This window comes from Aminobacter sp. 01T433 (assembly GCF_056398585.1).
Genome location: NZ_JBFTPR010000008.1, coordinates 112,480 through 167,424 on the forward strand (window position 1 = coordinate 112,480; position 54,945 = coordinate 167,424).

54 protein-coding genes, 2 tRNA genes, 1 pseudogene and 1 riboswitch (1 of these 58 only partly in view) are annotated in these 54,945 nt (G+C 61.5%); of the genes and pseudogenes, 29 read left to right on the forward strand and 28 right to left on the reverse strand.

Annotation, left to right across the window (positions count from 1 at the left end; genetic code table 11):
* A protein-coding gene (locus AC1DLV_RS16170; protein ID WP_476800925.1) for an ATP-binding protein crosses the window boundary here: on the reverse strand, positions 1 to 294 show its beginning. The gene continues 579 nt to the left of window position 1, outside the view; the window shows 294 of its 873 coding nt (coding positions 1-294); it begins with the start codon at positions 292 to 294; its stop codon lies beyond the left edge, outside the window.
* A 182-nt stretch (positions 295 to 476) separates the two neighbouring features.
* On the opposite strand from AC1DLV_RS16170, the gene yajC reads away from it, so the two are divergent.
* The 4 genes from yajC to AC1DLV_RS16190 are packed head-to-tail and all read left to right on the forward strand — an operon-like array spanning position 477 to position 4,660.
* A complete protein-coding gene (gene yajC, locus AC1DLV_RS16175) occupies positions 477 to 815 on the forward strand; it encodes a preprotein translocase subunit YajC (protein WP_476787716.1) in 339 nt (112 codons plus the stop codon).
* Between the two features lie 51 nt (positions 816 to 866).
* A complete protein-coding gene (gene secDF, locus AC1DLV_RS16180; protein ID WP_476800924.1) occupies positions 867 to 3,434 on the forward strand; it encodes a protein translocase subunit SecDF in 2,568 nt (855 codons plus the stop codon).
* A gap of 6 nt (positions 3,435 to 3,440) precedes the next feature.
* Positions 3,441 to 3,827 carry an Mth938-like domain-containing protein gene (locus AC1DLV_RS16185; protein ID WP_476800923.1) on the forward strand — a complete coding sequence of 129 codons (387 nt, stop codon included), beginning with the start codon at positions 3,441 to 3,443 and terminating at the stop codon, positions 3,825 to 3,827.
* A gap of 35 nt (positions 3,828 to 3,862) precedes the next feature.
* Entirely contained in the window at positions 3,863 to 4,660 is a 798-nt protein-coding gene (locus AC1DLV_RS16190; protein ID WP_476801039.1) for a phytoene/squalene synthase family protein, read from the forward strand.
* A gap of 4 nt (positions 4,661 to 4,664) precedes the next feature.
* Here the strand turns inward: AC1DLV_RS16190 and AC1DLV_RS16195 are convergent, their stop codons facing one another.
* Both AC1DLV_RS16195 and trmFO read right to left on the reverse strand, forming a co-directional pair.
* A complete protein-coding gene (locus AC1DLV_RS16195) occupies positions 4,665 to 5,186 on the reverse strand; it encodes a GNAT family N-acetyltransferase (protein ID WP_476800922.1) in 522 nt (173 codons plus the stop codon).
* A gap of 15 nt (positions 5,187 to 5,201) precedes the next feature.
* A complete protein-coding gene (gene trmFO, locus AC1DLV_RS16200) occupies positions 5,202 to 6,611 on the reverse strand; it encodes a methylenetetrahydrofolate--tRNA-(uracil(54)-C(5))-methyltransferase (FADH(2)-oxidizing) TrmFO (RefSeq protein WP_476800921.1) in 1,410 nt (469 codons plus the stop codon).
* Between the two features lie 105 nt (positions 6,612 to 6,716).
* On the opposite strand from trmFO, the gene AC1DLV_RS16205 reads away from it, so the two are divergent.
* A complete protein-coding gene (locus AC1DLV_RS16205) occupies positions 6,717 to 7,322 on the forward strand; it encodes a hypothetical protein (RefSeq protein ID WP_476800920.1) in 606 nt (201 codons plus the stop codon).
* A gap of 449 nt (positions 7,323 to 7,771) precedes the next feature.
* Here AC1DLV_RS16205 and AC1DLV_RS16210 read toward each other — a convergent pair whose 3' ends face one another.
* Positions 7,772 to 7,912, reverse strand: coding sequence for a DUF1127 domain-containing protein (locus AC1DLV_RS16210; RefSeq protein WP_018427695.1), 141 nt, complete (start codon positions 7,910 to 7,912; stop codon positions 7,772 to 7,774).
* Between the two features lie 50 nt (positions 7,913 to 7,962).
* Entirely contained in the window at positions 7,963 to 8,103 is a 141-nt protein-coding gene (locus AC1DLV_RS16215) for a DUF1127 domain-containing protein (protein ID WP_018427696.1), read from the reverse strand.
* A gap of 223 nt (positions 8,104 to 8,326) precedes the next feature.
* On the opposite strand from AC1DLV_RS16215, the gene AC1DLV_RS16220 reads away from it, so the two are divergent.
* Both AC1DLV_RS16220 and AC1DLV_RS16225 read left to right on the forward strand, forming a co-directional pair.
* Positions 8,327 to 9,430, forward strand: a complete 1,104-nt coding sequence (locus AC1DLV_RS16220) for a DUF2157 domain-containing protein (RefSeq protein ID WP_476800919.1) — start codon at positions 8,327 to 8,329, stop codon at positions 9,428 to 9,430.
* Positions 9,427 to 10,035: a GDYXXLXY domain-containing protein gene (locus tag AC1DLV_RS16225; RefSeq protein WP_476800918.1), complete on the forward strand. Its 609-nt coding sequence runs from the start codon at positions 9,427 to 9,429 to the stop codon at positions 10,033 to 10,035. Before AC1DLV_RS16220 ends, AC1DLV_RS16225 begins: the two co-directional genes overlap by 4 nt.
* A 33-nt stretch (positions 10,036 to 10,068) precedes the next feature.
* Here the strand turns inward: AC1DLV_RS16225 and AC1DLV_RS16230 are convergent, their stop codons facing one another.
* Both AC1DLV_RS16230 and AC1DLV_RS16235 read right to left on the reverse strand, forming a co-directional pair.
* Positions 10,069 to 11,250, reverse strand: coding sequence for a glycosyltransferase (locus tag AC1DLV_RS16230; protein ID WP_476800917.1), 1,182 nt, complete (start codon positions 11,248 to 11,250; stop codon positions 10,069 to 10,071).
* A gap of 109 nt (positions 11,251 to 11,359) precedes the next feature.
* Positions 11,360 to 11,444, reverse strand: a tRNA-Leu gene (locus AC1DLV_RS16235).
* Between the two features lie 340 nt (positions 11,445 to 11,784).
* Here AC1DLV_RS16235 and tig point away from each other — a divergent pair.
* The gene (gene tig, locus AC1DLV_RS16240) at positions 11,785 to 13,254 is read left to right on the forward strand and encodes a trigger factor (protein WP_476801038.1); all 1,470 of its coding nucleotides are present in this window, start codon (positions 11,785 to 11,787) and stop codon (positions 13,252 to 13,254) included.
* A gap of 81 nt (positions 13,255 to 13,335) precedes the next feature.
* Here tig and AC1DLV_RS16245 read toward each other — a convergent pair whose 3' ends face one another.
* The 7 genes from AC1DLV_RS16245 to AC1DLV_RS16275 all read right to left on the reverse strand — a co-directional run bounded on the left by AC1DLV_RS16245 (position 13,336) and on the right by AC1DLV_RS16275 (position 18,766).
* Positions 13,336 to 14,301, reverse strand: coding sequence for an SDR family oxidoreductase (locus AC1DLV_RS16245; RefSeq protein WP_476800916.1), 966 nt, complete (start codon positions 14,299 to 14,301; stop codon positions 13,336 to 13,338).
* A gap of 120 nt (positions 14,302 to 14,421) precedes the next feature.
* On the reverse strand, positions 14,422 to 15,174 hold the full coding sequence (gene radC / locus AC1DLV_RS16250) for a RadC family protein (protein ID WP_476800915.1): 753 nt from the start codon (positions 15,172 to 15,174) through the stop codon (positions 14,422 to 14,424).
* 36 nt (positions 15,175 to 15,210) lie between these two features.
* Positions 15,211 to 16,038: a type I methionyl aminopeptidase gene (map, locus tag AC1DLV_RS16255; RefSeq protein ID WP_476800914.1), complete on the reverse strand. Its 828-nt coding sequence runs from the start codon at positions 16,036 to 16,038 to the stop codon at positions 15,211 to 15,213.
* Positions 16,039 to 16,181: 143 nt separating this feature from the next.
* Positions 16,182 to 16,883, reverse strand: coding sequence for an SH3 domain-containing protein (locus tag AC1DLV_RS16260; RefSeq protein WP_476800913.1), 702 nt, complete (start codon positions 16,881 to 16,883; stop codon positions 16,182 to 16,184).
* A 121-nt stretch (positions 16,884 to 17,004) separates the two neighbouring features.
* Positions 17,005 to 17,313 (reverse strand): hypothetical protein, encoded by a 309-nt coding sequence (locus tag AC1DLV_RS16265; protein ID WP_476800912.1) that lies wholly within the window; start codon positions 17,311 to 17,313, stop codon positions 17,005 to 17,007.
* 148 nt (positions 17,314 to 17,461) lie between these two features.
* Positions 17,462 to 17,683: an alkylphosphonate utilization protein gene (locus AC1DLV_RS16270; protein WP_476801037.1), complete on the reverse strand. Its 222-nt coding sequence runs from the start codon at positions 17,681 to 17,683 to the stop codon at positions 17,462 to 17,464.
* 330 nt (positions 17,684 to 18,013) lie between these two features.
* Positions 18,014 to 18,766: an SDR family NAD(P)-dependent oxidoreductase gene (locus AC1DLV_RS16275; RefSeq protein ID WP_476801036.1), complete on the reverse strand. Its 753-nt coding sequence runs from the start codon at positions 18,764 to 18,766 to the stop codon at positions 18,014 to 18,016.
* A gap of 247 nt (positions 18,767 to 19,013) precedes the next feature.
* Between AC1DLV_RS16275 and AC1DLV_RS16280 the strand changes: the two genes are divergently transcribed.
* The 7 genes from AC1DLV_RS16280 (at position 19,014) to AC1DLV_RS16310 (ending at position 24,057) form a co-directional block, all read left to right on the forward strand.
* The gene (locus AC1DLV_RS16280) at positions 19,014 to 19,601 is read left to right on the forward strand and encodes a L,D-transpeptidase (protein ID WP_476800911.1); all 588 of its coding nucleotides are present in this window, start codon (positions 19,014 to 19,016) and stop codon (positions 19,599 to 19,601) included.
* A 189-nt stretch (positions 19,602 to 19,790) separates the two neighbouring features.
* Positions 19,791 to 19,925, forward strand: a complete 135-nt coding sequence (locus AC1DLV_RS16285) for an ABC transporter (RefSeq protein ID WP_109577431.1) — start codon at positions 19,791 to 19,793, stop codon at positions 19,923 to 19,925.
* Positions 19,926 to 20,097: 172 nt separating this feature from the next.
* The gene (locus tag AC1DLV_RS16290; RefSeq protein ID WP_476800910.1) at positions 20,098 to 20,754 is read left to right on the forward strand and encodes a hypothetical protein; all 657 of its coding nucleotides are present in this window, start codon (positions 20,098 to 20,100) and stop codon (positions 20,752 to 20,754) included.
* 72 nt (positions 20,755 to 20,826) lie between these two features.
* On the forward strand, positions 20,827 to 21,414 hold the full coding sequence (locus tag AC1DLV_RS16295) for a protein-S-isoprenylcysteine O-methyltransferase (protein WP_476801035.1): 588 nt from the start codon (positions 20,827 to 20,829) through the stop codon (positions 21,412 to 21,414).
* Positions 21,415 to 21,424: 10 nt separating this feature from the next.
* Entirely contained in the window at positions 21,425 to 22,210 is a 786-nt protein-coding gene (locus tag AC1DLV_RS16300) for a hypothetical protein (protein ID WP_476801034.1), read from the forward strand.
* Positions 22,207 to 23,070, forward strand: a complete 864-nt coding sequence (locus tag AC1DLV_RS16305) for an SDR family NAD(P)-dependent oxidoreductase (RefSeq protein WP_476800909.1) — start codon at positions 22,207 to 22,209, stop codon at positions 23,068 to 23,070. The genes AC1DLV_RS16300 and AC1DLV_RS16305 overlap by 4 nt, the downstream gene beginning before the upstream one ends.
* Before the next feature lie 324 nt (positions 23,071 to 23,394).
* Positions 23,395 to 24,057 (forward strand): MarC family protein, encoded by a 663-nt coding sequence (locus AC1DLV_RS16310; RefSeq protein ID WP_476800908.1) that lies wholly within the window; start codon positions 23,395 to 23,397, stop codon positions 24,055 to 24,057.
* 369 nt (positions 24,058 to 24,426) lie between these two features.
* On the opposite strand, the gene AC1DLV_RS16315 is transcribed toward AC1DLV_RS16310, so the two are convergent.
* From AC1DLV_RS16315 to AC1DLV_RS16325, 3 genes are all read right to left on the reverse strand, one after another.
* Positions 24,427 to 24,501 (reverse strand) — tRNA-Glu (locus AC1DLV_RS16315).
* 74 nt (positions 24,502 to 24,575) lie between these two features.
* Positions 24,576 to 25,754: a YcbK family protein gene (locus AC1DLV_RS16320; RefSeq protein WP_476800907.1), complete on the reverse strand. Its 1,179-nt coding sequence runs from the start codon at positions 25,752 to 25,754 to the stop codon at positions 24,576 to 24,578.
* A 214-nt stretch (positions 25,755 to 25,968) separates the two neighbouring features.
* Positions 25,969 to 27,798, reverse strand: coding sequence for a PHA/PHB synthase family protein (locus AC1DLV_RS16325; protein WP_476800906.1), 1,830 nt, complete (start codon positions 27,796 to 27,798; stop codon positions 25,969 to 25,971).
* 99 nt (positions 27,799 to 27,897) lie between these two features.
* Here AC1DLV_RS16325 and AC1DLV_RS16330 point away from each other — a divergent pair, with 99 nt between their 5' ends.
* From AC1DLV_RS16330 to recJ, 5 genes are all read left to right on the forward strand, one after another.
* Positions 27,898 to 28,281, forward strand: coding sequence for a hypothetical protein (locus tag AC1DLV_RS16330; RefSeq protein WP_476800905.1), 384 nt, complete (start codon positions 27,898 to 27,900; stop codon positions 28,279 to 28,281).
* 45 nt (positions 28,282 to 28,326) lie between these two features.
* Complete coding sequence (locus AC1DLV_RS16335) at positions 28,327 to 29,544, forward strand: LL-diaminopimelate aminotransferase (protein WP_476800904.1); 1,218 nt, start codon at positions 28,327 to 28,329, stop codon at positions 29,542 to 29,544.
* A 49-nt stretch (positions 29,545 to 29,593) separates the two neighbouring features.
* Positions 29,594 to 30,907 carry a homoserine dehydrogenase gene (locus tag AC1DLV_RS16340; RefSeq protein ID WP_476800903.1) on the forward strand — a complete coding sequence of 438 codons (1,314 nt, stop codon included), beginning with the start codon at positions 29,594 to 29,596 and terminating at the stop codon, positions 30,905 to 30,907.
* A gap of 189 nt (positions 30,908 to 31,096) precedes the next feature.
* Positions 31,097 to 32,071 carry a class II fructose-bisphosphatase gene (glpX, locus tag AC1DLV_RS16345; protein WP_476800902.1) on the forward strand — a complete coding sequence of 325 codons (975 nt, stop codon included), beginning with the start codon at positions 31,097 to 31,099 and terminating at the stop codon, positions 32,069 to 32,071.
* Between the two features lie 56 nt (positions 32,072 to 32,127).
* Positions 32,128 to 33,918 (forward strand): single-stranded-DNA-specific exonuclease RecJ, encoded by a 1,791-nt coding sequence (recJ, locus tag AC1DLV_RS16350; RefSeq protein WP_476800901.1) that lies wholly within the window; start codon positions 32,128 to 32,130, stop codon positions 33,916 to 33,918.
* Between the two features lie 97 nt (positions 33,919 to 34,015).
* On the opposite strand, the gene AC1DLV_RS16355 is transcribed toward recJ, so the two are convergent.
* From AC1DLV_RS16355 to folE, 3 genes are all read right to left on the reverse strand, one after another.
* Entirely contained in the window at positions 34,016 to 34,981 is a 966-nt protein-coding gene (locus tag AC1DLV_RS16355; protein WP_476782600.1) for a patatin family protein, read from the reverse strand.
* Positions 34,982 to 35,162: 181 nt separating this feature from the next.
* The gene (hisI, locus tag AC1DLV_RS16360; protein ID WP_476800900.1) at positions 35,163 to 35,618 is read right to left on the reverse strand and encodes a phosphoribosyl-AMP cyclohydrolase; all 456 of its coding nucleotides are present in this window, start codon (positions 35,616 to 35,618) and stop codon (positions 35,163 to 35,165) included.
* 37 nt (positions 35,619 to 35,655) lie between these two features.
* Positions 35,656 to 36,294 carry a GTP cyclohydrolase I FolE gene (gene folE / locus AC1DLV_RS16365; protein ID WP_476800899.1) on the reverse strand — a complete coding sequence of 213 codons (639 nt, stop codon included), beginning with the start codon at positions 36,292 to 36,294 and terminating at the stop codon, positions 35,656 to 35,658.
* A 236-nt stretch (positions 36,295 to 36,530) separates the two neighbouring features.
* Here folE and AC1DLV_RS16370 point away from each other — a divergent pair, with 236 nt between their 5' ends.
* Positions 36,531 to 36,971, forward strand: coding sequence for an iron-sulfur cluster assembly scaffold protein (locus tag AC1DLV_RS16370; RefSeq protein ID WP_476800898.1), 441 nt, complete (start codon positions 36,531 to 36,533; stop codon positions 36,969 to 36,971).
* On the opposite strand, the gene AC1DLV_RS16375 is transcribed toward AC1DLV_RS16370, so the two are convergent.
* On the reverse strand, positions 36,968 to 37,882 hold the full coding sequence (locus tag AC1DLV_RS16375) for a LysR substrate-binding domain-containing protein (protein ID WP_476800897.1): 915 nt from the start codon (positions 37,880 to 37,882) through the stop codon (positions 36,968 to 36,970). The two genes, AC1DLV_RS16370 and AC1DLV_RS16375, sit on opposite strands and share 4 nt — an antisense overlap.
* Before the next feature lie 93 nt (positions 37,883 to 37,975).
* Between AC1DLV_RS16375 and AC1DLV_RS16380 the strand changes: the two genes are divergently transcribed.
* The 4 genes from AC1DLV_RS16380 to thrS all read left to right on the forward strand — a co-directional run bounded on the left by AC1DLV_RS16380 (position 37,976) and on the right by thrS (position 41,704).
* Positions 37,976 to 38,140: a hypothetical protein gene (locus tag AC1DLV_RS16380; protein ID WP_476800896.1), complete on the forward strand. Its 165-nt coding sequence runs from the start codon at positions 37,976 to 37,978 to the stop codon at positions 38,138 to 38,140.
* A gap of 95 nt (positions 38,141 to 38,235) precedes the next feature.
* Entirely contained in the window at positions 38,236 to 38,604 is a 369-nt protein-coding gene (gene yidD, locus AC1DLV_RS16385; protein WP_476801033.1) for a membrane protein insertion efficiency factor YidD, read from the forward strand.
* Between the two features lie 135 nt (positions 38,605 to 38,739).
* Positions 38,740 to 39,576, forward strand: coding sequence for a class D beta-lactamase (gene blaOXA / locus AC1DLV_RS16390; RefSeq protein WP_476800895.1), 837 nt, complete (start codon positions 38,740 to 38,742; stop codon positions 39,574 to 39,576).
* A 160-nt stretch (positions 39,577 to 39,736) separates the two neighbouring features.
* The gene (thrS, locus tag AC1DLV_RS16395) at positions 39,737 to 41,704 is read left to right on the forward strand and encodes a threonine--tRNA ligase (RefSeq protein WP_476800894.1); all 1,968 of its coding nucleotides are present in this window, start codon (positions 39,737 to 39,739) and stop codon (positions 41,702 to 41,704) included.
* 81 nt (positions 41,705 to 41,785) lie between these two features.
* Here the strand turns inward: thrS and AC1DLV_RS16400 are convergent, their stop codons facing one another.
* Entirely contained in the window at positions 41,786 to 42,754 is a 969-nt protein-coding gene (locus tag AC1DLV_RS16400; protein ID WP_476800893.1) for a hypothetical protein, read from the reverse strand.
* A gap of 138 nt (positions 42,755 to 42,892) precedes the next feature.
* Between AC1DLV_RS16400 and AC1DLV_RS16405 the strand changes: the two genes are divergently transcribed.
* The gene (locus AC1DLV_RS16405) at positions 42,893 to 43,477 is read left to right on the forward strand and encodes a nitroreductase family protein (RefSeq protein ID WP_476800892.1); all 585 of its coding nucleotides are present in this window, start codon (positions 42,893 to 42,895) and stop codon (positions 43,475 to 43,477) included.
* Between the two features lie 4 nt (positions 43,478 to 43,481).
* Positions 43,482 to 44,087 (forward strand): flavin reductase family protein, encoded by a 606-nt coding sequence (locus AC1DLV_RS16410; RefSeq protein WP_476800891.1) that lies wholly within the window; start codon positions 43,482 to 43,484, stop codon positions 44,085 to 44,087.
* Here AC1DLV_RS16410 and AC1DLV_RS16415 read toward each other — a convergent pair.
* On the reverse strand, positions 44,084 to 44,959 hold the full coding sequence (locus AC1DLV_RS16415) for an HpcH/HpaI aldolase/citrate lyase family protein (protein WP_476800890.1): 876 nt from the start codon (positions 44,957 to 44,959) through the stop codon (positions 44,084 to 44,086). The genes AC1DLV_RS16410 and AC1DLV_RS16415 overlap by 4 nt on opposite strands.
* A gap of 4 nt (positions 44,960 to 44,963) precedes the next feature.
* Entirely contained in the window at positions 44,964 to 45,416 is a 453-nt protein-coding gene (locus tag AC1DLV_RS16420; RefSeq protein WP_476800889.1) for a MaoC family dehydratase, read from the reverse strand.
* A gap of 148 nt (positions 45,417 to 45,564) precedes the next feature.
* On the opposite strand from AC1DLV_RS16420, the gene AC1DLV_RS16425 reads away from it, so the two are divergent.
* Positions 45,565 to 46,686: a DUF2336 domain-containing protein gene (locus AC1DLV_RS16425; RefSeq protein ID WP_476800888.1), complete on the forward strand. Its 1,122-nt coding sequence runs from the start codon at positions 45,565 to 45,567 to the stop codon at positions 46,684 to 46,686.
* A gap of 14 nt (positions 46,687 to 46,700) precedes the next feature.
* Here AC1DLV_RS16425 and parE read toward each other — a convergent pair whose 3' ends face one another.
* The gene (parE, locus tag AC1DLV_RS16430) at positions 46,701 to 48,761 is read right to left on the reverse strand and encodes a DNA topoisomerase IV subunit B (protein WP_476801032.1); all 2,061 of its coding nucleotides are present in this window, start codon (positions 48,759 to 48,761) and stop codon (positions 46,701 to 46,703) included.
* A 932-nt stretch (positions 48,762 to 49,693) separates the two neighbouring features.
* Here parE and AC1DLV_RS16435 point away from each other — a divergent pair.
* Positions 49,694 to 50,029: pseudogene (locus AC1DLV_RS16435) on the forward strand (GGDEF domain-containing protein); the annotation flags it as partial.
* 266 nt (positions 50,030 to 50,295) lie between these two features.
* Here the strand turns inward: AC1DLV_RS16435 and gcvP are convergent.
* Genes gcvP through gcvT form a run of 3 tightly spaced genes read right to left on the reverse strand, consistent with a single transcriptional unit; the run spans position 50,296 to position 54,595 of the window.
* A complete protein-coding gene (gcvP, locus tag AC1DLV_RS16440) occupies positions 50,296 to 53,106 on the reverse strand; it encodes an aminomethyl-transferring glycine dehydrogenase (RefSeq protein WP_476836187.1) in 2,811 nt (936 codons plus the stop codon).
* Positions 53,107 to 53,120: 14 nt separating this feature from the next.
* Positions 53,121 to 53,489 carry a glycine cleavage system protein GcvH gene (gene gcvH / locus AC1DLV_RS16445; RefSeq protein ID WP_395447006.1) on the reverse strand — a complete coding sequence of 123 codons (369 nt, stop codon included), beginning with the start codon at positions 53,487 to 53,489 and terminating at the stop codon, positions 53,121 to 53,123.
* Positions 53,490 to 53,494: 5 nt separating this feature from the next.
* A complete protein-coding gene (gene gcvT, locus AC1DLV_RS16450; protein ID WP_476800886.1) occupies positions 53,495 to 54,595 on the reverse strand; it encodes a glycine cleavage system aminomethyltransferase GcvT in 1,101 nt (366 codons plus the stop codon).
* 148 nt (positions 54,596 to 54,743) lie between these two features.
* A riboswitch (glycine riboswitch) is annotated at positions 54,744 to 54,830 on the reverse strand.
* Positions 54,831 to 54,945: the final 115 nt, after the last annotated feature.

The window sequence follows — 54,945 nt, forward strand, 5'->3', positions numbered from 1 at the left end:
CGACTTGCCCATGCCGCGCGCGCCCCACAAAAGCACGTTGTTGGCGGGCAAGCCGGCGGCGAAGCGCTCTGTGTTGTCGACAAGGATGTCGCGGACACGGTCGACGCCTTTGATCAGGCCGATGTCGACGCGGTTGACGCGGTGGACGGGCTCGAGATAGCCGGGATCCGCCGCCCAGACATAGCAATCGGCCGTGTCGAGATCGGTCTCAGGAGCAGGTACGGGCGCCAGTCTGGCTACCGCGGCGATCAGACGCTCGAGTTTGTCGTTGAGTGCTTCGAACGTCTTTTCCATGGCTAATCCTGTCGGTCTCTACATTTCAAATGACGCGCGACGCTGTAACACGCTCAAACAACGCGGAAAAGCGCCGTAACTGGCCGGATGTGCAGTTGCATTGGTCGCTTTAGCGACTATATTCCGCGCACATTTCCGGGGCACCGATGTACGGTATCCCGATACTTTCTCAGGAGACATTCATGTTCGTCACGCCGGCATACGCACAGGCCACCGGGGCTACGCCCGACGTTCTCATCAGCATTCTGCCGTTTGTGCTGATCTTCGTGATCATGTATTTTCTTATAATCCGCCCGCAGCGTACCCAGCTGAAGAAGCGTGGCGAGATGCTTGCCGCAATCCGCCGCGGCGATACGGTTGTTACCGGCGGCGGTTTCGTCGGCAAGGTGACCAAGGTCATCGACGACAATGAACTCGAGGTTGATCTGGGCAACGGCCTCAAGGTGACTGCGCTGCGCGGCACCATTTCAGACGTTCGGGTCAAGGGCGAGCCAATCGCCAACCAGAACGCCAAGAAATAATCGTAGTCGAGGCGAGACGCACCGCTTTCACGCCTTAACGGACGAGGCCAAATGCTCTACTTTTCGCGCTGGAAGACAATCTCGATCTGGGCTGTCGTGCTTCTCGGGGTGCTTTTCACCATCCCGAACATGCTGACCAAATCTCAGCTCGACTCTCTTCCTGGATGGTTTCCCAAGCGCGCACTGACACTTGGCCTCGACCTTCAAGGCGGCTCGCACATTCTGCTGTCCATCGACAAGCAGGGGCTGGTCGACGAGCGCCTTCAGGCGACCCGTGACGACATCCGTACCATGCTGCGCGACGCCAAGGTCGGCTACACCGGCCTGACTGGAACGGGCAAGACGATCCAGGTCCGCATCACCGATCCGAACGAAGTCGAAGCGGCGAAAAAGGCGCTGGCCACGCTGATCGCGCCGATTTCGTCGGGCCTGCTCGGCACGGGCTCGGTGAGCGAGCTTGCGCTCGACGAGCCTGAGCCTGGCCTTTTGCGCTACACGCTGACTGATTCCGGCATCGACTATCGCGTCAACAACGCCGTGACCCAGTCGATCGAAGTCATCGGCCGCCGCGTCAACGAACTCGGTACCACCGAGCCGATCATCCAGCGGGCGGGTGCCGACCGCATCCTCGTTCAGGTTCCGGGTCTCCAGGACCCGACCCGTCTCAAGGAAATCCTCGGCAAGACCGCCAAGCTGACCTTCCAGATGGTCGACCAGTCGATGTCGCCGCAGGAGGCAATGCAGGGTCGTCCGCCGGCGGGCTCGACCGTGATGTATTCGCAAGACGATCCCCCGGTTCCGTATCTGATTGAAAACCGCGTCATCGTGTCCGGCGAAAACCTCACCGATGCGCAGGCGACCTTCGATCAGCGCACCAACGAGGCGGTCGTATCCTTCCGCTTCGACGGCAAGGGCGCATCGCGCTTCGGTCAGGCCACCCAACAAAACGTTGGCAAGCTGTTTGCCATCATCCTCGACAACCAGGTGATCTCGGCGCCGCGTATCAATGAGCCGATTCTCGGCGGTTCGGGGCAGATTTCCGGTAACTTCACCGCTGAGAGCGCCAACGACCTGGCCGTTCTGCTGCGCGCCGGCGCGTTGCCGGCCGATCTGACCATCGTCGAGGAACGCACTGTCGGCCCAAGCCTTGGTGCCGACTCGATCGCGGCGGGCAAGTTTGCCTCGGTGATCGCCGGTATTCTCGTCGTTTCCTTCATGCTGGTTGCCTATGGCACGCTCGGCATCATCGCCAATATCGCCCTTGCCGCCAACGTGGCGTTGATTATCGCCATCTTGTCCATTCTGGGCGCGACGCTGACGATGCCCGGCATCGCCGGTATCGTTTTGACCGTTGGCATGGCGGTCGACTCCAACGTCATCATCTACGAGCGCGTGCGTGAGGAACGACAACTCGGGCGCTCGCTCGTGCAGTCGCTCGATCAAGGCTTTTCGCGCGCGCTGGCGACCATCGTCGACGCCAATTTCACCACTTTCATCGCAGCGATCATCCTGTTTTATCTCGGCTCGGGTCCGGTGCGCGGCTTTGCCGTCACCTTGGCCATCGGTATCGTGACGACGGTGTTCACCGCCTTTACGCTGACCCGTTGGCTGGTGGCGATCTGGCTGCGCCGCGCCAAGCCCAAGGAACTGCCCAGGGGTTTCGTGCGCTTCGTGCCGGACAACACCAAATTCTCGTTCATGGGGCTGCGCCGTTATGCCTTCGCGCTGTCTGCTGCAGCGTCGCTTGCGGCTATGGCGTTGTTCTTCACCATCGACATGAATTACGGCATCGACTTCAAGGGCGGAACCAGCCTGGAGGTGCAGGCCAAAAGCGGCGATGCCAGTTCGTCCGACGTGCGCGCACGGCTGAGCGAGCTCAACATCGGTGACGTTCAGGTCCAGGAATTCGGCGCGGCAAGCACCTTGCTGATCCGGGTCGAAGGCCAGAAGGCCGGCGACAATGCCGAGCAAAGCGTGGTCGAGAAGGTGCGCGGCGAACTTTCCAACGACTACGATTTCCGCCGTGTTGAATCGGTTGGCCCGACGGTGTCGAGCGAACTTGCATTGTATGGCGCGCTGGGCGTGATGGCCGCGATGCTGGCAATGCTGGTCTACATCTGGTTCCGCTTCGAGTGGCAGTTCGGCCTTGGCGCCATTCTCGCCACCATCCACGACGTGACAATGATGGTAGGCCTCTACGTCGTCACCGGCATCGAGTTCAACCTGACCAGTATCGCGGCGATCCTGACCATCGTCGGCTATTCGATCAACGACACCGTCGTCGTTTACGATCGCGTCCGCGAAAATCTGCGCAAGTACAAGAAGATGCCGATCGAGCAGTTGCTCGACCTGTCGATGAACCAGACGCTGTCGCGTACGGTCCTGACGGGCCTGACGACGCTGCTCGCCCTGATTTCGCTCTACCTATTCGGTGGCGAGGTCATCCGGTCCTTCACGCTGGCAATGATCTTCGGCATCGTGGTCGGTACCTACTCGTCGATCTTCGTCGCCGGCCCGCTGCTCATCCTGTTCAGGCTGCGCCCGGCAGGCATTGATGCTGACGACAAGGGCAACCACAAGCCGGCGGTGCCGGCCAGCGCTCACCCGACCAAGTCGTAACTGGATATGGCAGGGCTGATCATCCGAGAAGCGCATTTCCCCGGGCGGGCGCCCGTCGACGCCTATGGCGACGGCGGATTCCGGTTCGCGGACATGTCACATCGCGGTTCGATCCTGTGCCTGCCGTCCGGCATTTATGGCTGGCAGCCTGCTGACCCGATGGCGCTGCAGCCGTCGGATTTCGAAAAGCTCTTCGCCGAGGCGGGGCAGGTGGAAATCCTGCTTGTTGGCATGGGCAAGGAATTGCGGCGCTTGCCCGAGCCACTCAGGGCAGCACTCAAGGCCGCCAAGATCTCGGCCGATCCGATGTCGACCGGAGCTGCGGTGCGTACCTACAACGTGCTGCTTGCAGAAGAGCGCGCGGTGGCCGCCGCTTTCATTGCTGTCGACTGACCGTGAACGAGGCGAACGGCGCAGCGAAGGCTTTGATGGAAGCGGTGCGTACTGCCGACCGCGACCGCTATCTCGCGGCACTTTATGCACCCGAAGATAAGCGTCAGGCTGTGCTGGCGCTCTATGCCTTCAACGCCGAGATTTCAGGCATCCGCGACCGCGTCAGCGAGCCGATGCCTGGCGAGATCAGACTGCAATGGTGGCGCGATGTCATCGCCTCCGGCGACAGGGAAGCCGGCGCTGGACATCCTGTCGCCACGGCACTGATGGCGGCGATCGACACCTATCGCCTTCCGGTTGCGGCCTTCGACAACTATCTCGAAGCCCGTATCTTTGACCTCTACGACGACCCAATGCCCTCGCGCACCGATCTGGAAGGCTATTGCGGCGAAACCGCTTCAGCGCTGATCCAGCTTGCCGCTTTGGTGCTCGATGCCGACCAGGCGCCGAAGCATGCGGAGCTTTCCGGCCATGCCGGCTGCGCGCAGGCGATCACGGGATTGCTGCGGCTGCTGCCGATCCATCGCGCCCGTGGCCAATGTTATGTGCCAAGGGATATCCTCGCTGCCGCCGGGACGACGCCAGAAGAATTCGTGGCAAACGCCACGGCTCAATCGTCACGGCATGCCGTTCAGGCGATGGCCGCTCTGGCGCGGGAGCATTTACGTGCGTTCGAACGCGGCGCCAAGGACCTGCCGGCTACACTGCGGCCGGCTTTCCTGCCGCTTTCGCTGACGCCGACCTATCTGGAGCGACTGGAGCGCGGCAAGGACGGCATGTCTTCGCTGCGCAAGCACCTGCTGATGCTGAAGACCGCCTCGCGCGGCTGGTAGCAATTCAGGCCGCTGCGACGTAGTCGTCGCGCCTGGTGTAGAACAAGAAGCGGTCGAGCCCCCGGGAATTGACATAGGAGCGGACGTCGCGGTGCAGGCGCCGGGCGACGCTTGCTGACGACGCATTGTCCGGCGCGACAATCGAGCCGATTTCCATTTCGTCCCTTGCTGCAAAGCCATACGCCATCGCGGCACGCGCCGCCTCGAGCGCGATACCGCGACCGCGCCAGGCCGGTGCAACATGGTAGCCGATTTCAAGGACCCGAGCGCCGGCGACATCCTGCCAGGTCGGGCCGCAATCGCCGATCAGCGCCCCGCTCGCCTTGTCGACGATCGCCCAAAGGCCGAACCCGTCCCGCTGATACCTGTCACGGTTCCTGTCGATCCATTCGACGGCAGCGGCTTCGGTCGTCATCTCAGGATAGAAACGGCGCGCATAGTCGTCGGCGAAGATCGCCAGGATCTCCGCTGAATCGTCCGCTTGCATCTCCCGCAAGATCAGGCGTGCGGTCTCGGGAGGAAGCATTTCTTGCCTCGTTTTTTATTCCGCTGCTTGTGCCGCTTCTGAAATGCCGAGCCAGGCGCGGCAATCGACCAGCGCGCGCGCCGTCATTGCCTTTTTCTTGGCGACGGTCTTTTCCTTGCCGCGCAGGCGCTTGCCTTCGACCTTGGGCGCTTCCATCACCGGGAACAGGCCAAAATTGACGTTCATCGGCTGGAACGAGCGTTTGCCCGGTTCATCGTCGGAAACGATGTGGCCGCCAGTGATGTGGTTGAGCAAGGCGCCGAAAGCGGTGGTGACAGGCGGTTGGCTCAAGGGCTGGCCGAGGCGCTCGGCAGCGGCGAAGCGCCCGGCGAGCAGGCCGATGGCGGCACTTTCGACATAACCCTCGCAGCCGGTGATCTGACCGGCGAAACGCAGTCCGGGCCGCGACTTGAGCTGAAGCGTCGGATCAAGCAGTGTCGGCGAATTGAGATATGTGTTGCGGTGCAGGCCGCCGAGACGGGCGAACTCGGCATTCTCCAGACCCGGAATCATGCGCAGGACATTGACCTGCTCGCCATGCTTCAGCTTGGTCTGGAAACCGACCATGTTGTAAAGCGTGCCCAGCGCATTGTCCTGACGCAACTGGACAACGGCATAGGCCTTGACCGTCGGGTTGTGGGCATTGGTCAGTCCCATCGGCTTCATCGGACCGTGGCGCAAGGTCTCGCGGCCGCGTTCCGCCATCACCTCGATCGGCAGGCAGCCGTCGAAATAGGGCGTGCCTTCCCATTCCTTGAAGTCAGTCTTTTGGCCATCGAGCAGCGCCTGGACGAAGGCGTCATACTGCTCCTTGTCCATCGGGCAGTTGATGTAGTCCTTGCCGGTGCCGCCGGGGCCGACCTTGTCGTAGCGCGACTGGAACCAGCAGACATTCAGGTCGATGCTGTCGAAATGGATGATCGGCGCGATCGCATCGAAGAAGGCAAGCGCGTCGGCGCCGGTATTGGCAGCGATCGCTTCGGCGAGCGATGGTGCGGTCAGCGGTCCGGTGGCGATGATCGCCTGGTCCCAGTCGGCGGGTGGTAGGCCAGTGACTTCCTCGCGAACGATTGATATCAGCGGATGGGCTTCGAGCCGGGCGGTGACGGCATTGGAAAAACCATCGCGGTCGACGGCAAGCGCGCCGCCGGCGGGAACCTGGTTGGCGTCGCCCGCGCTCATGATCAGCGAGCCGGCCAGGCGCATCTCTGCGTGCAGCAGGCCAACGGCGTTGGTTTCCGCGTCGTCCGAACGGAACGAATTGGAGCAGACCAGCTCGGCCAGTCCATCTGTCTTGTGTGCGTCGGTGCCGCGGACCCCGCGCATCTCATGCAGGATCACCGGCACGCCGGCCGAGGCTATCTGCCATGCTGCTTCTGATCCGGCGAGGCCGCCGCCGACGATGTGAATAGGTTTTGTGCTCATTGCGCCGGAATAATCCCTTGGTCGGGGGAATGCAACGATTGCGGCGGTTACCCCGATATGACTTGGGGGTTGCGAGCGGCGCGTGACAACTTCTAAGATGTGCAAATGGCGGGACATTCAATCTGCCGGTTGCTCATTGCCGGCATATTCACGTTTTCAAATCTCACCGGCCTCGCGCATTCCGCACCGAATGCGGGGGCGACCAAGCGTATCGACATCTGTCATGGCTATAGCTGTGCGTTCCGATCGCGCCTCGACCTTGGGCCGAATGACTCCAAACGATTTGCGTCGCTTCTTGCGGCCGGTCAGGCGTCGCCCCAGGCCGAGCGGGCAGCAATCGCCAAGGCGGTCAGCTATTTCGAAACGCGCGAGCAACAGGTCACCGGTGTCCGCGACCAGCCGAAGTCGGAATTCGGCGCCTCGAAGGTCAGGGGGCAGATGGATTGTGTCGACGAATCGACCAACACCAACTCTCTGCTTCGCTATCTCGATGGCCGTGGCCTGCTCAAATTCCACAAGGTCGAGGCGAAAACCTCGCGCGGGTTCCTGCTCGATGGACGCTATCCGCACTGGACAGCGGTGATCCGCGCCCCTGATGGCGTCAAATGGGTCGTCGATTCCTGGTATGCGCCGATGGGCGGCGCCCCCGACATCATCCCGCTCAGCGAGTGGAAGGTGCGCGGCGTGCTGGAAAGCGGCGCGCTCGACTAACGATGCCTTGAGCAGGGTCCAAAACGACAACACCCGCCGGGGGAGGACCGGCGGGTGTCGTTTTGGTGGTCAGCTTCAGGGAGGAGGAAGCTGACCTATTCGCCATTGCCGGGGAGGAGGTCGGCGCTGGCGGAATTCTTTTCGCCGATCAAAGAGGGCGAAGCTCTCGGAGATAACGACACCCGCCAGGGGAGGAGGTCTGGCGGGTGTGTTAAGGTGGCCAGCTCATCGGGAGGAAGAAGCTGGCCTGATCTGCCATTGCCGGGGAGGAGGTCGGCGCTGGCGGAATTCTTTTCGCCAATCAAAGAGGGCGAAGCTCTCGGAGGTAACGACACCCGCCAGGGGAGGAGGTCTGGCGGGTGTGTTAAGGTGGTCAGCTTATCGGGAGGAAAAAGCTGACCTGATCCGTCATTGTCGGGGAGGAGGTCGACGCAGACGGAAAGCTTGAATTAGATTGCGCGGCGGGCGATCGACTGGATCTCGCCACGATTGATGCCGAGGTCGGCAAGCTGGCGGTTCGACAGACGGCCAAGCTCGTTCACCGTCTCGCGATAAGCGCGCCAGTTACGGTAAGTGCGGAGCAAGTTCATTTTAGTTCTCTTTTCGGTTCGGACAGTGGGTCCAGCGGACCCGGTTTCGATTAGATGGCTTTACGCGCGACGAAGTGGATGTCGCTGCGGGTGATGCCAAGGTCGGTCAGTTCACGGTTCGACAGGCGGCTCAGCTCGGAGACAGTCTCACGGTAGCGGCGCCAGTTGCGGTAGTTGCGGATCAGGTTCATCTTCGTTTCCCTTCGTCTTCTTTTCTCTTCTGTGTACGGGGCGTAGATAGGATGCCCTTGCTTAAAATTGAAGCGCTATGCTCGCATGGCAGCAATGCGTTTTGTGCATTGCAGCATTAATGGGCATTAAGCCTTCGGTCATAATTGTGACCGAATCTGAAATTCGCCATGATGACAACGGCTTGGGCCTGATATCGGCGGCTGTGGCAGAGGGAAGCGACTTATGGCGAGCTATGCCACCAAGGTGAAGAGCGACATTGCGCGCTGGGTCGACAGCGGGCTCCTCGACCGCGCGACGGGTGACGTGCTTGTCCGCGATGTCGAAGCGAAGGAACGCAACGGTCTCAACTTCGGTTCGATCCTGGCGATCATGGCGGCTTTGCTCTTTGCCGCCGCGATCCTCATCCTCGTCGCCGCCAATTGGGAGGTGATACCGCGCGTTGCACGTGTCGGTGCTTTGTTTGCGATCATCTTCGCCGGCTATGTCGGCGGCGCTGTGCTGAAAGAGCGCGGCCATGGCGGCTTCGCCGAAGCGCTATGGCTGGTCGCTGCGGCTGCCTTTGGCGGTTCGATCGCGCTGATCGGCCAGATGTACCATTTCTCCGGCGACGAGGCCGCGGCCGTCGTCACTTGGTGCATCGGCACGGCGATTGCGGCTGCCGCGCTACGCTCCGCCGCCTTGACGGTGGCGGCTGTCGGCATTGCCGATGCTTGGCTGGCGCTCAAGGGCTTTGAGATCTTCCGCCGCGAGGCGTTGCCGCATTTCTTCGTCGTGTTCATGGCGGCGTTCTGGGTGCTGTCGTTGTGGACGCAAAGCCGTGCCGCCCGACATCTCATCGTGCTTTCTCTTATCTTTTATGCGGTGCTGCTCGGCATTCACTACGACACGCTTGAGGTGGGACTGGCGCTCTCGCTGGTGTCCGCAGCCCTGCTGGCCGTTGCCGCACTGGCGCCAGCACTGTCCGAACGCCTCGTCCAGCTTGGCGGGCGGCTGCCGCTGCATGCGCTGATCGGCTTCCTGACCGGCATGGCCATGGTGCAAGCCGACCGGTTCGACGAGCAGGGCTTCGTCATTGCCGCAGCCGTGGCGCTGGCCGTCATTGCAGCAGCAATCATCTTCCTTGGGCGCGAGAGCCGAGCCCTGCGCTGGATCGCCTATCTCGGTTTCGCCTTCGAACTGGCGATTGTTTACCTGGTCACGGTTGGCTCGATGCTCGGCACCGCAGGCTTCTTCTTCGCAGCTGCAATAATTCTCGCCGGCCTCGCCTATACGATCATCCGCATCGAACGGCGGATGAAACCCCAGCCGACCCAAGGAGCAGCATGATGCCTCGCTACAAGCTCGTCATCGCTGCAGTTGTGCTCGCATTGGCGCAGATCGGTTTCCTCGGCTGGATGATCGCTGGTCGGGCCGCGATCCTTCGCCACGGCAAGGAAGTGCTGCTCAAGGTCGAACCGGTCGATCCGCGCGACCTGCTGCGCGGCGACTATGTCCGGCTGGGCTATGACATCTCGCGCATTGAGGTGGAAAAGATCGCCAACCTGCCCCAGGGAGAGCTGGCGACGGCCGAAGGGCCTATTGTCGTGCGCTTGAAGAAGGATGCCGACGGTTATTGGCGGGCATCGTCGGCTTGGCTGGGAACTGCGGCAACACAAGCTGGTGCAGACGAAGTCGACATAGTGGGACACGTTTCCGATGGCTGGAGCCTGACGCCGGGTTCGACCATCAGTGTCGACTACGGCATTGAGCGCTACTATGTGCCGGAAGGCGAGGGGCTGGCGATCGAGGAAGAGATGCGCAAGCGCAACTTTGGCGCTGAGCCCGCATTGCGCAGCTTCGGCATCAAGGTCGCGGTTGCTAAGGACGGCAGCGGCCAGATCAAGGCGCTGATGGACGGCGACACCATGCTTTTCCAAGAGCCGCTTTACTGAAGCGGCCCACAGGGCAGTAGCGACAGCCAATCCTTAGAGCAGGCTGGCGCTGACGGCTGCTTCGATTGCAGCGGGACCGAAGCGCTGGGCAGCCGTTTCGCGGGCGCGGCGTCGACGTGCCTCACGCCGAACCGGGTCCGTACACAGGGCCGCTGCACGGGCGGCAAGCTCCTCGTCGGATTCGGCAAAGTCGATGTCCATACCGTCGATCAGTTCAAGGCCCTCGGCGGCAAGCCGCGTTGCCACGACCGGCAGCCCCCATGCCATCGCTTCAAGAATTTTCAGGCGTGTGCCGCCGCCGGTCATCAGCGGCACGATGGTCAGGTGGGCGCGGCGGTAAAGTTCCGACAGATCTTCCGGATTGGCGATCAATTCGACATCGGGCAGCGCGGCGAGATCGTTCAGCGCGCGGTTGGGGCTGCGCCCGGCGACGATCAGCTTTGCGCCACCCAGTGTCGCTCGCAGCCTGGGCAGGATCTGCGTTGCCAGCCGGCGTGCCGCCTCGATGTTCGGCGCATAGTTGAGATGGCCGATAAACAGCAGGGTCGGCTGGTTGTCGATCATCGCGTGCTGGCTGACCAGCGTTTCGGGGATGAGCTCGAAGCGGGGAATTCCATTGGGAATCACATCCGCGATGGTGCGGCCACCGGATAGGCCGCGCAGTCTTTCTCGATCCTGTCTGGAACAGACCCAGACCTTGTCGACCATGCGAAGCGACTTCGATTCCATGTCGCGCATGCGCCTGACTTGGCGTGTTCTTTTGGAGAACAGCCCGGCCAGCCAACTCGTTTTCGGCATCATTTGCCGGGCCAGGTCCGACTCGATGTTGTGCATATCGAGCACAAGCGTTGGCGCCATCGGCCGCAGGTGCTCGATCAGTGCAAACAGCGGGATGCCTTCGACGACGATGGTATCCGGCCTGAAGTCGCGCGCTGCGGCAAGCAGCCGGGCAAGCGCCACCTGTGGGATACGCGTGTCGATTGGGGTCTGGCGCCTGGCAAGGCGCGGAGACGTTGCGGCCTCTGCGGCGTTGGCCAGTGCCAAGGTCGTTATCCCGCTGTCGTTGAGATTCGCGGGCAAAGGTGGTTGGTGGACCGAGGCAACGAGCACGTCGCCCAGCCCTGCAAGCGCCTGGGCATTTTGCCAGTTGCGCAATTCCGCGCCTGATATGGGCGGCCACGCGGCATCGGTGGCGACAAGCAAGGTACGTCGCAAACGGGGGCCGCTATTTGCGTCGGTGACTGCGGCTTTGAGATTTACTGCTTGGTGCACGGCTGAATCACTCTCGATACGAGGTTTCAAGGTCCGCCGGGCAGAGCGTCTTTGGTGCGGATGATAGGAGTCGAACCTACACGCCTCTCGGCACTGGAACCTAAATCCAGGGCGTCTACCAGTTCCGCCACATCCGCATGGATCGCCAATCCCACGCTGCCATCATTCTGTCAATCTCACAGCTGAAACCAGCTCACCTGGGAGAAACGGCGAAGATAGTTGAAAATTGGCCTCGCCTGTGACAAAAGGCCTGTCGAATGAGATAGGACGCAAGTACCCGTCGCTACAGGATGCGATAAGAAGTCGAAATAACAACAGCTTATCGAAATCCTCGGGTGACGGCGGAGCAAACGACCGCAAATGGCGGATCCGGATACCGATTTGCGAACTTGAAGCCACCCCCGGCAAACGAATTCCGGCAGGCTGAACGGCAGGACGCCGTCCACCCGCGCCATACGTGAAAACAAAGGTTTGATGATGCAGGTCACCGAAACGCTCAACTCCGGCCTCAAGCGCGAGATCAAGGTCTCGGTTCCTGCCGGCGACATGGAAGCCCGACTCGTCAAGCGGCTTTCGGATGCCAAGAACAAGGTCCGCATCAATGGCTTCCGCCCAGGCAAGGTGCCGATGCAGCACCTGCGCAAGGTCTATGGCAAGTCGTTCATGGCCGAAGTCGTCAACGAGATCCTGACCGATTCCGCCCGCACGATCATTTCCGAGCGTGGCGAAAAGGCTGCGATGCAGCCCGACGTGACGATGACGGAAGACGAGAAGGAAGCCGAGAAGATCCTCGCTGGCGGTTCCGACTTCGAGTTCTCGCTGAGCTACGAAGTCATCCCGGCGATCGAGATCAAGGACTTCGCCGACATCAAGGTGTCGCGCCCGGTTTATGACGTTCCGGAAAGCGAAATCGATGAGCAGGTCAACCGCGTTGCCGAATCGGCGCGTTCCTACGAGCCCAAGACCGGCAAGGCCGCTGAAGGCGACCGCGTCACCATCGACTATGTCGGCAAGATCGACGGCGTCGCTTTCGACGGTGGCACGGGTGGCGACCAGCCGCTGGTGCTCGGCTCCAAGGAGTTCATCCCCGGCTTTGAAGACCAGCTGATCGGCGCCAAGGTCGGCGACGAGAAGCTCGTCACCGTCACCTTCCCGGAAAACTACCAGGCTGCCCATCTGGCTGGCAAGGAAGCGACCTTCGACGTCACCGTCAAGGAAATCGCTGCCCCGGGCAAGCTCGAGGTCAATGACGAGACCGCGAAGAACCTCGGCCTTGAGTCGCTCGAGAAGCTGCGCGACATCGTCCGTGGCCAGATCGAGAACCAGTTCGGCGCCATGACGCGCCAGAAGGTCAAGCGCCAGCTGCTTGACCAGCTCGACGGTTCCTACAAGTTCGAGGCTCCCTCGAAGCTCGTCGAAGCCGAGTTCAACAACATCTGGAGCCAGGTCACCCGTGATCTGGAAATCGCTGGCCGCACCTTCGCCGACGAAGAGACGACGGAAGAAGAAGCCCGCGCCGAATACCAGCGCCTTGCCGAGCGCCGCGTGCGCCTCGGTCTGGTTCTTGCCGAGATCGGCGAGAAGGCTGGCGTGACGGTTTCCGACGAAGAGCTGCAGCGCGGCCTGTTCGACACGGTTCGCCGTTACCCGGGCAGCCAGCAGCAGGAAGTGTTCGACTTCTACCGCAACAACCCGTCGGCGCTGGTCAATCTGCGCGCGCCGCTGTTCGAAGAGAAGGTCGTCGATCACCTGCTGTCGCTGGTTTCCGTCACCGACAAGAAGGTGAGCAAGGAAGAGCTGCTCGCCGACGACGAGGACGAGGCTTCCGAGAAGCCTGCCAAGAAGGCTTCCGCCAAGAAGGCCGACAAGGCTGAGAATGCCGAGGGCGAGGAGCCCAAGAAGAAGGCCGCTCCCAAGAAGAAGGCCAAGGAAGCCGACGCCGAATAAGGCGACGTTCCAGACATAAAACGAAAAGGCCGCTGGTTGATCCAGCGGCCTTTTTGATTCTGGGTGGGTGTAGCCTCTTTCTCACTGTTCACGCGCTGTGACGGTCCGATCCGGGGCCTCGATATGCTCGCGGGCCCATTGCTCGAAGCTGAGTGGCGGGCGTCCGATCATGTCCTCGACGCTGGGCTTCTGCGCCAGGGTCCATTCGGTCAACTCCTCCAACCGAGAGGCGTATGCCTCCAGTGCAAAGAGCGTCACCTCGATCGCTCCGCTTGGCCAACCGAGTTGATGCCAAGCCTTGCGGCCTTGATCCGGCGTGAGTTCCTCAGTTGCGATCCTGCGGCCCAAGGCCTTCTCAAGGGCTGCAACGCGTGATCGCGTACTGATTGGAAGCCCAATGGCTTCAAGGATCTGCCCGACATAGTCGTCCTGTAGCAAAGCGGCGGCGGCAACGGCGGCAAGGTCCGCTTCATGGATAAAGGGGTAATAGCCGCGATCTACAAGCGGCTCGCGCATGACGCCCTCGCGACGAATCGAGTCCATCCAATCCGAGCCCGTTGCAGGATAGGTTCCTTCGAGGCACGCGCCCATCACAGCCGATGGGCGGATGTGCGTCCATGGTATGCCGCAACCCTCCACCGCCTTCTCGATGGCGAGCCAGAACCAGGTTTTGGGTGGAAACGCCTGCTCGTATTCAGGTCCGTGGGATGAGAGAACGACGATCCGCTCGATGCCCGCTGCGGCAGCAAGTTTAGTGACTTCTTTCACAGAATTTGGTTCGGCACCTGCCAGGAAGACTTTCGCTACTCCCGCGAAGGCTTGGTCAGCGTCCTTCGGACTCGTAATTGACCCTGACATGACTTGGATTCCCTGCGCCCAGCCGTCAAGCTGCCCGGGCTCGGCAAGGACACGAACGGATACGCCACTATCGAGCAACTGCTGGGCAAGATGTCGACCGACAAGACCAGTCGGACTGGATCCCTCCCTTTTTCGAGGGGCGACCGTGGCTAGCAGAAAGATGGGCTGAGTATTTCGTTTCGCGCGCATGCAAGACCCTCTTCACCAATAGCGGTAGAGATCTTGCGCCTGATCGCTTGTCAGGTTGCGGATCGATTTAATGCTGGGCAGTTTGCATGGGCGTTCAGCGAACTTCAAGTTGATATTTGCCTAGATCAGCAGCAGGCCCTTCATGCTGGCGATACCCTTCTTGCCGATGATGATGTGGTCGTGCACCGAAATGCCTAGCGGCTTGGCCGTGTCGATGATCGTCTTGGTCATGTCGATGTCAGCGCGCGACGGCGTCGGGTCACCTGAGGGGTGATTGTGCACGAGGATAAGCGCGGTTGCCGACAGCTCCAGCGCCCGCTTGATGACCTCGCGCGGATAGACCGGGGTGTGGTCGACTGTGCCGGTCTGCTGCACCTCGTCGGCGATCAGCACGTTCTTCTTGTCGAGGAACAGGATGCGGAAATGTTCACGTGCTTCAAAGGCCATCGCGGCACGGCAGTAGTCGAGCAGCTGGGGCCAGGACGACAGCACTTCGCGTCCGCTGATCTCGCCGCGCGCCATACGCTTGGCCGATGCCGCAACGATCTTGAGATCAAGCGCGACCGAAGGTCCGATGCCCTTGACCTCCTGAAGCAGGTTGGTGGTGGCGCCGAGCACTTCCGCCAGCGTGCCGAAGCGGGCGAGCAGGGCCTTTGCCACAGGCTTCGTGTCGGATCGCGGGATCAGCCGGAACAGCAGCAGTTCGAGCAGCTCGTAGTCGGCGAGCGAGTCGCCGCCATTCGTCGAAAACCGCTCGCGCAGCCGGTCACGATGGCCGAGATAATGGGGCTTTTCTGGCGCGGCATCTCGTTTGATCGACGGCAACGGAAGCTCGCCGAAGAAATCGCGCTCGTCGTGGTCGTTGTTCGCCACCGCTATCGCCCCCGCCAGAACACCGGCGAGGCGATATTATGCGGACAATCCCAGCCGGTCGAGCCCCTTGGCGGACAGCGTGAAAATCTCGCAGCCAGTGGCGGTGACACCGACCGTATGCTCGTATTGCGCCGACAAGGAGCGGTCACGCGTGACGGCAGTCCAGCCGTCGGACAGCACTTTCACATGCGGGCGGCCGAGATTGATCATCGGTTCGATCGTGAAGATCATGCCTTGGCGCATCTCGACGCCTTCGTTGACGTTGCCATAGTGCAAGATGTTCGGCGCGTCGTGGAACAAGGCACCCACGCCGTGGCCGCAGAAATCGCGCACCACCGAGCAGCGCTCGGCTTCTGCATAGGTCTGGATGGCAGCACCGATGGCGCCCGTGCGTACGCCGGGGCGCACGGCGGCAATGCCGCGCATCAGGCACTCATGGGTGACTTCAAGCAGGCGCTCGGCGGCGCGCTTGATGTTGCCGACCGGGTACATACGGCTCGAATCGCCGTGCCAGCCATCGAGGATATAGGTGACGTCGATATTGACGACGTCGCCGTCCTTGAGCGGCTTGTTGTCGGGAATGCCGTGACAGACGACGTGGTTGATCGAGGTGCAGCTCGACTTGGTGTAGCCGCGGTAGTTGAGCGTGGCCGGCATCGCGCCATGATCCATGCCGAACTCGAAGACGAAGCGGTCGATGGACTCGGTGGTGACGCCGGGCGCGACGCGATCGACCAACTCGTCGAGACACTGAGAGGTGAGCGCGCAGGCCTTGCGCATGCCTTCGAAGGCATCCTCTCCATAGAGACGGATCTGGCCTGTGTTCCTGAGGGGCGCCGTGGCGGCGTCGAGATAGCTGACCATTGACCTCTGCCGAATATGTCTGGGGTTGCTCGCGACGTGCTGCGAGGCGTTGCCGCAGATTTGGCACCGGAAGCGTCCAGATTCAACCCGCAAAGGCCAAACCGCAGCGATATGCGGCGTTTGGCCAGCAAAAACCGCCAAAGTCAGTCTGGCGTGCCAGCTTTCGCAGGTCGCGCAAGCGTCTGTTTGGGGCGAGGGGCGGCAGGATCGGCCGGCCGCAGCATGTCGCCATGCACCCAGCCCTTGCGCCCGGAGGCCGAAACGAGTGTCCATTTGCCGTCGCGGGCGAAGACGCGCACGCTCTCGCCCTGCTTCAGGCTTGAGGTTACTGGAGCGGAAACGTTCGGACGCCGGCGCAGATAGACTGATGTGCTGGTGTAGAGTACGTTGAGGGCGGCAGCGCTGTCCGTGTCGGGCATCGCTGACGTCTGTTTGGCCGCTGGCTTCGGGCGCGGCAACGGCGTGGGTGGCCGCGTGATCGAGGCTGTTTCGATAACTTCCGGCGGCTTGCGCGGCGTGCCGTCCACCTTGGGACGAGTCGCAATGGCAATTTTCTGGGGCGCGACGTCGGCTTTCGGTTTCGAACTTGCAGCCAGCTTGCTTGGCCCGATGTCGACCTTGGGTCGAGCCACCTCCGTTTGCGGGCGCGGTGCGACGTTGACCTTGGGCCGCGTGACTGCCGCTTCGGTGCGTGGCGTGGTCTCCGCCTTCGGACGGCTTGCAGTCCTGGAGGGACGATCCTCGATACGCGCCTTGCTCGGCAACTCCTGTGTCATGGCCCAGCCGCCCGCCGCAAGCGCGCCGAGCACCAGCCATCTCAATTTGGGAAGGGCGAATCCAGACATGCTGTGAGTCTGGACTTCAGAGTTTAAAACCGCGTTGACGGGTGAGTTTTGGCAGGCTGCTTCCGTCGATGGGCTTCTTGTCGACTTTCGCTATCGATATTCTTGATTGGCTGGCAGGCCTTCAGAATTTGGCTTCGAAGAATCGTGTTTTCATTGCGATGCAAACGAGTGCGAGCATGACTGCTACTGCAACGTACTTGTTGGTCAAAATTACAGTCAGCAGGCACATGGCAATGCCTGTTGAGATTGCAAAGCCAAAAATGAGGGACGATTTGTTGCCCCTTCCGAACCAAACTACGCTGGCGAAAAGGAGAATCCATGCCATCAAGACGAAAACGTAAGGACCGAAATCACCAAGTGATCGCCAGTACGGTGCGCTCCAAACTCCGAAAATGATTCCGATCAAACCAAACAGAAATCGCTTTTTCACGTAATCCGCCAATGCAAATGAGTTGCTGCAGACTACATTAACGGCAGAGTTCTATTTAAGAATCGTTGCGGGTAATGACTCTTGAAAGCAGAGTTAACCCTGCATTGACGACCAAAAAAAATTCGACGTTAGCTAACTACGCTTTCGCTCACGCCTTTTTCAGGAACTCGGTCTTCAACACCAGTCCCTTGACCTGCTTGGTGTTGCACTCGACCTCACCAGGGTTGCCGTTCAGGCGGATGTTCTTGACCAGCGTGCCGCGCTTGATGGTCTCGGAGGTGCCCTTGACCTTCAGATCCTTGATCAGGGTCACCGAGTCGCCTTCGTTGAGCTGTGCGCCGTTGCTGTCTTTGACGATGATGTCGGACATGGTTCTTCCTTTCCGCTGCCGCGTCGATGGTTGCGCCTGCAGTAGGTTTTCAAGAGGGCGGCGTAAAGGGAGCGGCCTGAAATGAGGATAGCTGGGCCATTCACGGTTTGGGCGCTGCGGAACCATCAGGGGCGCAAGGCGGCTGGCCTTTGAAGTCCCGCGCCAGACAACCGTATTGTCGAACGTCTGGCCGGTTTCTCGCGCCGCCTTGGCCATGCCACAGGCAGACACGGTCAGGCAGGCGAGAACAGCAACAGTGATTCTGATGATCTGCATGGGGTCACATTTGGTTCGCGTAAGTCACGTCGCCAATTTCAAGATTTCGTCGCCCTAGTGCGCGGTGTAGGCGCCGTCCACCAGATGGTAGCTTCCTGTGATGAAGCTTGCTTGATCCGACAGCAGGAAACACACCAGCTCAGATACTTCCTCCGGCTTCCCGCGCCTGCCCATTGGTTGCAGAGCCAGCATGCGTCGGGATTCTCCTTCAAACTGTTCGGAAAGGAGCGGGGTGTCGATCCAGCCGGGGCCGACTGCATTTATGCGGATGCCCGTTCTCGCATATTCCATCGCGGCGACCTTGGTCAGCCCGACAACCCCGTGCTTGGCAGCTGTGTATGCGGCGGCGGTCGGCAGTCCTACCGAACCGAGCACCGAAGACATGTTGACGATCGCGCCTCCGCCCCGTTGCTGCATGGCCGCGATCTCGTATTTCATGCAGTAGAAAACGCCGTTCAGATTGACATTCATCGTCTCGTGCCAGCTGTCGAGCGGGTAGTCGGCGGTCGCCTTGCGCACGCCGCCTATGCCGGCATTGTTGACGGCGAGATCCACGCCGCCGCAGGTCTTGATCGTGAACTGGATCAGCTCTTCCACGGCTGCAGGGTCGGCAACATCGAACACAAAATCGTGAGCCTTGCCGCCGTGCGCGCGAATTTCGTCGGCAGTTTTACGGGCAGATTCGGCGTCAATATCGGCAACAACCACCTCTGCTGCTTCGCTGCCAAGCTGTCGGGAGACAGCGGCGCCGATGCCCGAACCGCCGCCGGTTACGATCGCTATTTTCCCTTTGAAGCCAGGGTTCATCGTTGCCATCCTCTACCTTCCCATCACCAGAGAGCAGTTGCTGGCCGCGCTCGCAAGTCCTCGCCGGAAATCAGTTGAGCGATCCGATCCGTCGATCCATGTGAGCGCGCCACGCCCGTTTCGGGCATCCTTCGGAAGGCGTATGCATGGCCAAATCAAGTCGGCCTGCCATATCTGGACAGATAATTTCTGGTAGCTAAGATGATGCTTATGTTTGGGGATCGGTCTTTTTTTTGAGCAGGTCAACATGAACAACAGCGAAATCACCCGACGCGGGTTCGTATTGGGTAGCCTGGCACTGCTGGCTTCCGGATGCACCTCGATACCAGGTGCGCCCATGATGGCAGCCTACAACGGGCACCCACCCGTTGATGCCCGCTTCAAGCGCCAGCGTGTGAAATATGACGGCTCGGAGCCAGCTGGAACGATCGTCGTCGATACGTCTGAACGTTTCCTCTATGCCGTTGAAGGCGACGGCTGGGCGACGCGCTACGGCGTCGGCGTCGGCGAGGACGGACGCACGGTGAAGGGTAAGGCAACTATCGGCCGCAAGGCCGACTGGCCCTCCTGGACGCCTACCGCCGACATGATGGAGCGCAAGCCGCGTCTCGTCCAATACGCAGGTGGCGTACCCGGTGGCCCCGACAATCCGCTCGGCGCGCGCGCGCTTTACCTCTATCGCGGAGGCAAAGACACGATGTTCCGCCTGCACGGTACAAACGAACCTTGGACGATTGGAACCGAAGTATCGAGTGGCTGCGTTCGACTAACAAATGACGACATCATAGATCTCTATGATCGTACCCCCGTGGGGACCACGGTGCTGGTGATCTGATGTTGGCGAGCCAGACGCATCGTTCAATCTCCGTGCGTGGGCTAACGAATTTCCGCCACGTAAACTTCTTTGACTGTGTCCTTGTTGCACTAGGCCGCAGTGCAATTGACCGCTAGCTTGTGATGGTCCACAATAGTTTTGTGGGGCTTTGTCTAGATACCGATTCCACCTTAGGGGGAAGGATTGCTAATGAGCAAATTTCTAGTCGCAGTAGTCGCCGTGTTTGCCGTAGTTGGCCTTAGTGGCTGCGGAACAATCGGCAAAGGTAAGGGGAAAGCCCCTCCGCCTGTCGTCGAGCCGGCACCGGCACCGATCTACAAGTAAAACGATCGGTCTTGCTAATTGTGGGAGGGCCTTCATTGGCCCCCCCACCATTGCCTTCCAAGCAGACTAGGGCGTGCCTTTGGGCTCTAGCTGTCGCTGTCCGGACACTGGTCATGGATGTATCCTGCCTCGTGGTCTTGGCTCATTCCAAGTCAAAAGCGGAGCTTTGGAAATGGCGCTACTAAGCGGCCGTTTGCTTGTTGTTGCCCTGATGGCGCTGGCGACAGCGGCATGCCAGGACAGCGGTCCCCAACCGCGTTTCATTTCGAATTCCGATGGCGCCGGTTCGCCGGTGGAGGCGCCTGCAGCAGCTGCGCGCGAGGTCAAGACGGCGGACGCGTCTCAAAGCAAAGGCTATTTCATAGAGTTTCGCTCACGCTACGCGCTGAGCTATGGCCATACCTACGTGGTCTTTGGGCGCTCGACCAAGGATGGGGAAATGATCAATCCGCAGGTCGCGGGATTGCATCCGGCCTCGACAAGCGAGGTTCCTTATGTCCTGGGACATTTCGTGCCTGTGAAATCCGAGACGGGCTGGAGCGACGGCGATCTGGAAGAACAGTACCGGTCGGCCAGTTGGCGGGTCATGCTGAGCGAAGCCGAGTATAATCAAGTCGTTGCGAATATTCGCAAGCTGCAGGCAAGCTCGCCCGTCTGGCAAGCGGCAGTCTATAACTGCAACGCATTCGTGGCGGACATTGCCCGTTCGATGGGTTATAAGACGCCCGCCATCCAAAATCGGCCGCAGCAGTTCGTAACCAAGCTTCGCGAGATGAATGCCGGCAAAAGGATTGCAGTTAAAACTCCCGCTGTCACATCGGCTGGCTGAGTTTAGGAAAAGTCGGTTAGCTGCAGGGTTTCTTGCGAGCCCTGTCAAAGGCCTTAGGAACGTAGATTGAGCATTTCGATAGCGTCAGTAGGCCAGACCGCGTGGGTTCTTGGTATCGTTGGGTGGTACGTTATCCGCTACCCGTTCGAGCGTCGCGCCAAGCGGGTCCGGGTCGTAAGCGACCGCCGTTCGCGTTCCGACGCCATCGGGCTTGCGTGCGCACTCTTCGGTCTCGCTATCTTTCCGGCGTTTTATGTCGCGACAGGTATCCCCGAAGCGGCCGACTATCCGGCAAGCGTATGGGCAGTCGCTGTTGGAAGCGTGCTGTTTGCGGCAGCACTGTGGGTTTTTCATCGATCTCACAAGGAACTCGGCCGGAACTGGTCGATCACGCTGGAGATTCGCCAGCAGCACGAGCTTGTTTCGGGCGGCCCATACGCCTTCATACGCCATCCCATGTATACCTCCTTCCTGCTGATGGGCCTTGGTCAGGCCTTTTTGCTGTCGAACTGGATTGTTGGGTTGGCTGGGCTGGTTGGCTTCGCAACCCTTTTTTTCCTTCGAGTGGACAAGGAAGAGCGTATGATGGAGGAAATCTTTGGCCCGCAATATCGGGCCTATATGGCGAGGACAAAGCGCATTATCCCCTATCTGTATTAGAGGAGGCACGATGAGAGGCCGAGCCCTCAAGCTTTCGGCGGCGCGACGTCTTGTCTGCGATCTGATGCGGTTTTCGATCGGGATTCCGCGTGTCACAGTGCAGCGCAGGATGAACCTCGGACCGCTGCAAGCCGCCAGGATGGCGCAGCAGAGCCGGTCTTCGTGGACTGTGCTGTTCCTCAAGGGATATGCGCTGCTGGCGCGAGAGATGCCGGATCTGCGGCGCGCTTACATCAAGTTGCCCAGGCCCCAGCTCTATGAAACCCCGGTCAGCGTGGCCTCCGTCGCCCATGAGCGCGAGCACGATGGTGAGCGGGTCGTCTTGCTGAGCATGATCAGGTCTCCAGAGAGCTGCTCGATCGCCGAAATTGAAGCATCCTTCCACGCCGCGCGATCGCTTCCTGTCATGGAAATCAAGGACTTTCGGCGCGCGCTCAAGATGGCGCGAGCGCCTGCGCCAATAAGATGGCTGCTCATGTGGCTAGGGCTTAACATTGGGCGGCAGCGGGCCCGTTTTTTCGGTACCTTTCAGCTTTCGGTCTATTCCGGTCTTGGTGCCGAGTCGCTCAATCCGCTGACGCCTTTGACCACACTGCTCAACTACGGTCCGATCGGCGAAGATGGATCGGTGGATGTCCGCATCCACTATGATCACAGGGTCATGGATGGGGCCAATGTCGCGCGCGCGCTGGTGAGGTTCGAAGAAATCCTGAACAACGCTGTGGCCAATGAAGTACAAGATATCGCTCAAATCGGAGCTGTGCCCGGTAAGGCGGCTTCAGGTGCAGGTGCATGAGCCTAGATGAACAGTTCCGACCAGCCGTCGTGGTCATCGGCGCGTCCCGTGGGATAGGCCGGGCAATAGCCAAGGTTGCGGCTCGAGAGCGTTCTGTCATCGTGCTGGTTGCGCGTTCCGCTGAAGGCTTGGCTGCTGCCGCAAAGGATGTGCGCGATGCGGGCGGCGAGGCCGTCACGTTCGAGTTGGATCTGTCGGCACCTGAGGCGTCGGCTTGTCTGGAGGACTTCCTCGCCACGAAAAGTCTCTTCTGCGATGTGTTGGTGAACAGCGCCGGCTATGGCTTGCGTGGTGCGGCGATCGCGCTGCCCATGGATGATCAGCTCGGTATCATCGATCTCAACATACGTGCCCTCAGCGACATGACGCTGAGGTTTCTGCCTGACATGGTGGCGCGGGGGCGCGGCGGGGTGCTCAACCTCGGTTCGGTGGCCAGTTTCACCCCTGGGCCCTACATGGCCTTGTATTATTCCAGCAAAGGCTTTGTGCGCACCTTTTCGGAGGCGCTTCATCAAGAAGTGCGCAAGACCGGCGTGACGGTTACTTGCGTCGCTCCTGGACCAGTATCGACGGAGTTTCTTGAGCGGTCAGGCGCCAGTCAGACGGCACTGTTCAAGATCTTGCCCAAGCTTGATTCGAAGGATGTTGCAGAGCGCGCGTGGCGGGGATTCAAATCCGGCCGTCGTCTGGTCGTGCCGGGGTTTTCTGCCAAGCTTGCAGCGTTCACGGCGGCGCTCTTGCCTTCGGCTGCGCTCTTGCCGCTGATCGGCTACCTGCAGCGCAATGGCAACGATCCGTGTCCCTGCGGATCGGGCAAGAAATTCAAGAGATGCTGCGGGGCGCGGCGCGCGAAGGCGTAACCGCTTCATTTTTCCCCGATCCGCCGCTTTGCGATTTGCGCAGTGCGGATCTGGCCAACGGTGTCTCTTCCAGGGACAGGGGCTGCCGACTTGATTGGTCCTGCGCTGCTGCTCAGGTTGCGGCGGTGGCAACCTGCCGCCAATCCATGTATGGTTTATTTTACCACAGCCAGGAAGTCGGGACGTTGCTCACGGTTTGAAAGGCGCAAAAATGGCCGGAGCGGCCAAGCTTGTCGATGTGTTCAGAGGCATCCCAGGCTTTCGCGTGGTGTGCTTGATGGATGTGGATCTGCCTGAATGAACGCGGCCGTCCACACATTCGTTGTGGTGCTCGCGTCGATCTTTCCGGTGGTCAATCCGCCTGGCTCGGCCCTCGTTTTCCTCGGATTAACCGGTGGCGCAACTCCCGAACTACGCTCCGTCCTTGCTCGGCGTATCGCGATGAATTCGCTTATCCTTCTGGTCTGCTCATTCCTCCTTGGCGCGCTCATTCTGCAGTTTTACGGGATTTCCATCCCGATCCTGCGCGTCGCAGGAGGGTTCGTCGTTGCCGTATCGGGGTGGAAGCTTCTCAACGAAGGAAGCCAAAAGGAGATGCAGGCGTCGGCAGGAGGGGTCGACCGCACCAAATTGCTCGATCAGGCCTTCTATCCACTAACGTTGCCGTTGACGACGGGGCCTGGCTCGATCGCGGTCGTTATCAGCATCGGTCTTTCAGATGCGACGATCACCAGTCCCGCAGACAGGATCATGTTCGTCTTGGCGAGCCTTGCCGCCATTGCGGTGCTGGCGGTGTCCATCTTGTTTTGCTTCGCTTATGCGGACCGCATCCAAAGGCTTCTCGGCCCGGGCGGCACCGACATCGCCGTGCGGCTGTCCGCGTTCATTCTGTTTTGTCTGGGCTTGCAAATCCTGTGGTCGGGCGGAAACGAACTGTTGCGGTCCGTGCTCTCCGCAGCTCCGACGCCATTGCTGCCCGTGCCATGAAGAAGCAGGTTCTGAGGCGGGCCAGTTAGATCAGGATTTTTGCCGGCGATCACGCCGGGCGTATCGGTGTCGATCGCTCGACGCTTCGCAGGCCCGTCATGCCCTCGGCGAATCGAAAGCCGATCAGCGCCGTTATCTTTGATCCATGATTCGGCATCTGTCGCGTGAACAAGCCACGAGCGATTCGCAAAACGGCCATAAGCAAGAATCTGAAGCCGCGGCGCATCTTTTCAGGCACAGCTGGGCCGGAATGCTTGCAAAGGGCTTTTGTCGCTGTCCGGCTGCAAGGCAGGCTCGCAGGTGCCGGCTTCGGATCTAGGAACGGTTAAATTGGAAGGATACTTCAGCAAGCTAAATGCTTGAAAAACCTGGTACGCCCAAGGGGAATCGAACCCCTGTTACCGCCGTGAAAGGGCGGTGTCCTAACCGCTAGACGATGGGCGCGCTCAGGTGAAGCGGTGTATAATTGGCTTGTTCGCAGCAGGCAACCCGTCTTTTTGCTGTTGCGCAAAGTTTTTTTAGTTGCCCCTGCGGCAACGCCAGTTCCAGTCGCGCTCCGGCCCAACATCGATGTGCACCGAGTTGGTGTGGCAGTAGGTTCCGACGCCGCCACGGCCCGGCATGGAACGCAGGAAGGTCGCCAGTTCCCATTTGCCGACGCCCGGAATCTGGATGTCGGCAGCCGCGCAATACATGTGCTGTGAATTCTTGGCGCCACGGGCGCGGCGATTGCGCTCCGGATTGCGGTAGCCGGAGGTGACGATCATCTTCTTGCCATAGCGCTGCTCGGCAGCCTTGAGTATGCGCACCAGCGACGGCTTGAGGCAGGCGACATCGACACTCTCAGTCTGCTTCAACAGGCCATTCGGGGCAAGTCGGGCCATGCCGGCAGCCGAGGCCAGCTGGAGGCCTGGTTCCTCGTCCTCGTGCAGGTCAACGTCGCTGTCGTCGTCGATGCCTGACTTGCGCTTGATTTCGAACAGATCGGTGGTGCGCACGCCGGGGAGGGCAAAGTCACCACCGGACGAGCTACCGCCAAGCGAGGCCAGCGCCACTGGCTTGGCACCGGACCTGGCCGAAGCAAGCGTGATGATCGGCTTGGCTTTTTCCTCGGGGGTGGCGGCTGCCGGTGCCGCGGCTGCAGTAGCGATGAGCGGTTTCGCCTTTTGCTCGGCGGGCGCCGGAGCGGCCTTGGCAGGCGCTGAGCCGAAAAACGAAGCGAGAAAGCCCTTTTTCTGCGGCAGCTCTGGCTTTTCGGGGGCAGGGCCGTTTGTCAGGTAGAAGCCTGTATCTTGCTGGACCGGCGGTTTTCCTGTTTTCGCTTCCGCGGCTTGGGGAGCTGAAGCTTCCGTCTTCGGCTGCTCTGCTGCGGCGACCGGTGTGTGCTGTTGCTCAGCGCTGGCGAGCGCGGTTTCAGCTGGTGTCGTAGCCGTTGGATTGACAAGGGGAACGTAGCCGACCTGGTCGGGAAGGGCGGTGTCGCCGTCGGCGTTCATGACAAGCTTGGTAGCTGTCGGCGCTGCGCCGGGGGCTCCCTGCGACGTTGCCTGGCCGGTTGCATCGGCAGTGAGGGCAGTGTTTGCAAGTTCGAAATTGGGTGCGCCGGTCGAAGAGCAGGACACGGCAAGCAGCGAAACCAGTACGGTCAGCGCAACGCCGCATCGCCGGTCTGCGAATCGCAGGTGTCCTGACGTCAAAGCGGTCCCCTCTCATGCACTGCAGGCCAAAGATCACGCTTGGCGATTAAATCGAACGTCTAAGCAGGCACGCTTCCCAACAAGAAGCGGCACTCAATGATATGGCGATGATCCCCAACTATCGAGCTAGGCGCCAAATAAGGCAAGATCATGATAGGCGCCACGTTTTCGCCCCCTTTGTTAAGGGCGTCAACTCACCACGCATTACAGCGAGTTACACGCGGACCCTCACATAGCTGCCTGGGGCATCGCCTAACACGTTGCCCCTTACGCCAGGCTTGCGGGCCGCAACGCGGCTATCGTCCTTGGATTCGATCCAGCGCTGCCAGTGCGGCCACCATGAGCCAGGCGTTTCGGCCGCGCGTTGGAGCCATGCGTCGAAATCTCCTGTCGGTTTGCCGTTCGACCAGAATTGATACTTGCCGGCGGCAGGTGGATTGACCACGCCCGCGATATGCCCCGAACCGGCAACGACATAGTCGACATCGCCTCCAAAATACTGACAACCCAAGAAGACGGAACGGGCCGGGGCGATGTGGTCTTCGCGGGCTGCGAGGTTGTAGACCGGGATGGTGATGTCGGCGAGCGAGACGGTGCGTCCGGCGAGTTCCATCCTGCCTTGCGACAAGTTGTTCTGGAGGTAGCAGTTGCGCAGGTAAAACGAGTGGTTGGCAGCCGCCATCCGCGTCGAATCGGCATTCCAGTAGAGCAGGTCGAAGGGAAGCGGGTCCTTGCCGCGCATGTAGTTGTTAATGACATAGGGCCAGATCAGGTCGCCTGAGCGCAGCATGTTGAAGGCGGTCGCCATCTTGGTGCCGTCGAGATAGCCCTTGTCCTTCATCGCTCCTTCGAGCGCTGTGATCTGGTCCTCGTCGACGAACACCTTGAGATCGCCGGCATAGGTGAAGTCGACCTGGGTGGTGAAGAAAGTGACAGAGCGGATGCGGTGGTCGCCCTCCTGCGCCAGGAGCGCAAGGGCAGCGGCAAGCAGCGTGCCGCCGACGCAATAGCCGATCGCGTTGACCTCACGCTCCCCGGTCGCCTGCTCGACGGTGTCGAGACCATATTGCAGGCCCTCGCGGATATAGGCCTCCCAATCCTTCAGGCCGTGGCGCTGGTCGGGATTGATCCACGAGATGACGAAGACCGAGTGGCCTTGTTCGACCGCCCAGTTGATGAACGACTTTTTCGGGTTGAGGTCGAGGATGTAGAACTTGTTGATCCAGGGCGGGCAGATCAGCAGCGGCCGTTTCAGCACCATGTCGGTGGAGGGTGCGTATTGGATGATCTCGGCGACATCGCTGCGCCCGACAACCTTGCCGGGCGTGGTGGCGATGTTCTTGCCGATCTCGAAGCCGGAATAGTCGGCTTGCCTGAGCTTGAGGTCGCCCTTTCCGGCCACGATGTCCTCGGCGAACATCTTCATGCCGCGCACCAGGTTTTCGCCATTGCTGGCGACGGTTTCGCGAAACAGTTCTGGATTGGTCAGGATGAAGTTGGAGGGCGAGATCGCATTGGCGACCTGCTTCACATAGAAGCCAGCCTTGTGGCGGGTATGCTCATCAAGGCCGTCGGCATGTTCGACCAGATCGCCAGCCCAGCGAGCGGTAACCAGATAGGCCTGCTTGAGGAAGTCGAAGAAGGCATTGCGGCCCCATTCGGGGTCGAGGAAGCGCTTGTCGGTGCGATCGGGCTTCACTGCGTCGTCGACCTCGTCGCCGCCCATGCGCTGGACCGATTTGCTCCACACGTCGAGATAGCCGGAAAACAGCCTGGTCTGGGCTTCGAGCGCGCGTTGTGGGTCAGACAGCCAGTATTCGGTGAGTTTTGAAAAGGTCTTGACCATATCGGTCATCGGCTCGGCAACCGTGTCGCGGAGCTCGCCCTTTTCGCGCGGTTCAGCCCAGGCGGATGCCGCCTTGCCGGCTTGCTCGATCATACGCGCCATGTTGAGCGCAAAGCGCTCGGGATCTTTGACGAGATATTGCTCGACGGAGGAGGGGGAATCGCCACTCGGCTTGTCCGAATCGTCTACCTTCGCCATGGTCTTTGCAGGTCCTCCCAAAGGGCCTTTTATTGACATACTATCATGTGACGTCTTACCGGGTCCAACGCGCTCTACCGCGCCTGTCGGGGAAACTTTATGACATATAGTGTTGGTCGGCATATTTTTTTCTGCGCCCGGGCGGTTGTGTTTGCCGGCGTGCTGGCATTGCCTGTTGCCGTCAGCGGCTGCACCAGCACTGCGGCGACCAATCCTGTGCCTGTCGGAGCTCACGGCGCGCAGGACACCGGCACATACCCCAATCTCAATATCCCACCGCAGTCCGCGGCGCCGCAGTTCACCGAGGATCAAAAGGCGGCCAAGCTCGCCAATCTACACGCTGCGCAAGGGCGCCAAGGCGCCAAGGCAGGCGTTGCTGCGGACAATTCAGCGGCGATGACCACGCTGGCCAGAAAGCATGGCGACGATACGCTCAAGGCCATCGAAGGCGAGTGCCAGGCTATCGACCCTGCCTGCAAATGAGTATATATCGCGCACGCAAAGCGCCCCTGTTTACCTGGAATTGACATGGAAGAATTTCACAAGGTCCGCCGCCTTCCGCCCTATGTCTTCGAGCAGGTCAACCGGCTGAAGGCCAGCGCCCGGTCGCGCGGCGCCGATATCATCGATCTTGGCATGGGCAATCCCGACCTGCCGACGCCGACTGCCATCGTCGACAAGCTGTGCGAAGTGGTTCGCGACCCGCGCACCCATCGTTATTCGTCGTCGCGCGGCATCCCCGGTTTGCGCCGCGCCCAGGCCAATTATTATGCCCGCCGCTTTGGTGTGAAGCTCGATCCCGACACCCAGGTCGTGGCGACACTGGGCTCTAAGGAAGGCTTCGCCAACATGGCGCAGGCGATCACGGCGCCCGGCGACGTGGTGCTGTGCCCCGATCCAACCTATCCGATCCACGCTTTCGGCTTCATCATGTCCGGCGGCGTCATCCGTTCGCTCCAGGCCAAGCCGGATGACGGCTTCATCCCGGCACTCGAGCGCGGCGTTCGCCATTCGATCCCCAAGCCGCTGGCGCTGATCCTCAACTATCCGTCGAATCCTACGGCGCATGTCGCCACGCTCGATTTTTACAAGGATGTCGTCGCCTTCGCGAAGAAGAACGACATCATCATCCTGTCGGATCTTGCTTATTCGGAGATCTATTTCGACGGCAATCCGCCGCCTTCGGTGCTGCAGGTGCCTGGCGCCATCGACGTCACTGTCGAATTCACTTCGATGTCGAAGACGTTTTCGATGCCGGGCTGGCGCATGGGCTTTGCCGTCGGCAATGAGCGCCTGATCGCCGCTTTGACGCGCGTGAAGTCGTATCTCGACTATGGCGCGTTCACGCCGATCCAGGTGGCCGCGACTGCAGCGCTCAATGGCGACGGCACCGACATCGCAGAAGTGCGCGAGGTCTATCACAAGCGCCGCGACGTGATGGTCGACTCGTTTGGCCGTGCTGGCTGGGAAATCCCGGCACCGGCTGCGACGATGTTTGCCTGGGCGCCGATCCCTGAGCCGTTCAAGCATCTTGGTTCGCTCGAGTTTTCCAAGCTGTTGATCGAGCATGCCGACGTGGCGGTGGCTCCGGGTGTTGGTTTTGGCGAGCACGGCGACGACTATGTGCGTCTGGCACTCGTCGAGAACGAGCACCGGATCCGTCAGGCGGCGCGCAACATCAAGCGTTTCCTGACGACCACCGGCAAACAACCCAACAATGTGGTTCCGCTCGCAGCCCATCGCTGAGCGCGCCACACTCAATCCAGAACTGCTGAAACAAGAGGCGCCGTCGACCATGGCTGAAGCATTGCGTGTTGGAATTGCCGGTCTCGGCACGGTCGGTGCTTCGGTGGCGCGCGTGCTGCGCGACAAGGGAGCCGAACTCACCCGTCAGTGCGGCCGCGAGATCGTCGTAACCGCTGTTTCCGCTCGCGACCGTTCGCGCGACCGCGGCGTCGACCTGAGCGGTGCCAAATGGTTCGAAGATCCGATCGAACTGGCCGAGAAAGCCGACATCGATGTCTTTGTCGAGCTGATCGGCGGCGACGAGGGCGCTGCGCGTTCCTGCGTGCGCGCCGCACTCGATGCCGGCCGACATGTCGTGACCGCCAACAAGGCGCTGCTTGCCAAGCATGGCGTGGCACTCGCTGAAGTCGCCGAGAAGAAGGGCGTTCTGCTCAACTACGAAGCTGCGGTGGCGGGCGGCATCCCCGTCATCAAGACGATGCGCGAGGCGATGGCCGGCAACACCGTCAATCGCGTGTTCGGCATCTTGAACGGCACCTGCAATTACATTCTGACGCGCATGGAAGCCGAAGGCCTGACCTTCGACGCTTGCCTCAAGGACGCACAGCGGCTGGGCTATGCCGAAGCCGACCCGACCTTCGACATCGAGGGCAACGATACTGCTCACAAGCTCGCGATCCTGACCAGCCTGGCTTTTGGCTCGAAGATCGCGGCCGACGACATCTATCTCGAAGGCATCTCCAACATCACCCAGGCCGACATCCGCGCCGCTGCCGAGCTCGGATATCGCATCAAGCTGCTCGGCGTTGCCCAGCGCACAGAAAGCGGCATCGAACAGCGCGTGCACCCGACCATGGTGCCGACGGCTTCGGTCATCGCCCAGGTTCATGGCGTCACCAATGCGGTGGCTATCGAAACCGACATTTTGGGCGAGTTGCTGCTGTCCGGCCCCGGCGCCGGGGGCAACGCCACCGCGTCGGCCGTCGTTGGCGACATCGCCGACATTGCCAAGAGCCGTCCCGGCTTCCAGCATGGGCCGGTGTTCGGCCGCCCGGCTAAGGAACTGAAGCCTTACAAGAAGGCGCAGATGCGCAGCCACGCTGGCGGTTATTTCATCCGCCTGACAGTGCATGACCGTATCGGTGTGTTCGCGGCTATCGCCAAGCGCATGGCCGACAACGACATTTCGCTGGAATCGATTGTCCAGCACGCCGACGGCTCGGACGGCGCGGCGCAGAAAACGGTGATCCTGGTTACCCATGAGACCACCGAAGCAGCCGTGCGCAAGGCGGTCGACGGCATTACCAAGGACGGCCACCTGACCGACAAGCCGCAGGTCATCCGCATCGAGCGGGCGGGCTAAGAGCAGCTGCACGCGTGGGGCAGAAATGTGCCCCCGGCCGGGCAGTCAAGCCGTAGTTTCGTTTCAATCGATTGATATTGCTTCGCTTTCGATAAAGCGGGCTACAGGTCTTGCTGTTGTCATGCGGGTTTGACAATAAGGGCGAGCCCGGTTCGGGCGCTCCGAATTCATCGATTTCAGGACCCTGATATGGCGAAAAGCGTTGTTGCCGGCCTCGACCGGATTCTCACCATGGAACTCGTGCGCGTTACCGAGCGCGCTGCCGTTGCCGCAGCAAGGCTGCGCGGACGTGGCGACGAGATGGCTGCGGACCAAGTCGCGGTCGATGCCATGCGCCAGGAATTGAACCGCCTCGCGATCAATGGCACCGTCGTCATCGGCGAGGGCGAGCGTGACGAAGCGCCGATGCTGTATATCGGCGAGGAAGTCGGCTCGGGCGGCCCGGAAGTCGACATTGCGCTCGATCCGCTCGAAGGCACTACCATATGCGCCAAGAACCTGCCCAATGCGCTGGCCGTCATCGCCATCGCCGAAAAGGGCAGCCTGCTGTTCGCGCCAGACGTCTACATGGACAAGATCGCGGTCGGCCCGGGCTATCCGGAAGGCGTGATCGACATCGATGCCTCGCCTGCCGACAACATCGCCTCCGTCGCAAAGGCCAAGGGCGTTCCGGTCGAAGAAGTCACCGCCTGCATCCTCGATCGCCCGCGCCATGCCAAGCTGATCGAAGCAGTACGTGCGACTGGTGCAGCCATCCGCCTGATCGGCGACGGCGATGTGGCCGGCGTCATTCACACCACCGACCCTGACGAGACCGGCATCGACATCTATCTCGGCACCGGCGGCGCGCCCGAAGGCGTGCTGGCTGCAGCGGCACTTCGTTGCACCGGCGGCCAGATGCAGGGCCGCTTGCTGCTCGACAGCGCCGAGAAGGTCGCTCGTGCTGCAACCATGGGCATCACCGACCCCAACAAGGTCTATCGTGTCGAGGAAATGGCGCGCGGCGACGTGCTGTTTGCTGCCACAGGCGTCACTGACGGCAACATGCTTGCCGGTGTGAAGTTCGGCCGCGATTCGATCACTACCCACACCATCGTGTTGCGTTCGTCGTCCAAGACGGTGCGCGAGATCAAGGCGCGCCATCAGGATCTGGAAAAATTCTGATTACGCGCCAGCCTTGGTCGCCTATGGTCCGACGTCAATGGACGGGCGGATAGCATATGGCGGCTGACAGGCGGCTCTTTCTCGGTGTGCGTCGCTCCGCGACCGGTGTTTCATGGGAGCACCGGCTGACGGAGCGGCAGGACATGTTGGCGCTCGCCATTGCCCAAGGGCACGGCGTGCCCGACATCGTCGCGCGCGTGCTTGCCGGTCGCGGTGTCACGGCGGACGATGCCGAGCGCTTTCTCGACCCGATGATTCGCGATCTGCTCCCCGATCCGGCTTCGCTGACCGACATGGACAAGGCCGCTGCGCGCATCGCCGATGCCGTGCTGCGCAAGGAGAGAGTGGCGATCTTCGGCGACTACGACGTCGACGGTGCGTCGTCCTCGGCGCTGATGAAGCGCTTTCTCACGCATTTCAGCATTGAGTCCGAGATCTACATTCCCGACCGCATTTTCGAAGGTTACGGACCCAATCCCGACGCGATGCGAGAGCTGATCGGCCGGGGCGCAAGCCTGATCATCACGGTCGACTGCGGTACCAACAGTGCGGCTTCCATCGACGCGGCCAACGAAGCCGGCGCCGATGTGGTCGTGCTCGACCACCACCAGGTTGGCGGGCCGTTGCCGAATGCGCGCGCGGTGGTCAATCCGAACCGCGACGACGACCTTTCAGGCCAGGGTCATCTCTGCGCCGCTGGCGTGACCTTCCTGACGCTGGTCCAGACCGCCAAGGTGCTGCGGGAAAAACTGCCCAACGCGCCGCGCCCGGACCTGCTGTCACTGCTCGACCTGGTGGCATTGGCAACCGTTTGCGACGTGGTGCCGCTGACCGGCGTCAACCGCGCCTTTGTCGTCAAAGGGCTGCAGGCCATGCGCCAGCAGAACAATGTCGGCCTGACGGCACTTGCCCGCGTTGCTCGCATTGGCGAGCCGCTCAACAATTTCCATCTCGCGTTCCTGCTTGGGCCTCGCATCAATGCCGGCGGGCGCATAGGCGATGCGGCACTCGGCAGCAAGCTGCTTGCCACCGACGATCCGGTCGAAGCTGGAACGATTGCCGAAACGCTCGATCGCCTGAACCAGGAGCGGCAGGCGATGGAAACCGAGATGCTGGCCGAGGCGCGCGCTGAGGCCGATGCCGAGATTGGCGCGGGGCCTGGCCCAGCCGTTCTGGTGACGGCGAACACGACCTGGCATCCGGGTATCGTCGGCCTTCTCGCCTCGCGACTGAAGGATCATGCCCGCCGTCCTGCCTTTGCCATTGCCTTCAACGGAAATGGCATCGGCACTGGTTCTGGCCGTTCGGTGTCAGGATTCGATCTCGGCCGGTTGGTGCGTGAGGCGGTCGAGGCTGGCTTGCTGGTCAAGGGCGGTGGCCACGCCATGGCCGCCGGTATCACCGTCGAGCGCGCCAAGCTCGGCGAACTGCGCGCCTTTTTTGAGCAGCGTGCGGCTGCGGATGTGTTTCGCCTTCAGGACGAAGAAAGCCTCAAGATCGATGGCGCCCTGGCCGCCGAGGGCGCCACCTTGAATCTTGTCGATGCGCTGGAAAAGGCGGGGCCGTTCGGGGCAGGGCATGTGGCGCCTGTTTTCGTCTTGCCGCGACACCGCATTGCCGACGTCCGGCTTGTCGGTACAGCGCATATCCGGGTCGACCTGCGTTCAGAGAGTGGCGGTCGGCTGCAGGGTATCGCGTTCCGGGCCGCGGAAACGCCAATAGGCGACTTCCTGTTCAGGAACCGTGACCGCACGGTTCATGTCGCCGGGTCGATTTCGGTCAATCACTGGAATGGCAGCCGCACGGCCCAATTCCGGATCATCGACGCGGCACTTGCCGGGCCCTAGAGCCTGTTCCATCCCGATGGAATCGGGATGGGCTCTAACTTCTTGTTTTGAGCATGATCTCTTCCGAAAACCGGTGCCCACTTTTCGGGATCATGCTCTAACCCAACACTGCCTGTAGCCGCAGGATCTCTTCCATCTGCGCCTTGGTCGCCTCATAGCCGAGGCGGATGGCTTCGTCGGCCCGATGGAATTCCGAAAGCCCGATGAGGCCGAGCTTGGGTTGGATCGAAAGATCAGGCGGATCGCCGGCGAGACGTGCGCGCGAAATGCGATCCTGGATGATGTTGAACGCCTCGACCATCACCCCAGTAATGCCAAGCCGTGCCTCACGCTCGCTGTAGCCGGGAGTTTCCCCGGGCCTTGCCGGGCGCTCGACCACCAGTTCGCCAGCACTGTGCTTGATGACGGCGGCACGGCCAAACAGGTCGTAGTGAAGGTTGACTGCTACCACCAGCGGCTGTTCGTTGGCGCGGCAGACCGAGACCGGGACCGGATTGACCAAAGCCCCGTCGACCAGAACGCGGCCGTTGCAGGTGACCGGTTCAAAAACACCGGGCAGCGCATAGGAAGCGCGCATGGCCTTGATCAGCGAGCCGCTCGACAGCCAGATCTCATGGCCGGTGCGGATTTCGGTCGCAACGCAGATAAACGGCTTGGGCAGGTCCTCGAAAGTCACGCTGCCCATGTGCTGCTGCATGCGGGCGTCGAGTTTCATGCCGCCGAAGAGACCATTCCCGCCGAGCTTCAGGTCGAACAGGCCGAATAGGCGGCGCTTGGTCAGGCTGCGGGCGAATTCCTCAAGCTCATCTAGCCTGCCAGCGAGATAACAGCCGCCGACGAGTGCGCCGATCGAGGTGCCGGCGATCATGTTGATGCGAATGCCGGCTTCATCCAGTGCGCGTAGCACGCCGATATGGGCCCATCCGCGCGCGGCACCGCCGCCAAGAGCTAGCGAAATGCCGGTTTCTTTTGGGGTTGCTGGGCCGTCAGAACTGCCGCCCGAGGAAAAGCCGTTGGCTTCCCGGACGTTCTGGCGCGTGTGGAAGGACGCCCATTCGAGCATCACAATCTCCCTGCAGCGCCGCGCACCCGTTTGGACGCGCTAGCGACGCTGCGACACCTTGAATCGGCGCACGATCCGTACCGAAAATCGAGTCCAACTTTCGGAGCATGCACACCACCTAGACTACATCCAGGCCGTATCGAAATCGTGAATCTTAGTGTCGCAGCGGCGTCAGCAGGGTTCACAATTCTTTGCGGTAGATTTCATCTGCGTCAAACAGAGGAAGGCTGCCGTCTGCGCTGAGGGTCGCGACGCCGTCCTTTAGCCCCACCGTCCGATAAAAGCAGGAACGCCTGCCGGTATGACAGGTTGCATCGTGGCCGGTAACTTTTACGCGCAGCCAGACCGCGTCCTGGTCGCAGTCGGTGCGGATCTCAGCGACGTGTTGAAAATTGCCCGATGTCTCGCCCTTCTTCCACAACGAGCCACGCGAGCGCGACCAGTAGTGGGCAATGCCGGTCTCGATGGTCAGCGCAAGCGCCTCGGCATTCATGTGCGCGACCATCAGCAGCGTACCATCGGCAACGTCGGTGACGACAGCGGTGACAAGGCCGTTGGAGTCAAAGCGGGGCGTGAACGCCATGCCCTCTTCGAGCAGGCTTTTGTCGTTGGAAGCTTGGGGAAACTGCAGGGTCATCGCCGGGTCCTAAGTCGAGGGCACCGGCGATGAGGGATCAGATCCCGCCGCCGGCTCGCACCATGGTCACGAACCGGACCTGTTCTTCGGGAGTATCCCGGAAAACGCCGGTGAAGGTGGAGGTCAGGGTTGTCGAACCCTGCTTGCGGATGCCGCGCATGGCCATGCACATATGCTCGGCCTCGATCATCACGGCGACGCCGCGCGGATTTAGCACGTCCTGGATGACACCGGCAATCTGTGCCGTCATCGCTTCCTGCGTCTGCAGGCGGTGGGCGAAGATGTCGACGACGCGGGCGATCTTGGACAGGCCGACAACCTTGCCATCCGGCAGGTAGCCGACATGCGCCTTGCCGATGATTGGCACCATATGGTGCTCGCAATGCGAATGGAACTTGATGTCGCGGACGATGACGAGGTCGTCATAGCCAGCCACTTCCTCGAAGGTGCGGCCAAGCTCATCGGCTGGGCACATGTCATAGCCGTTGAACATCTCGCGGAACGCCTTGGTCACGCGCTTGGGCGTGTCGATAAGGCCTTCACGTTCGGGATTGTCGCCGGTCCAGCGCAAGAGCACTTTGACGGCGGCTTCAACCTCCGCCTCGCTCGGGCGGTCGGTTGCAGGCATATCCATATAGGCTGATTGCGGCATCAGCTTCTTGGCAACGGCATCCATCTCAGGCGTCTCCAGTAGTCCCTGTCAAAGCAGGGACGAGTTGAACGGACACAGCCACTTTAGGAACCACCGGAATAGTGCCGTACCCAAAGCTGCTCATCATGCCCTTCCTCCCGATGCTGTTTCTGCAGCCTTGTCGAGAGGTGAGCGCAACCATTATATATGGGTGAAGACGACGATTGAAAGATGCGTCAGCGACAAGAGTTGTTCACCACACGCACTCAGAGTGAAAAAAGTTGATCGACGACATCTACAACACGAAAATTCTCGGTTTCGCCGGCAATATCGGCCGGCTCGGGCATCTCGAAAATCCTGATGCCACCGCTACTGCCCATTCCAAGCTTTGCGGGTCGACTGTCACCATCGATCTCAAGATGGAAGACGGCGTGGTCACCGACTTCGGCCATGTGGTCAAGGCCTGCGCGCTGGGCCAGGCATCGTCGTCGATCATGGCCGAACATGTGGTTGGCGCGAGCGCTGATGAACTACGTGCGGTGAGGGACACCATGCTGCGCATGCTCAAGGAGGGTGGCACGCCGCCCGAGGGACGCTTCGCCGACCTGAAATATCTGGAGCCGGTACGCGACTACAAGGCGCGCCACGCGTCGACCATGCTGACTTTCGACGCTGTCGTTGATGCCATCGGCCAGATCGAGCGCAAGCAGGCTGCCGCTTAGCAATCTTCAAGATTGCGCAGACTTTCGGCGAACTCAGCCCTGATCCAATCGGCGAATGCTTGTGCAGGCTCCGATAGTTTGCTCAGGCTTTTTGCCACCAGCCAGTAGCCGCCGCACACCACGTTGGTCTCGAACGGCTTGACCAGCGTTCCCGCAGCAAGCTCCTCGCGTACCAGCAACAGATCGCCAAGGGCTACGCCGTGGCCGAGCATTGCTGCCTGTTTCGATAGAGCGGCGTCTGCCAGCAGCGGCCCACGCTCGGATACAGGGGCTTCGCTGGCGCCTGCGGCCTCGAACCAGCGTGCCCATCCCTGGCGGTTTTCTTCATGCAGCAGTGTATAGCGACGCAGATCGCCAGGGCTTTCCAAAGCCGGGCCGGATGCGAGCAGGGCGGGCGAGAGTACGGGCGAGTCGACGACCGGCCCCAACAGTTCCGCTTCACTGCGCGGCCACGACGTATTGTGCGCGCTGAAGCGCAAGGCGAGCTCGGCCTGGTCGCTGCGGAAGTCGATCAGGCGCGGGTCGACATCGAGCACGACATCGATGTCTGGCCGCAATTCTCGGAACCGGTTGAGGCGCGGCACCAGCCAACTGGCGGCCAGCGAAGGCTCGACGCTGACGCCGGCCACCGATTGCGTACGTGCGCCCGCCAATTCCGACAGGCGCTGATCGATATCGTCGAAGCTTTTGATCAGCTGCTGCAACAGCTTCTGGCCTGGTTCGGTCAGTTCGACGCGGCGGTGATAACGAACGAACAGCGGCAGACGCAGAAAGGTTTCCAGCTCGCGTATCTGGCGGCTGATGGCGGCCTGGGTGACAAAAAGCTCTTCGGCCGCACGGCTGAAGCTCAGGTTCCGTCCGGCCGCCTCGAAACTTCTCAATGCCGTCAGCGGCAGCCGTCCGCGGTGCATTCGCATAATCTCAAGTTATCCAAGGCGGACGTTATACTCGTTTGAAGCAGTCGGCTAGAGGCGGTCTAATCCTCCCATCCAAGGAGGCAGACCATGCCAACGCTCTTCAACGCTTACGCCGAGATGTTCCGCATCGCGACGTTTCAGGTCGACTATTCCGCCCGTAGCACAAAGCGCTGCGGCGCCGAGCGGAAACAGCTAGCCACCCCGCAACGGCGGTGCCCCCACCGCTGGGCGAAGCTTGGCTGGCTTGCGTGACATGGCGCCGCAGCGCCGTGGTCCTAGAGGCCGAACATTGCGTATGCATGTCGGAATTGACATCTATGATGAAGAAATTCCGATCGGCGGAGACGATGGACCACGGTCACGACCACACACGCAGCATCGCCGTGCGCGGCCGCAATTGGGCCGGGCCATGGCGCAAGACGCCGGGCCGTGTGCTCGGCACGTCCTTGGTGCGGCTGTATCAGCTCACGCTTTCGGGTTTCATCGGAAATTCATGCCGGCACATGCCGACCTGTTCGGAATACGCCCACGAGGCGATCGCTCGCCACGGCCTGTGGGCCGGCGGCTGGATGGGGCTCTTTCGTGTCGTCCGCTGCGGCCCGTGGGGCACCCACGGCATCGACCGCGTGCCGGAAAAGCTTGACCGGCGCTACGCCTGGTTCACGCCCTGGCGCTACTGGTTCATCAGCAAGAAGCCGCCCGAAATGCATCCCTGATGGCGGCGCGTTTGCGGCTCGTTGGTTGACTGCTTTACGATTTGTTAGGGCAAAGTCAGTCGATCCAAGTTTAGTCATATTCGAGACAAGGCGACGGTCTAGGACCTCTGCACCAATCGCCAGAGGGAATTCCACGTGCGTCACGCCGATCTCCGCCTCCCGTTCTTCGCTGCAATAGGGTTCATCGCGGCGTCGCTGGCGGCATCGATGCCTGCCTCGGCAAAGTCGGCCACGCCAAACCAGGCCTTCGAATGCAATCTGATCGTCGATGCCACAAGTGGCGAAACGGTCTACCAGCGCGGTATCTGCGACCAGCGGGTCAGCCCTGCCTCGACCTTCAAGCTGCCGCTTGCGCTTGTCGGCTACGATTCGGGCGTTCTTGTCGATGCGCATACGCCGAGCTGGGACTACAAGCCTGAGTTCAAGGCGGTGCAGCGTGACCAGAGGACCGTCGATCCGACGATCTGGGAAAGGGATTCGGTCGTCTGGTTCTCACAGGAGATCACCCGGCACCTGGGCGACAAGCGTTTCGCCGCCTACATCGACAAATTCGGCTATGGCAACAAGGACATCTCAGGCAATGCCGGCAAGCAGGATGGCCTTACCCATGCCTGGTTGAGCTCGTCGCTGAAGATTTCGCCGGTTGAGCAGATCGGTTTGCTGCGCGACATCGTTGGCCGCAAATTGCCGGTGTCGGCCAAGGCCTACGACATGACCAATGCCATCCTGCCGGCATTCCAGGCCGGCGACTGGCGCGTGCAGGGCAAGACCGGCAGCGGCTGGCTCAACAACAGGGCCGGCAAGGTGGATGCGAACCGGCCGTTCGGCTGGTTCATCGGCTGGGCCGAGCGGGACGGCCGCAAACTGGTGTTCGTACGTCTGGTGGTCAGCAACGAGCGGGCCAAGACCCGCATGGGCCTTCAGGCACGCGACGATTTTCTGCAGCAGCTGCCGACGCTGGTGAAGAACTGACACCGGACAACGACCTAAATCCACGCCGCAGCGAATGTCAGATCGCGTAGCCGTCTGACTTTACGGCGGCGCGATCTGATCATAAAAGACCTCTCGCTGCCGGACGCATCCGGTTTTTAACCACCCGCGCTCGTTTGCGGGACTGGATAGGAGAAGAACTTTGTCGAATTCCGTTTCCCTGACATTTCCAGATGGCTCCGTCCGCGAATATGACGCGGCGCTGACCGGTGCTGGCCTGGCCGAGTCGATCTCGAAGTCGCTTGCCAAGAAGGCGGTCGCCTATGCCGTCGACGGCACTGTGCGCGATCTGTCCGACCCGCTCGGCAAGTCGGGCAAGGTCGAGATCCTCACGCGCGACGATCCGCGCGCTCTGGAGCTGATCCGTCACGATACCGCTCACGTGCTGGCGGAAGCCGTGCAAGAGCTGTGGCCGGGTACCCAGGTGACCATCGGTCCTGTCATCGACAACGGCTTTTATTACGACTTCGCGCGCAACGAGCCTTTTACGCCCGAGGATTTCCCGGCGATCGAAAAGAAGATGCGCGAGATCATCGGCCGCAACAAGCTGTTCACCAAGCAGGTCTGGTCGCGTGACAAGGCCAAGCAGGTGTTCCGCGACAAGGGCGAGGCCTACAAGCTCGAGCTGATCGATGCGATCCCCGAGGACCAGGATCTCAAGATCTATGCGCAGGGCGAGTGGTTCGACTTGTGCCGTGGCCCGCACATGGCTTCGACCGGCCAGATCGGCAGCGCCTTCAAGCTGATGAAGGTTGCCGGTGCCTATTGGCGCGGCGATTCCAACAATCCGATGCTGACCCGCATCTACGGTACGGCCTGGGCCGACCAGGCGCAGCTCGACCAGTATCTGCACATGCTGGAAGAAGCCGAAAAGCGCGACCATCGCCGCCTTGGCCGCGAGATGGACCTGTTCCATTTCCAGGAAGAGGGGCCGGGCGTCGTCTTCTGGCACGCCAAGGGCTGGAAGATGTTCCAGAACCTCGTCAGCTACATGCGCCGCCGCCTCGACCAGCAGGGCTACCAGGAAGTCAACGCGCCGCAGGTGCTCGACAAGTCGCTGTGGGAGACCTCGGGTCACTGGGGCTGGTATCGCGATGCCATGTTCAAGGTGACGGTTGCCGGCGACGATACGGACGACGAACGCGTCTTCGCGCTCAAGCCGATGAACTGCCCGGGCCACGTCCAGATCTTCAAGCACGGGCTGAAGTCCTATCGCGATCTGCCGGTGAAACTTGCCGAATTCGGCAATGTGCACCGCTATGAGCCTTCGGGCGCATTGCACGGGCTGATGCGCGTGCGCGGCTTCACGCAGGACGACGCGCATATTTTCTGCACCGAAGAGCAGCTAGCCGCAGAATGCCTGCGCATCAACGACCTGATCCTGTCGACCTATGCCGACTTCGGCTTCGACGAGATTTCGGTCAAGCTGTCGACCCGGCCCGACAAGCGTGTCGGCTCCGACGAGGCATGGGACCACGCCGAAGAGATCATGGGCAACGTGCTCAAGACCATCGAGGCGCAGTCGGGCAATCGCATCAAGACGTCGATCAATCCGGGCGAGGGCGCTTTCTACGGTCCCAAGTTCGAATATGTGCTGCGTGATGCCATCGGCCGCGAATGGCAGTGCGGCACAACCCAGGTCGACTTCAATCTGCCAGAGCGTTTCGGCGCGTTCTATATCGGCTCGGATTCGGAGAAGAAGCAGCCTGTCATGATCCACCGCGCCATCTGCGGTTCGATGGAACGGTTCCTCGGCATCCTGATCGAGAACTATTCGGGCCACTTCCCGCTATGGTTTGCGCCGCAGCAGGTGGTGGTGACGACGATCACGTCTGACGCCGACGATTATGTCCGCTCTGTGGTGGCCAAGCTCAAGGCTGCCGGCCTTTCGGCCGAAGCCGATCTGCGCAATGAGAAGATCAACTACAAGGTCCGCGAGCATTCGCTGGCCAAGGTGCCGGTCATTCTCGTCTGCGGCAAGCGCGAGGCGGAAGAGGCAACGGTCAATGTGCGCCGTCTCGGCTCGCGCGATCAGGTTTCGATGACGCTTGACGAGGCGGTTGCATCGCTTCGCGATGAAGCGACGGCACCGGATCGCCGCCGCGCATAGGCTGAGTAGCTACGAGATGCAGAAAGGGCGGCAGTGATGCCGCCCTTTTTTGTCTGCTGGAAATAACCCGCGCGGGCCAGATCAATCGGCGCCTTCGTTGGGGTCGATCGCGGCATCTTCCGAGGCGACCACTTCCACATCCTGATTGCTGCCGGCAACAACGGTGAAATCGCGTTGGTAGATGCGGTCGCGGTTCTTGGCGATGATCGTGTAGTCGCCTTCCGAAAGCACCATCGAGGCAAAGGCGCCGACCGCTTCGCGCAGCGGGTCGCCGGATTCCGTCAGGACCGACCATGATGTGTCGGCGATGGCTTCGCCACCGGCCTCGCGCACCAGCTTGAAGGTGACATCGGCGGCGCGGTGTTCGACCGTTGCTTCAGTGAGTTTGCCTGCCTCGACGCGGATGTCGGAGCGGATGACGGCGTTGACGCTGCCATAGGTCGAAACGACGTGGTAGGTGCCGGAGTTGAGGCGAACCACCGAGTTGGGCGCCACGTTGGGAATGATGAGCGCGCGTTCGCCGTCGCTGCCTGGGTCGGCTTCGTAGATTGAGAATTTCAGTTTTGCCGGTGGGATGCGCACGCCGCCGGACAGCACCGCGTCGAGTTTGAGGCCTCCTGCGTCGAGCACCAGGCTTTCGCGCTTGCCTTGCTTGCCGACGGTGATGCGCTTGGTGGCACCCGCACGGCCGTAGGAGGCGTGCACGAGATAGCTGCCGGGCGGCAGCTGGAACATGCTGGTGCCGCCTTGGGCCGAAGCGACCAGCGGCAGCTTGCCGTCCGGGCCTGCCTCAGGGCGGAACACGCGCCAGACCAGGCCGCGACTGATGTCCTTGCCTTTGTCGGTCATTTGCGCGGTGAGCGTAATTTCGCCGAGTGTGCTTGTTGCCAGCGGTTCGTCGCCGCGTGGCGAGGCAAAACCCGATATGCCAGGCAGGCTCAATCCTTCGAGCGCGGTCGCGCCGTCCTGCGCGAAACCAGCCGAAGGCTGCACCGTAAACAGTGCGGCACCCAGAATCGGCACGAAAAGTCGGAAGTATCCCCTGGACATGCCTTGTTTGAAGCGCAAGGCGGTGGCAATTTCAAGGCTATTCCGGCGCGATGGATTCTCAACCGCAATGCGCCGCTGCCAGAGCAGCCGCCTATTCGGGCCGGCGCTTCAGCCCAAAACCCAAGGAGCGCCTGCGCCGTGCCATCGCCGATCATCGATTTTTTGCTGACCCGCAACTCCGCCCCCATTCCTGAGCTGCGCGCGCCAGCACCTTCGGACACCGAGATCGAGACCATGTTGCGTGCCGCAACCCGCGTGCCCGATCATGGTCGCCTGGAGCCTTGGCGTTTCATCATCTATCGCGGCGACGCGCGCATCGAGGTTGGCAAGAAGCTGGCCGAGCTTGCCGAACGCCGCGAAGGTCCGCTTGCCGAAGGCCGCCGTAACCAGGAGCTTGCCCGTTTCTCGCGCGCACCGCTGGTCATCGGCGTCGTGTCGAGCCCCAAGCCGCATGCCAAGATCCCGCAATGGGAGATGTTCCTGTCGGGCGGTGCCGCCGCCATGAACCTCGTCATCGCCGCCAATGCGCTGGGCTATGGCGCGAACTGGATCACCAACTGGTACTCCGACAACGAGGAAGGGCGTGCGCTGCTGGGCCTAGCTCCGCACGAGCGCGTCGTAGGCTTCATCCATATTGGCAGCTATGATGGCCCAGCGCCCGAGCGGCCGCGTCCTGATGTAGCCGGGCTCTATTCCGACTATGCGGGTCCTTGGGAAGGATAGGCAATTGTTCTACGAGCCGTCGAAAGGCCACGGCCTGCCGCATGACCCGTTCAAGGCGATCGTCTCGCCGAGGCCGATCGGCTGGATCTCGACGCTCGGCAAGGACGGGGCGCTCAACCTCGCGCCCTATTCGTTCTTCAACGCGTTCTCCAGCAATCCGCATCTGGTCTGGTTTTCGTCGGAAGGACCAAAAGACAGCGCCACCTTCGCGGCCGAGACAAAGGAATTCGTTGCCAATCTCGTTGGCCGCGATCTGGCCGAGAAGATGAACCGAAGTGCGGTCAATGCGCCGCGTGGCGTCAGCGAATTCGGATATGCCGGCTTGACGCCCGCACCATCGCTACTGGTCGCGCCGCCGCGCGTTGCCGAGGCACCCGCCGCACTCGAATGCAAGGTCACCGAGATCTTTCGGCCAAAGGGACTGGATGGCAATGACGCCGGCGTTTTCGTGGTCATTGGCGAGGTCGTCGGTGTCCATATCGACGAGGCGTTCCTGACCGATGGGCTGTTCGACACGGTCAAGGCCGGCAATGTCGCGCGCCTCGGCTACATGGACTATTCGACCGTTGACGCGGTGTTTTCGATGCGCCGCCCGCGCTGGGAAGATTAGATACCAGCCGCTCTTGCGCGTGCCAAAAGGCGCTCGGCGCGGCGCAGATGTGGGCGGTCATACATCTGGCCATCAATGCCAACGACGCCGGGATTACCGGCCGCCCGAAAGGCCGCGACCACGGCGTTTGCGTGTTCGACGGCTTCAGCTGACGGCGTGAAGGCTTCGTTGATGACGGCGACCTGAGCAGGATGGATCGCCATCTTGGCGGTAAAACCATCGCGCTCGGCGTCCAGGCATTCATCACGCAGACCTTTGGCGTCTCGGAAATTTACAAAGACGGTGTCGATCGCTGCGACATCAGCCGCAGCTGCACCCAGCACAGTCATTGCCCGTGCCAGTCTGAATACGTCGGTGTAGCGGCCACCGCTGTCGCGCGTGGTGCGTGCGCCGATGGCAGCTGACAGGTCTTCGGCACCCCAGGTCAGGCCAGCCACCCGGGCGCTTGCGCCAGCATAACTCCCTGTTGCCAGAACGCCGGCGGCCGTTTCCGTGATGATCGGAATGATGCGGATCGCACCGTCCGGCAGGCCGTTTTCGGCCTCGTGCACACGCAGCTTGGCGGAGAGGTGCTGGACGTCGGCGCCTGAGTTCGACTTGGGCAACATGATGCCATCGGGCGCGACCGGCACGATCGCCTTGAGGTCGTCGTCGGAAAGTCCTGTCGCAAGGTCGTTGATGCGAACATAGATCGCAGCACGCGTTTCGCTGCGCTGGCTCGCGATGAATTCGGCAGCAACGGCGCGCGCATGCGCCTTGTTGTCGGATGAAACCGAATCCTCAAGGTCGACGATGACCACGTCGGCGCCGGACGAAAACCCGCGCTCAAGCTTCTTTTCCGAATCGCCAGGAACAAACAGCAGGGAGCGCATCGCTTCAGGCTGCCTTCTTCTTCATCATGGCCTGGCGCTGGCATTTGGCGACCAGCGCACCATCCTGATTATAGGCGCGATGCAGGAACTCGACGATGCCGCGGTCTGATTTCGATTTCGATTCGCGCACCGACAGGATCTCGGTTTCGACGCGGATGGTGTCGCCATGAAAGACCGGATGCGGGAAGGTGGTTTCGGTCATGCCGAGATTGCCGATCGTCGTGCCGAGCGTCGTGTCGTGCACCGAAATGCCGATCATCAGGCCGAGCGTGAACAGCGAATTGACCAGCGGCTTGCCCCACTCGCTCTTGGCGGCGAAGTCGAAATCTATGTGCAGCGGCTGGGCATTCAGCGTCATTGTCGAGAACATCATGTTGTCGCTCTCGGTGACGGTCTTGGTGAGTTGATGCCGGATCACCTGACCAACCACGAATTCTTCGAGATATAGTCCGGCCATCGGCATTTCCTCCAGTTGTCAGGGCTTGATAGGCGCTGCCACCGCAAGCGGCAAGCGGGTTAACGGATATGGTGAACCGTTCGTAAACCTTTTCTTCCTAGGGTCGATTCTGGGGATTGGCATGGGTTGCCGGGGGCGAAAAAAGCGAATGGTTGTCTCGCATTTTCTGCGATGGATCGACACGGCCAAGGTGAGCGAACGGGCCGCTGCCGCGGCAGCTTTGGCGAGCGCCTATGTTAACCGCGAGATGCCTTTCGAAGACCGCTGTGCCGCCGAAGCTGCCTTGACGTTGCTGCTCGACGATCCGTCGTCGAAGGTGCGCCAGGCGCTGGCCGAGGCGCTGTCGATGAGCATGCACGCGCCGCTTCAGATCATATCAGCGCTTGCCTCGGATCAGCCCGACGTCGCGGCCATGGTCATTGCGCGTTCGCCGTTGCTGACCGATGCCGATCTGATCGACCGGGTGGCTTCGGGCTCAACCTCCATCCAAAAGCTTGTCGCGGACCGGGCCGTTGTTTCGATGTCGCTTGCAGCGGCCATCGCCGAGGTCGGCGAGGCTGACGCTTGCGTCGTCCTGCTGCAAAATTATGGCGCCAACATCGCCTCGCTGAGCTTCCGGCGGATCGCAGAACGTTTTGGCCATAATGCGCGGGTACGCGAGGCACTGGTCGCCGATCCGCGCCTGCCGTCCGATTGCCGGCACCTGCTTCTGGTCAAGCTCGGCGAAGCCTTGAGGGCCTCGCCCTTCGTCATGGCCTTGATGGGCGCTGCGCGCGCCGAAAAAGTGACACGCGACGCCTGCGTCAAGGCTTCGCTGACGCTCATCGAAGGCACCCGCACCGATGAGCACATGGCGCTGGTCGAACATCTGCGTTTGCGCGGCGACCTGACCGCGAGCTTCATCATCCGCATCCTTGCCCACGGCAAGGTCGACTTCTTCGGTGCCGCTATGGTCGTTCTGACGGGCCGCGACGAGCCACGGGTGAGGGCGCTGCTGTCAGCAGGGCAGGACGTCGCGCTGACCGCACTTTTCCGCTCCGCTGGCCTGACTGAGGCGACACATGCGATCATCCTGCGGGCGCTGAAGGTCTGGCGCGAGGTTGCCAATGGCCGCCGCATTGCCGGCGCCCAGGAAGTCAGCTGGTTGATGCTCAAGGAATTGGGCGGCCAGTCGGCTCATGGCGAACTGGCCGGATTGGTGAAATCGATCCATCTCGAAGCACTGCGCGAAAACGCGCGTGGCCATGCACTGGCGATAGCGGCTGCCTGAGCAGCCGGTGCCGCTCAGATATCCAGCACTTCTGTCTGCGCGAATTCGGCGCGGTCCTGGATGAAGCGGAAGCGGGCTTCCGGCTTGGTGCCCATCAGCGCATCGACAGCCGACTTGGTGGCGTCTTCTGCATCAAGTACGTCGACCCGCAGAAGCGTGCGCTTCTTGGGGTCCATCGTCGTTTCCTTGAGCTGGCTCGCCATCATCTCGCCAAGGCCCTTGAAGCGGCCGATCTCGACCTTGCCGCGCCCGTTGAACTCGGTGCGCAAGAGCTCTTCCTTGTGGGCGTCGTCGCGCGCGTAGCCGACCTTGCCACCCTGGCGCAGGCTGTAGAGAGGCGGCACCGCCATGTAGAGATGGCCGTCGCGGATCAGCTGGGGCATCTCCTGGTAGAAGAAGGTGATCAACAGCGAAGCGATGTGGGCACCGTCGACGTCGGCGTCGGTCATGATGATGACGCGGTCGTAGCGAAGGTCTTCGTCGCGGTATTTCGAGCGTGTGCCGCAGCCAAGCGCCTGGATCAGGTCGGCGATCTGCTGGTTGGCGGTAAGCTTGTCGTGGCCAGCACTGGCGACGTTGAGAATCTTGCCGCGCAACGGCAGGATCGCCTGCATCTTGCGGTCGCGCGCCTGCTTGGCCGAGCCACCTGCCGAGTCGCCCTCGACGATGAACAGCTCGGCACCGGCGGCGGCATTCTGCGTGCAGTCGGCGAGCTTGCCGGGCAGGCGCAGCTTGCGCACGGCGCTCTTGCGCGAAACTTCCTTTTCCTGGCGTCGGCGCACGCGCTCGTCGGCGCGCGCGATGACCCAGTCGAGCAGCTTGGAAGCTTCCTGCGGATTGTCGGCAAGCCAGTGATCGAACGGATCGCGGATCGCGGTCTCGACAAGCCGCATGGCTTCGACGGTCGCCAGCTTGTCCTTGGTCTGGCCGACGAATTCTGGTTCGCGGATGAACACCGACAGCATGCCAGCTGCCGAGATCATCACGTCTTCGCTGGTCATGATCGAGGCGCGCTTGTTGCCGACGAGGTCGGCATAGGCGCGCAGGCCACGCGTCAGCACGTTGCGGAAACCCATTTCGTGGGTGCCGCCGTCGCCGGTCGGAATGGTGTTGCAATAGGAGTTGATGAAGCCGTCGCCGCCATACCAGGTGACGGCCCATTCCATCGCGCCGTGGCCGCCCTGCTTCTCGGTCTTGCCCGAGAAAATCTCGCGGGTGACCTGCATCTCGTCGCCGAGCGAGGCCTTGAGATAGTCGCTGAGACCACCGGGGAAGTGGAACACCGCCTTGGCCGGCGTCTCGTCCTTTTCCTTCAGTAGCGCAGGATCGCAGCTCCAGCGGATTTCGACGCCGCCGAATAGATAGGCCTTGGAGCGCGCCATCTTGTAGACGCGGGCCGGTTCGAAATGCGCCCCCTTGAAAATATCAGGATCCGGGTGAAACCGCACCTTTGTGCCGCGCCGGTTGTGCACGTCGCCGAGGTTCTCCAGCCCGCCTTGCGGCACGCCGCGCGAGAAGCGCTGGCGATAGAGCTGGCGGCCGCGCGCGACCTCGACTTCAAGCTGGTCGGACAAGGCGTTGACCACCGACACGCCGACGCCATGCAGGCCGCCTGACGTTTCGTAGACCTTGGAATCGAATTTGCCACCGGCGTGCAGCATCGTCATGATGACTTCGAGCGCCGACTTGTCCTTGAATTTCGGATGTGGGTCGACAGGCATGCCGCGGCCGTTGTCGGTGACGGTCAAGAAGCCTTCGGCATCGAGATCGACCTCGATGAAAGTCGCATGGCCCGCGACGGCCTCGTCCATCGAATTGTCGATGACTTCGGCGAAGAGGTGGTGCAGCGCCTTTTCGTCAGTGCCACCGATATACATGCCTGGACGGCGGCGCACCGGCTCCAGCCCTTCCAGAACCTCGATGTGGCTGGCGTCATAACCTTCGCTGCCATCCTTGGCGGCCGGTGCGGGGCGCTTGGCTGCTGCTGCAGCCTGCACCAACGGATCCGCCGGGCGGGAAACGGGGCGGGGAGGCTGCTTGTCGAGGCTGCCAAAAAGATCGTTGCTATCGTCCATGCTCAATACGGTTTTTCCGATGCTGCGAATCAGTTTGCCAAGTGTGCCAGTTTTGCCAGCATCGCAATAGAAGTTCCTGATATGTTCGTGCGACACGTTGTCGGATGCGACCGCGCAACGCAACCATTCGTAAACGCTATCCAAAATTGGCGGTTCACCGTGACCGATGATCTCGCCTTTGGCGGTTGCTGGGCGGCAAAATGATTAATAACTGCTAGCCGATCAACTAAACAAGATGGCGGGGGCGCCTCGTGCTCGATTTCGGTTCCCTTCTGCTCGCGACGGCATTGTCCGGCGCCTGTCTGAGCGGAACCATGCTTGCTATCTGGCTGACCGCGCGTCAGGCGAATTTCGTTCTCACGATGGCGGCCGGAATACTACTTCTCGTCGCCCATGTCATCGCCTTTTGGCAATATGGCCGCGCCGCAGAGCCGTGGCTCGCCCAATTTGTGTTGGCAACGCTTGTGGCAGGTTTCTTCCTGATCTTTTGTTCTACGGGCCAATATCTCGACAAGACCAGCTACAAGGTTGTGGCATTGCCGGTGACGGCGCTGATGCTTTTGATCGCCGTCGTTACGGCCGCCGGTTTCGATGGCATGGGGTTCGTGATTGCGTATTCCACGGTGGCGGTTCTGCTTGTCATGATCGCCGGCGCATTCTGGATCACCAGAACCCATGACTGGCGCATTCTTGCCGCCGTTACGATGCTTGCGGGCAGCTGTGCGGTCTCGTTTGCCCTTTGTGCCCTGGTCCCGGCTGCAAATGGGCAATGGACGCTTGATGGGACTCCTGACAACTGGGCCGAGCGGTTGAACACGATCGTCGCCGTCGCCTGCATGACGGTCGTCGGTGCCTTGACGATTTCACTTCACCATTTGCGCACCCACAACAAGCTTACGGCGGAGGCGATGACTGACCCACTGACCGGGCTGATGAACCGTCGGGCTTTGAGTACCCTGTACGGAAACACCCTGTTTGGACCTTCGATGGCGGTAGCCATGTTCGACATGGACCATTTCAAGCGCACCAACGACGTCTTTGGTCATCCCGTTGGCGACAGGGTGCTGCAGCGCTTTGCCGAGGTGATCAGGGAGCATGTACACAATGGCGTGGACGGCTTTCGCCTCGGCGGCGAGGAATTCGCCATCGTCATGTCGAGGATCGGCGAGGACAAGGCCAACGAGCTTCCGCGTGTGATCGGCGCTGATTTCGCTGCCGAGATCGTTGCGACCAGGCTCGGGCCGCTTCGCAGCACCGTCAGTGTCGGCATCGGCTTTGGTCAGGAACAAGGATCGACCTTGGAGGAGGTGTTGGCCGCTGCCGCGCAGCACTCTACGAGGCCAAACGCGCCGGCCGCAATCGCGTCGCTACAGCCAATTCGTCAGGCCTTGCGGGGGCGCATGCCCCCGAACTCCTGTCCGCCTAAGCCTAGCGCTCCATTCGGCGGGGCCGTCGTCCAAGACAGTATGACCGAAACTCACAAAAAGAAGCGGCCGGACAAAGTGTCCGGCCGTTTCGTATACTTCGAGGCAGCTTACTCGGCGGCGCCGAGATACTCGCTCAGCGGCGGGCAAGCGCAGACCAGGTTGCGGTCGCCGGCGACATTGTCGATGCGCGACACTGGCGGCCAGTACTTTGCCACAGTGTCGGGATCGCCGCCCGGATAGGCCGCTTCGAGGCGCGAGTAGGGGTGCTTCCAATCCCCAACCAGCGTCTCTTTCGCCGTATGCGGAGCGTTTACCAGCGGATTGTCATCCTTCGGCCACTCGCCCTTTTCGACCTTCGCCGCTTCGCCAGCGATCGCGATCATCGCCGCGCAGAAGCGGTCGATCTCGTGCTTGGGCTCGGACTCGGTCGGCTCGACCATCAGCGTGCCGGCAACCGGCCACGACATCGTCGGGGCGTGGAAGCCGTAGTCGATGAGGCGCTTGGCGATGTCTTCGACCGAGATGCCAGCGGTTTCCTTGAGCACGCGGGTGTCGAGGATGCACTCATGCGCGACACGCCCGTTGCGGCCCTTGAACAGCACCGGATAGTGCGCCTCAAGCTTGCTGACGATGTAGTTGGCATTGAGGATCGCCTGTTCCGTCGCCTGCTTGAGGCCCGAGGCACCCATCATCCGGATGTACATCCAGGTGATCGGCAGGATCGAGGCGCTGCCGAAGGGAGCTGCCGACACCGCATGAGCGCTGCCGATTTCGACGTGGCCGGGCAGGAACGGCGCAAGATGCGACTTGACGCCGATCGGGCCGATGCCGGGGCCGCCGCCGCCATGCGGAATGCAGAAGGTCTTGTGCAGGTTCATGTGGCAGACGTCGGCGCCGATGTCGGCCGGCCGTGACAGTGCGACCATCGCGTTCAGGTTGGCACCGTCGAAATAGACCTGACCGCCATGCGCATGGACGATCTCGCAGATGTCGCGCGCGCCTTCCTCGAACACGCCATGCGTCGAGGGGTAGGTGAACATCAGTGCCGCGAGCTTGTCGGCATGCTGCTCCGCCTTGACCTTGAGGTCGGTGACATCGATGTCGCCGTCGTCGAGGCAGTGCACGACCACCACGTCCATGCCGGCCATGGCGGCACTTGCCGGGTTGGTGCCATGGGCCGAAGACGGGATCAGGCAGATGTTGCGCTGCGTCTCGCCACGCGAATGGTGATAGCGGCGGATCGCCAGAAGGCCGGCATATTCGCCCTGGCTGCCGGCGTTCGGCTGCAGGCTGACAGCGTCGAAGCCGGTGATCTCGCAAAGCCATGCTTCGAGATCGTCGGTCATCGCGCGGTAGCCGAGCGAATGGCTGGTCGGCGCGAACGGATGCAGGTTGGCGACCGACGGCCAGCTGACCGGCATCATCTCGGCAGCCGCATTGAGCTTCATGGTGCAGGAGCCGAGCGGAATCATCGCGCGGTCGAGCGCCAGATCCTTGTCGGCCAGCCTGCGCAGCAAGCGCATCATGTCGGTTTCCGAGCGGTTCTCATGGAACACCGGCTGGGTCAGGAACTCCTTGCCGCGTGGCTTGCCTGGCAGCGAGCGCTTGGCCTCGGCTGCGACCTTGGCGCCGAACAGGGCGGCGATCGCTTCGAGGTCGGCAACCGTCGAGGTCTCGTCGAACGCAACCGAAACATGGTCGGCGTCGATGACACGCAGCAGGCGACCGGTCTTCTCGGCCTCGGTGGCAAAGGTTTCAGCCTTGCCCTTGGCGTTGATGGTGACGGTGTCGAAACGCTTGTCGCCAACCACTGACAGACCGGCGTCCTTCAGGCCCTCGGCGAGACGGCTCGTCAGGCCATGGATACGTTCGGCAATCGCCTGCAGCCCCGATGGGCCATGCCAGATGGCGAAGGACGCGGCCATGTTGGCAAGCAACGCCTGGGCGGTGCAGATGTTCGACGTCGCCTTGTCGCGGCGGATGTGCTGCTCGCGCGTCTGCAGTGCGAGGCGGTAGCCGGGACGGCCCTTGCTGTCGACGGACTGGCCAACGAGGCGGCCCGGCATCAGACGGGTCAGCTTGTCGGATACGGCACAATAGGCCGCGTGCGGACCGCCAAAGCCCATCGGCACGCCAAAACGCTGCATCGAGCCGGTGGCGATGTCGGCGCCGAGGCTGGCAGGCGTGTCGGTGACCGTCAGGCTAAGCGGGTCGGAGACGAAGATGACGATCGCGCCGACTGCCTTGGCCTTTTCGATCGCCGCCTTGTGGTCGCCATAGACACCGTTGGTGTCGGGCCAGGAAACGATCAGCGCCGCGGTGTTGTCGTCGATGGTCTCGCCGTCGATCTCGGTGCCGAGCGGCTCGGCGCGGGTGCGCACGACGTCGAGGACCTGCGGATGCGCAGCCCCGGCAAGGGCGACGCGGCTGCGCTTGTCACGATGATGGCGCAGTGCGATGCCGACAGCTTCGGCGACCGCGGTTGCTTCGTCGAGCAGCGAGGCGGAGGCAACGGGCAGGCCGGTCAGTTCGGCGACCAGCGTCTGGAAATGGAACAGCAATTCCAGGCGGCCCTGGCTGATCTCGGCCTGGTAAGGCGTATAGGCAGTGTACCAGGCCGGGTTCTCGAACAGGTTGCGCTGGATGACCGGGGGCACATTGACGCCGTGATAGCCTGCACCAATGAAGCTCTTCAGCACCTTGTTGCGGCCCATCTTCTCGCCGAGCTCGGCTAGTGCTTCATGTTCGCTCGCAGGTGCCGGCAGCGCCAGCGGCCGGTCGAGCCGGATCGACTTCGGAACGGCTTGCGAAATCAGCGTTTCCACCGAAGGCACGCCGATTGCGGCGAGCATGGCGCGGGTATCCGCCGCGCCGGGCCCGATGTGACGAGCCGAAAAGGGGTAAGGTGCAGTGGTCATCTCAGGCGATCCTGTCAACCGATATGGGCTTTGTAGCCCGCTTCATCCATCAGGCCTTCGAGCTGGCCGGCATTGGCGATCTTCATCTTCCACAGCCAGCCGTCGCCGGTGGCTGCCGAATTGACGAGTGCCGGATCTGAAGAGAGCGTTGCATTGGCGTCGATGATCTCGCCGTCGAGCGGCGCATAGACGTCCGAAGCTGCCTTGACGGATTCAACGACAACCGCGACGTCGCCCTTGGCGACCTTGCGGCCGGTCTCCGGCAGTTCGACGAAAACGAGGTCGCCAAGCTGTTCCTGGGCGTAGTCGGTAATGCCGACCGTTGCGATGTCGCCCTCGACGCGCAGCCATTCGTGATCTTCGGTGTAATAGGTCTTGGTCATGGAAATCATCCTTTGCGATAGCGATGCTGCGTGAAGGGAAGAGAATGAACGTCGACGGGCACCTTGGTGCCGCGCACGTCTGCGAAGACGCGGGTTCCGGCCTTGGCGAGCGGCGTTGAGACGTAGCCCATGGCGACCGGGAAGCCAGCCGATGGGCCAAAGCCGCCTGACGTGACGCGGCCGATCGGATTGCCGTCGGCGTCAAAGAGTTCAGCACCTGAACGGACCGGCTGGCGGCCCTCGGGCTTCAAGCCAACGCGCTTTTCCTTGGCGCCTTCAGCGAGGATTTTGGCCAGAGCCGCAGCGCCGATGAACTTGCCGTCAGCGCGCAGGTCCTTGGGTATCGCCCACATCAGGCCGGCACTTGCCGGGTCGGTATCGGGTGTGATGTCGTTGCCGTGCAGGCACAGGCCAGCTTCAAGGCGCAGGCTGTCGCGGGCGGCAAGGCCGATCCACATGACGCGCTCGTCGCCGAGCAGTTTGCCCAGCAGTTCGCGGGCGTCGGCTTCCGGCAGGCCGATCTCGAAACCGTCCTCGCCGGTGTAGCCCGAACGGCTCATGAACCAGTTGGCGCGGGGCTCGAAGCCCTGCATGAAAAACAGGTCGTCGGTGTCGATGCCGGCTTGTCCGAGCACCGTAGCTGCTTCCGGGCCCTGAATGGCGATGAAGACGCGGTCAAGCGGCTCGACCTTGGCGTTGAAATCCTTGGCCAGAGCGCGCAGATGCGCTTCGTCGGTTGCGGCATTGCCAGCGTTGGCCACCACCATGAAACGCTCGTCGCCGAGCCTGGTGATGATCAGGTCGTCGATGACGCCCGCGCTCTCGGTGAGGAAGAAGGTGTATTTCGACTGCTTGAATTCAAGTGCCTTGGCATCAAGCGGGCAGGCCCGGTTGAGCAGGTCGGCAGCACCTGGGCCGCTGACCACGAACAGCTTCATGTGGGAGATATCGAACAGGCCGACATGTTCACGCGTGTGAAGGTGTTCCTTCATCACGCCGGCAGGGTAAGTCAGCGGCATGTTCCAGCCGGCGAAGGCGCCAAAGCGCGCACCAGCGGCGGAATGCAGGTCTGCAAGGGGTAGTTCGTTGGTGTTGTCGCCCGTCATGTCTTCTCCAGAGTCGCACGTGTCCAGCCGCTGCGGCGGCCATTCCGTGCCCCTCTGTCTGAAGCCTGAGAGACTCGCGCTCCGGAACTCTGTCGGCAGCGCTTACACCTTCGGCGCGGGATCAAAGTCCCGACTTTCCAGAGTGTCTTTCCCGTCTACGGTTCTTTTGCCTGAGAGATTTCGGGCGATTTCCCCTTCGGCGACAGCTTCCGCTGTTCTCTCCCGCAAACAGGTAGAGCCCGCAAAGGCCCTCGACGAGTCGTCAATATCCCAAGCACGACGCTTTGTCACCTAGACGCGCAGTGCTTATTCACCGGGAGGATAGTCCTATCCAATACTTCCGGGTAGTG

Excerpts from the sequence above, each read along its gene's own strand:
- AC1DLV_RS16190 (WP_476801039.1), top strand. The coding sequence starts at position 3,863 with ATGGAAGCGGTGCGTACTGCCGACCGCGACCGCTATCTCGCGGCACTT.
- AC1DLV_RS16245 (WP_476800916.1), bottom strand. The coding sequence starts at position 14,301 with ATGCGCGCGAAACGAAATACTCAGCCCATCTTTCTGCTAGCCACGGTC.
- gcvT (WP_476800886.1), bottom strand. The coding sequence starts at position 54,595 with ATGACGGGCGACAACACCAACGAACTACCCCTTGCAGACCTGCATTCC.
- AC1DLV_RS16380 (WP_476800896.1), top strand. The coding sequence starts at position 37,976 with ATGCCAACGCTCTTCAACGCTTACGCCGAGATGTTCCGCATCGCGACG.
- AC1DLV_RS16375 (WP_476800897.1), bottom strand. The coding sequence starts at position 37,882 with ATGCACCGCGGACGGCTGCCGCTGACGGCATTGAGAAGTTTCGAGGCG.
- trmFO (WP_476800921.1), bottom strand. The coding sequence starts at position 6,611 with ATGAGCACAAAACCTATTCACATCGTCGGCGGCGGCCTCGCCGGATCA.
- AC1DLV_RS16205 (WP_476800920.1), top strand. The coding sequence starts at position 6,717 with ATGGCGGGACATTCAATCTGCCGGTTGCTCATTGCCGGCATATTCACG.
- AC1DLV_RS16335 (WP_476800904.1), top strand. The coding sequence starts at position 28,327 with ATGGAAGAATTTCACAAGGTCCGCCGCCTTCCGCCCTATGTCTTCGAG.
- AC1DLV_RS16425 (WP_476800888.1), top strand. The coding sequence starts at position 45,565 with ATGGTTGTCTCGCATTTTCTGCGATGGATCGACACGGCCAAGGTGAGC.
- AC1DLV_RS16275 (WP_476801036.1), bottom strand. The coding sequence starts at position 18,766 with ATGAACCCTGGCTTCAAAGGGAAAATAGCGATCGTAACCGGCGGCGGT.
- recJ (WP_476800901.1), top strand. The coding sequence starts at position 32,128 with ATGGCGGCTGACAGGCGGCTCTTTCTCGGTGTGCGTCGCTCCGCGACC.
- AC1DLV_RS16340 (WP_476800903.1), top strand. The coding sequence starts at position 29,594 with ATGGCTGAAGCATTGCGTGTTGGAATTGCCGGTCTCGGCACGGTCGGT.
- AC1DLV_RS16220 (WP_476800919.1), top strand. The coding sequence starts at position 8,327 with ATGGCGAGCTATGCCACCAAGGTGAAGAGCGACATTGCGCGCTGGGTC.
- yajC (WP_476787716.1), top strand. The coding sequence starts at position 477 with ATGTTCGTCACGCCGGCATACGCACAGGCCACCGGGGCTACGCCCGAC.
- AC1DLV_RS16225 (WP_476800918.1), top strand. The coding sequence starts at position 9,427 with ATGATGCCTCGCTACAAGCTCGTCATCGCTGCAGTTGTGCTCGCATTG.
- glpX (WP_476800902.1), top strand. The coding sequence starts at position 31,097 with ATGGCGAAAAGCGTTGTTGCCGGCCTCGACCGGATTCTCACCATGGAA.
- AC1DLV_RS16400 (WP_476800893.1), bottom strand. The coding sequence starts at position 42,754 with ATGTCCAGGGGATACTTCCGACTTTTCGTGCCGATTCTGGGTGCCGCA.
- AC1DLV_RS16325 (WP_476800906.1), bottom strand. The coding sequence starts at position 27,798 with ATGGCGAAGGTAGACGATTCGGACAAGCCGAGTGGCGATTCCCCCTCC.
- AC1DLV_RS16185 (WP_476800923.1), top strand. The coding sequence starts at position 3,441 with ATGGCAGGGCTGATCATCCGAGAAGCGCATTTCCCCGGGCGGGCGCCC.
- AC1DLV_RS16415 (WP_476800890.1), bottom strand. The coding sequence starts at position 44,959 with ATGCGCTCCCTGCTGTTTGTTCCTGGCGATTCGGAAAAGAAGCTTGAG.
- gcvP (WP_476836187.1), bottom strand. The coding sequence starts at position 53,106 with ATGACCACTGCACCTTACCCCTTTTCGGCTCGTCACATCGGGCCCGGC.
- secDF (WP_476800924.1), top strand. The coding sequence starts at position 867 with ATGCTCTACTTTTCGCGCTGGAAGACAATCTCGATCTGGGCTGTCGTG.
- map (WP_476800914.1), bottom strand. The coding sequence starts at position 16,038 with ATGGTCAGCTATCTCGACGCCGCCACGGCGCCCCTCAGGAACACAGGC.
- AC1DLV_RS16305 (WP_476800909.1), top strand. The coding sequence starts at position 22,207 with ATGAGCCTAGATGAACAGTTCCGACCAGCCGTCGTGGTCATCGGCGCG.
- AC1DLV_RS16285 (WP_109577431.1), top strand. The coding sequence starts at position 19,791 with ATGAGCAAATTTCTAGTCGCAGTAGTCGCCGTGTTTGCCGTAGTTGGC.
- AC1DLV_RS16290 (WP_476800910.1), top strand. The coding sequence starts at position 20,098 with ATGGCGCTACTAAGCGGCCGTTTGCTTGTTGTTGCCCTGATGGCGCTG.
- AC1DLV_RS16210 (WP_018427695.1), bottom strand. The coding sequence starts at position 7,912 with ATGAACTTGCTCCGCACTTACCGTAACTGGCGCGCTTATCGCGAGACG.
- AC1DLV_RS16195 (WP_476800922.1), bottom strand. The coding sequence starts at position 5,186 with ATGCTTCCTCCCGAGACCGCACGCCTGATCTTGCGGGAGATGCAAGCG.
- gcvH (WP_395447006.1), bottom strand. The coding sequence starts at position 53,489 with ATGACCAAGACCTATTACACCGAAGATCACGAATGGCTGCGCGTCGAG.
- folE (WP_476800899.1), bottom strand. The coding sequence starts at position 36,294 with ATGGATGCCGTTGCCAAGAAGCTGATGCCGCAATCAGCCTATATGGAT.
- AC1DLV_RS16300 (WP_476801034.1), top strand. The coding sequence starts at position 21,425 with ATGAGAGGCCGAGCCCTCAAGCTTTCGGCGGCGCGACGTCTTGTCTGC.
- AC1DLV_RS16260 (WP_476800913.1), bottom strand. The coding sequence starts at position 16,883 with ATGTCTGGATTCGCCCTTCCCAAATTGAGATGGCTGGTGCTCGGCGCG.
- yidD (WP_476801033.1), top strand. The coding sequence starts at position 38,236 with ATGGACCACGGTCACGACCACACACGCAGCATCGCCGTGCGCGGCCGC.
- AC1DLV_RS16420 (WP_476800889.1), bottom strand. The coding sequence starts at position 45,416 with ATGGCCGGACTATATCTCGAAGAATTCGTGGTTGGTCAGGTGATCCGG.
- AC1DLV_RS16355 (WP_476782600.1), bottom strand. The coding sequence starts at position 34,981 with ATGCTCGAATGGGCGTCCTTCCACACGCGCCAGAACGTCCGGGAAGCC.
- AC1DLV_RS16215 (WP_018427696.1), bottom strand. The coding sequence starts at position 8,103 with ATGAACCTGATCCGCAACTACCGCAACTGGCGCCGCTACCGTGAGACT.
- tig (WP_476801038.1), top strand. The coding sequence starts at position 11,785 with ATGCAGGTCACCGAAACGCTCAACTCCGGCCTCAAGCGCGAGATCAAG.
- AC1DLV_RS16330 (WP_476800905.1), top strand. The coding sequence starts at position 27,898 with ATGACATATAGTGTTGGTCGGCATATTTTTTTCTGCGCCCGGGCGGTT.
- AC1DLV_RS16280 (WP_476800911.1), top strand. The coding sequence starts at position 19,014 with ATGAACAACAGCGAAATCACCCGACGCGGGTTCGTATTGGGTAGCCTG.
- AC1DLV_RS16270 (WP_476801037.1), bottom strand. The coding sequence starts at position 17,683 with ATGTCCGACATCATCGTCAAAGACAGCAACGGCGCACAGCTCAACGAA.
- parE (WP_476801032.1), bottom strand. The coding sequence starts at position 48,761 with ATGGACGATAGCAACGATCTTTTTGGCAGCCTCGACAAGCAGCCTCCC.
- hisI (WP_476800900.1), bottom strand. The coding sequence starts at position 35,618 with ATGACCCTGCAGTTTCCCCAAGCTTCCAACGACAAAAGCCTGCTCGAA.